The organism is Symbiopectobacterium sp. Eva_TO (genome assembly GCF_053848865.1).
Map to the genome: position 1 here is coordinate 1,896,417 of NZ_JBSPEY010000004.1, position 56,793 is coordinate 1,953,209.

Consider the following 56,793-nt stretch of genomic DNA (forward strand, 5'->3'; position numbering starts at 1 on the left):
CATATAACCTTTCAGCTCTTTCGCCCCTGCCCCCGTCAATTCGATGCCCAGCAACGGCAAACGCCACAGCAGCGGTGCCAGATAGCAATCGACCAGGCTGAACTCTTCGCTCATGAAATAAGGCGCTTCATTGAACACAGGTGCAACGGCCAGCAACTCTTCACGCAGTTGTTTACGCGCCGCATCCGCTTCTTGTGCATTCCCCTGCATGATTTTTTTCAAGAGAGAATACCAATCAGATTCAATGCGGTGTATCATCAGGCGGCTGGTACCGCGCGCCACCGGGTAAACCGGCATCAACGGAGGATGAGGGAAACGCTCATCCAGGTACTCCATGATGATACGAGATTCATACAGCGTCAGTTCGCGATCGACCAACGTCGGCACGGAGCCATAGGGATTTAGGTCAATAAGATCCTGTGGCAGGTTATCCATATCCACCAGCTCAATCTCGACACTCACGCCCTTTTCCGCCAAGACAATGCGAACCTGATGGCTAAAAATGTCGGACTGACCAGAAAACAGCGTCATCACCGAACGTTTGTTGGCAGCGACAGCCATGAAAACCTCCAAGTTTATCGAGAAATACGACTAATAACTAAACGGCGCTATCCTGCATAGCCCGGAATCACTGTACGTGATTGTCCACAAGAAAAACGTCTGGCGGCATCAACATTCGGGAAAATTGCCGGCTGGCATACAGGCACAAAATCGACAAATAGTTTACCAGATTTTGTGCGTTCTATGGTGAAAGAAGCGCAATTTCATTACTAACCCTCAGAAAAGCAGGATTATTTTTTTATCTGAAGAGATGAAATACGGGCAGAATTAGCCCGATGAGACGAATGCAAGACAAAAAAAACCGATGCAAGCACCGGGTTTTTTGCGTTGATTTGCAGCGATAAACGCCAGAAATTAACGTTTGGAGTACTGAGGACGGCGACGTGCTTTACGCAGACCGACTTTCTTACGTTCAACTTCACGTGCGTCACGGGTAACGAAGCCCGCTTTACGCAGTTCAGAACGCAGAGACTCATCGTACTCCATCAGCGCACGGGTGATACCATGACGAATGGCACCCGCTTGACCGGAAATACCACCACCTTTAACGGTGATGTACAGATCCAGTTTGCCAACCATGTCGACCAGTTTCAGCGGTTGACGAACTACCATGCGGGCAGTTTCGCGACCGAAGTACTGTTCCAGGCTGCGCTGGTTGATAACGATATTGCCGTTGCCCGGTTTGATGAACACGCGAGCGGCGGAGCTTTTGCGGCGACCAGTGCCGTAGTATTGATTTTCAGCCATTGCCTATAATCCCGATTAAATGTCCAGAACTTGCGGTTGCTGTGCCGCGTGGTTGTGCTCGTTACCTGCGTAAACTTTCAGTTTACGGTACATAGCACGACCCAGCGGGCCCTTCGGCAGCATGCCTTTAACCGCGATTTCAATCACACGCTCAGGACGGCGGGCAATCATCTCTTCAAAGGTCGCTTGCTTGATACCACCGATGTGGCCGGTGTGGTGATAGTAAATCTTGTCGTTACGCTTGTTGCCGGTTACAGCAACTTTGTCAGCGTTCAGAACGATGATGTAATCACCGGTATCGACGTGCGGGGTGTATTCCGCTTTATGCTTACCGCGCAGACGGCGAGCCAGTTCAGTAGCCAGGCGGCCCAGAGTTTTACCGGTCGCGTCAACAACATACCAGTCGCGTTTGACGGTTTCTGGTTTAGCTGTAAAAGTTTTCATTAAAAGCTTACCCAATTTAAGTTACACGTTGGTGAACACCCAAACGCTTCAATAAATTCAGAAATAAAGTGTCGAGGTTCACACGGCATCTAGTCCAGCAAACCTACCCCTTCGAATAGCAATGCCGGCGCGATTAACGTTTCGGGAAAAAAACGTTGTTGTAAAGTGGGGTCGAAATATTATAGAGAAGTCGATAACAAAGATCGACCTCTTTTCCATCAAAGCGCAATAAATTCCCCGTTATCCGTTCAGGCAAGGTGCGGCTGGCTCAAATATTCTTCACTTTGCATCTCTTGCAACCGCGACAGGCAGCGCTGGTATTCGAATTTCAGGTGCTCACCTTGATACAGCGCGAACATCGAGGTTTGTGCCGCGATCACCAGTTTGACCCGCCGCTCATAAAACTCATCCACCAATGCCAGAAAGCGGCGCGCCGCATTCTCCTCTTTGCTCCCCATCACCGTCACATTGTGCAGCAGTACCGTGTGGTAGAGGCGCGATAGCGCAATATAGTCATTCTGACTGCGCGCATCGAGACACAGCGTGGCAAAATCGATGGCCAGTACCCCATCGCCCGCACTGAGCGTCGGCATCGGTCGATGGTTGATCTCCAGCACTGGTCCTGGCGTAGAGAATGCCCGGCCAGACAAGCGCGAGAACATCTGACGCATCTCAGCATCGGCTTCCTGCGACAGCGGCGTCAGATAGAGATGCGCCTGCGTTAGCGTGCGCAGGCGATAATCGATACCGGCATCAACATTGCGCACCTCGCAATACTGCTTGATCAGATCGATAGCTGGCAAAAAACGACTGCGTTGCAGGCCGTTGCGATAGAGGTTATCCGGAGGAATATTGGAGGTGGCCACCAGCGTGACGCCACGGGCAAACAACGCACGTAACAGTTCCGCCAGCAGCATGGCATCGGTGATATCCGTAACGAAAAACTCATCAAAACAGAGTACATCAGCCTGCGCCTTGAACCCATCGGCCACCTGCTCCAGCGGGTTCGGTTGCCCCTGTAGCTGGTTCAGTTCTTCGTGCACGCGCAGCATAAAGCGATGGAAATGCAACCGCAGCTTACGCTCTGTGGGTAGACTCTGGAAAAACAGATCCATCAGCCAGGTTTTGCCGCGCCCAACCCCGCCCCACATATAAAGCCCCTGCACCGGTGCCACCGACGGTTTATCCGCCAGCCCCAGCCAGTGCCGCCAGCGGGTAAAACGGCCATCGGATGCGGGAGTCGTCTGCGATGCTTCGCGCGCTTGCAAGGCCTGATAAATGTCATGCAGCGCGGTTACCGTTTGCAGTTGTACCTCATCAGGCTGATACTCGCCCGTCGCCACTGCCTGCTGATAGTGCGCCAGTGGCCCAGCAAGCGGCAGCGTTGTCGGTTGTATCATCTCGGGTTCTCCCTTCATCCGTCATTTTCCGAAAAAAAGTTAGTCGTGTTTTATCGCCCGTTAACGGCGATTCGCTCCGCGATCGTCGCATTTTTCCATGATATCACCTGAAATAGATCCCAATTACCTTACAGCGTCGCGTTTCGGGACTCCACTCGGGCGGCGTTAACGGTTATAGTGGCTATTATGAAGTGAAAAAAACCTACGGGACAACGACGTCGAAAGAGGTGTCTTTATGACTTGGGAGTATGCGCTAATAGGATTAGTTGTCGGCATCATCATCGGTGCTGTCGCCATGCGCTTTGGCAACTCTAAACTGCGGCAACAACAAGCGCTGCAAAGCGAGTTGGAAAAGAGCAAAACAGAACTGGAGACCTATCGTCAGGAGTTGGTGTGCCATTTTGCCCATAGCGCCGAGTTGTTGGACAACATGGCAAAGGATTACCGTCAGTTGTACCAGCATATGGCTAAAAGCTCTAGCAACCTGCTGCCAGATTTGCCGATGCAGGATAACCCGTTAACCGAGGCGGAAGCAGACAACGATCAGGCCCCCGTAGGCATGCCGCCGCGCGATTATTCAGACGGCGCGTCCGGACTGCTGAGCGGTGAGCGCCCGCTGCGCAAATAACCCCCGCGCACCACTGCGTGAAGGGCAAGCTCCTTCACGCAGCCTACATCTCCATTATCCCTTCCCTGCGCAGTTTGACGATAGTTACATTCCCTTGACGAAAGAACAGTGAACTTTACACGTTATTCGCTGGTCGACTCTTCACCAGCCGTTTAAGTTTATATATCATCATTTTATTCATGATCGACACGCTGTCGATGGTTCGCAGGTTGTGAGAGATAATTCAAATGAAGAAAAAATCATTATTATTCAGCGCACTGGCAGTAAGCATGAGCCTGGCATTGTCATCGCTTCCTGCCGCACAAGCCGCCCTGCCCGCCGTGGTGGAAGGTCAACAGTTACCCAGTCTGGCACCAATGTTAGAAAAAGTGATACCGGCGGTGGTCAGCGTGCATGTGGAAGGTACGCAAACGCAGCGCCAACGCGTACCGGAGGAGTTTAAGTTCTTCTTTGGTCCGAATGCACCGTCCGGCAAGCAGAACAGTCGCCCGTTTGAAGGCCTCGGTTCAGGCGTGATTATCGATGCGACCAAAGGGTATGTACTGACCAATAACCATGTCATCAACAACGCCGATAAAATTCGCGTGCAATTGAATGACGGCCGGGAATATGACGCCAAACTGCTGGGTCGCGATGAACAAAGCGACATCGCCCTGCTGCAACTGAACGATGCCAAGAATCTGCAAGAAGTTAAAATGGCGGATTCTGACCAACTGCGCGTCGGAGATTTCGCCGTCGCCGTGGGTAACCCGTTTGGTCTGGGCCAAACGGCCACCTCAGGCATTATCTCCGCGCTAGGTCGCAGCGGCCTGAATCTGGAAGGGTTAGAAAACTTTATCCAGACCGATGCCTCTATTAACCGCGGTAACTCCGGCGGCGCGCTGGTTAACCTCAACGGTGAGCTGATTGGAATCAACACCGCGATCCTGGCACCGGGCGGCGGTAACATCGGTATCGGGTTTGCCATTCCCAGCAACATGGCGCAAAACCTGGCGCAGCAACTTATCGAGTTCGGTGAAGTGAAACGCGGTCTGTTAGGCATCAAAGGCAGCGAAATGACCGCCGACATGGCGAAAGCTTTCAAGGTGGAAGCGCAACGTGGTGCCTTCGTCAGCGAGGTATTGCAAAAATCCGCGGCCGCCAAGGCGGGTATCAAGGCCGGTGATGTGCTGACATCACTGGACGGCAAACCGATCAACAGCTTTGCTGAACTGCGTGCCAAAATCGGCACCACCGCGCCCGGTAAAACGGTGAAAATTGGCCTGTTGCGTGAAGGAAAACTGCTGGAACTCTCCGTGGTTCTCGATAATAACACCTCTGCCGCCACCAGCGCTGAGAGCCTGTCTCCGGCCTTGCAGGGCGCATCGCTTTCCAATGGTCAGGCGAAGGATGGCAGTAAAGGGGTACAAATCGAAGACGTCACCAAAGACACACCGGCGGCACAGGTGGGCTTGCAGAAAGGCGATATAATTGTCGGCGTTAATCGTGAACGGGTAGAAAACATCACCCAACTGCGCAAAATTCTGGAAAGCAAACCCAGCGTGCTGGCGCTGAACGTGGTGCGTGGCGAAGAAACGATTTACCTGCTGCTACGCTAATACAATATATTGTATCAATACTATAAAATCGGACACGGTACATGCCGTGTCCGGTAAACTCATGTTATCCTCCGCTTACCTATCCACTTCCCTGTATGTTTTATGCTCGCAAAACTCTTTCGCTCCGCCATTATTGGCGCGATCGTGGCGGGAATTCTGCTCGCGATCATGCCGTTGCTACGGTCAAATACCGCACTGTTTTCCCGCTCACCCAGTATCCAGAGTGAGGATGTGCCGCTTAGCTACAATCAGGCCGTTCGCCGCGCAGCGCCTTCGGTGGTTAACGTCTATAGCCGAGAATCAAGCAGCGAGAACAACGGGGAACTGAATATTCGCCTGCTCGGATCTGGCGTGATCATGAGTGAAAAGGGCTACGTGCTGACCAATAATCACGTGATAAACAATATCGCGCAGTTGGTTATCTCGTTACAGGATGGCCGCGTCTATGAGGCCAGCGTGATTGGCACCGACAAGCTGACCGATCTGGCGGTGGTGAAAGTGGAAGCCGCCAACCTACCGGTTATCACCATCAACGAAAAACGCACTGCGCACATCGGTGATGTGGTGCTGGCTATCGGCAACCCTTACAACCTGGGGCAAACCGTTACCCAGGGCATTATCAGCGCCACCGGCCGCGTGGGGTTGAGTTTGATGGACGGCTCTGGTTCCGGCTTTGGCGGGCGTCAGAATTTCTTGCAAACCGATGCCTCCATCAACCACGGTAACTCTGGCGGTGCGTTGGTCAACACGCTGGGTGAACTGGTCGGCATCAATACACTGACCTTTGATAAAGGCAGCGACGGAGAAACGCCGGAGGGCATTGGTTTCGCCATTCCGGTAGCACTGGCGACCAAGGTGATGGGAAAACTGATTCGTGATGGTCGTGTGATTCGCGGCTATATCGGCATTAACGGCGCGCAGGCGGAAGGGTTGTCACCCAATAGCACGCTGGACGGCAATAAACGGTTGCAAGGCGTGATCGTGATGAATGTCGAACCCGGTGGTCCCGCGGATAAAGGCGGCATGAAAAAAGGTGACGTGTTGCTAACCATGAACGGCAAGCCCGCCGTCTCAGTTATCGAAACCATGGATCAGGTGGCTGAAATTCGCCCCGGTACCGCCGTTCCAGTAGCCATTCGCCGTGGCGACCAGGAGATGACGCTGTCGGTGACGATTCAGAAGTTTCCTGAGAGCTAACGTTACCAGTATGAGCAGCACCGCGGCTGCTCATACTGAAACGGGATTACGCGTCGTTGCCACTCACACGTTCGATGTTCGCACCCAGCCCACGCAGTTTATCTTCAATGCGTTCGTAGCCGCGATCGATGTGATAGATACGATCAACGAGGGTTGTACCTTCCGCGATACACCCCGCCAGCACCAGACTGGCTGATGCTCGCAGATCGGTCGCCATTACCTGAGCGCCAGAAAGCGTATCAACGCCGTGGCAGATCACGGTGTTACTCTCAATCTCTGCCTGCGCGCCCATGCGAATCAGTTCCGGTACGTGCATAAAGCGGTTTTCGAAGATGGTTTCGGTGATAACACCGGTGCCTTCTGCCACCAGATTCAGCAGGCTGAACTGCGCTTGCATATCGGTCGGGAAGCCGGGATGCGGAGAGGTACGCACGGTAACCGCTTTCGGGCGTTTGCCATGCATATCCAGGCTGATCCAGTCCTCACCCACTTCGATATCTGCGCCTGCATCACGCAATTTTGCCAGCACGGCATCCAGCGTATCCGGACGCGTGTTGCGGCACACAATGCTGCCACGAGAGACGGCAGCGGCCACCAGGAACGTGCCGGTTTCGATACGGTCCGGCAGCACGCGATAAACGCCGCCACCCAGACGCTCGACGCCTTCGATAACGATCTTGTCGCTGCCGGCGCCTGTGATTTTGGCACCCATTGCGTTCAGGAAGCCCGCCGTATCAACAATTTCCGGCTCGCGCGCGGCGTTTTCGATAATGGTGGTGCCTTCCGCCAGCGTTGCCGCCGTCATGATGGTGACAGTTGCACCGACGCTGACTTTATCCATGACGATATGCGCGCCCAGTAAACGCCCGTCAACCGTGGCTTTAACATATCCCTCTTCCAGCACGATCTTGGCACCCAGCTGCTCCAATCCGGTAATGTGCAGATCGACCGGACGTGCGCCAATCGCGCAGCCGCCAGGCAGTGAAACCTGCCCCTGACCGAAACGCGCGACCAGCGGCCCCAACGCCCAGATAGAAGCGCGCATGGTTTTCACCAGATCGTAAGGAGCGCAAAATACGTTAACGTCGCGGGCATCCACATGCACCGAACCGTTGCGCGTCACGTGAGCACCTAACTGGCTAAGCAGCTTCATCGTGGTATCGATATCACGCAGCTTGGGAACATTTTGGATTTCTACTGGCGCTTCCGCCAACAGGGCCGCAAACAGGATGGGCAGGGCGGCATTTTTCGCCCCGGAGATAGTGACTTCACCAGTGAGCCGGGTAGGACCCTGCACACGAAAGTTGTCCATAGTTAAAGGTTCTCAGCTTGCTAAATGTATTCCAGGGCGCACTGCTCTCGCTTAAAAGCCGTTCAGCTTGCGATCGCGCTGCCATTCTTCCGGTGTATAGGCCTTGATGGAAAGCGCATGAATGCGGTTATCCGCAATGTACTCAATCAAGGGCGCGTATACGGTCTGCTGCTGTTTGACACGACGCATACCAGCAAAAATATCCCCCACGGCGACGACCTGAAAGTGGCTGCCATCGCCCGTTACGTGGACTTCTTGCAGTGCGAGTGCCTTCATCAGCACCTCTTCGATCTCGTTATTTTCCATCGCTCTCAATTCTGTATTCAGGGGGAGGATTATCAGCCGTGTATCTTAGATGAATACGCCGTTTTCTTAAACAAAGAAATCCCTCTTGGCGTAAGCTAAGAGGGCTGTTTTCATCTATACGCGGGAAAGGTAAAGAAAAAAATCAAACGACAGGGATAATATCGTTGAGGTTATACAGCGCAATCAACGTTTTTACCCGCTCACTGGCACCAGAAATCACGAAGGATGGCGTTGAACGGATCTGCTGTTGATAGAGATGCACCAACAGCGCCAACCCGGCGGAATCCACTCGCTCCAGCGCAGCGATATCCAGCGCCTGCTTGCCCTTCAATAAGGTCTCACGCTGCTGCCAAAACGGCAGCAGGGAATCGCGATCCAAATCGCCGGACAGCGCCAGCGTCGAGTCTTGCGACGTCCAGCGCAGTGCCTCAGCCATTCTTCTGCTCCAGCGTAATCGGCTGACGAGCGGAAGCTTCCAACTGCTTGGTTAACCCATCAACACCCTGTTGACGCAAAATAGCTGCCCATTCGTTTTGCTTGGTGGTGATCATGCTCACCCCTTCAGCAATCATGTCGTAAGCCTGCCAGTTACCGGTCTGGCTGTTTTTACGCCATTGAAAATCCAAACGCACCGGTGGGCGTCCACCGTTATCGATAATGGTCACACGGATAGGAATGATATCAGCGCTGCCCAGCGGCTGTTCCGGCGCAATCTGATAGTTCTGTCCATGATACAGCGCCAGCGCCTGACCGTAGGCTTGCGCTAAATAGGCTTCGAACGCCTTGAAATAGGCATCACGCTGCGCCGGCGTCGCTTCTTTGTAGTAGCGGCCCAGCACCAGCGCCCCTGCATAGCGAATCTGAACATACGGCAGCAGCTCTTCTTGCACGATTTGAGGCAAGTAGTTCGGATCCTGCTTGATGCGTGGTTGTTCCGTTTTCAGACGCGTAAAGGTCTTCTCCGCCGCATCGTTCATCAAACGATAAGGATTGGTTTGATCCGCCGCGCTGGCGAGATGTGCCACGACCAGCAGTGCCACCATCAGTAAACGTTTTAACATGCAGATGTCCTCTTGATTATTGTGCTGCGCCCGGCGCAGGAGCAGACGGCGCTGGCGTCAATGCCGGTTCGTTTTGCGGCACAGATTCCGTTTTTCCCGTATTGTCGGCGCTATCTCTCCCGCTCTTATAGAGGAATTGTCCGATTAAGTCTTCCAGCACCATGGCAGATTTGGTGTCCTGAATCACACCGCCATCGGCGAGGATCTTGGTGCCCATTTCTTCATCTTCGAAGCCGATATTCAGCGCCAGATACTGTTCGCCCAACAGCCCGTAGGTGCGGATCGCCAGCGAACTGGTGTCAGGAATATGGTCGTACCGGCGTTGGATATCCATGGCAACGTGCGGCAAATAGGTTTTGGTATCCAACGAAATATCAGCAACGCGACCAATCACCACGCCACCGACTTTTATCGGAGAACGCGCTTTCAGGCCGCCGATATTGTCAAACGTGGCGTACAACCGGTAGGTCTGTTCGCTGTCGATAGACTTCACATCGGCGACTTTCAAACAGAGAAAAATAATGGCGCCCAGGGCGATCAACAGGAATACGCCAACCCAGATTTCACTTCGCTTTGTTTGCATCGACTCAGTTCCCAAACATCAGTGCTGTCAGCACAAAATCCAATCCCAATACCGCCAATGACGAATGCACTACCGTGCGCGTCGTCGCCCGGCTGATCCCCTCAGAGGTTGGGATCGCATCATAGCCATTGAACAACGCAATCCAGGTCACGGTAATCGCAAATACCACACTTTTGATCACACAGTTCAGCAGATCCTTGCGCCACTCTACGGCGCCCTGCATCGCTGACCAAAAGAAGCAATCATCGATGCCCTCCCAACTCACCCCAACCAACGCGCCGCCCCAGATGCCGACCGCCACAAAGATGATCGTCAACATCGGCATGCTGATAAGTCCCGCCCAGAAACGGGGGGCCACCACGCGCCGCAGCGGGTCTACCGCCATCATCTCCATACTGGAGAGCTGTTCGGTGGCTTTCATCAGGCCGATTTCCGCCGTCAGGGCCGAGCCAGCGCGGCCAGCAAACAACAGCGCGGTGACCACCGGCCCCAGTTCGCGCAACAAAGAGAGCGCCACCATCATGCCCAAACTGGCCTCGGCGCTGTAGGTGGTCAGCACGATATACCCTTGCAGCCCCAACACCATACCGATAAAGAGACCAGGCACCAGGATGATCAACAGTGACTGAACCCCAACGCTGTGCAGTTGCTTGAGCAACAGCGGGCCTTGCTTGCGCAGTTCGGGACGGCCCACCAGCGCATTAAATAACATGAACCCGGCACGGCCAAAGGCAGCACAGGACCGGATTCCCTGACGTCCCAACGACGCCAATGCTTCTCGTAGCATGAATTGATTAACTCCCGGAGCCTAACAGGCTGGTTTTGTAGTCACCAGCAGGAAAGCGAAATGGCACGGGACCATCGGCAATGCCGTCAATAAATTGCCGTACCCGAGGATCGGTATTCGCACGCAGCGCCTCCACCGAACCGTGCGCAACGATATGCTGATCCGCCACGATGTAGGCATAATCCGCGATGCTCAGCACTTCCGGCACGTCATGGGAGACCACAACGCAGGTGATACCCAGCGCATGATTCAGTTCATCGATAAGCTTAACCAACACGCCCATGGTGATCGGATCCTGACCGACAAAGGGTTCGTCGAACATGATCATCTGTGGATCGAGCGCGATGGCACGGGCCAGTGCGGCACGGCGAGCCATCCCTCCAGAAAGCTCTGAAGGCATCAGATTAGCCGCACCGCGTAACCCGACCGCTTCCAGTTTCATCAGCACCGTGCTGCGTAACAGCGTTTCGGGCAGTTGGGTGTGTTCCCGCAGTGGCCAGGCCACGTTCTCAAACACCGTAAGATCGGTGAACAACGCGCCAGATTGGAACAACATGCTCATCTTCTTACGCACGTCATACAATCGGGAACGGGAGAGCGTTGGAATATTCTCTCCGTCAAACCAGATCTCGCCGCTGTCCGGTTGAAGCTGACCGCCAATCAGGCGCAGCAATGTGGTTTTACCGATACCGGAGGGCCCCATGATAGCGGTGACTTTCCCTTTGGGTACGGTTAACGAAACATCGGTGAAAATGGGCCGCTCGCCACGCGAAAAATTGAGCCCACGAATTTCAACCAGATGAGTAGCATCTTGGTTCATGCGATCTTTTCCTTCACTCACTCCCCTTGACGATCGTCGCTGTTATACGTCCATGACGTGCAACAACCGTTGCATTTCCTATCAAGCTTAACGGCAGGTTTCAGAAAAAGCCCGAGTTTTACAAAATATTACCGACAATTCTTACCGAAAAGGGCGGGTTCTGGCTGCCATAGGTTTTACTTTTTCTGCCCAGACAGTCAAAATTACCCCTCTACGATGCAACGCAATTTTTGCTCGACATTCGTCCGCGCACCGCTTCATTGCCTTATGAGCCGGTGATTATACCCGAATAAAGGACGCTGCATGCTTTTTGCGATAGTTCTGCTGGTTATTGGCCTGTTTCTCTTGGTTTATGGTGCTGACCGTTTGGTTTATGGCGCAGCCGTTCTTGCCCGTGTGTGGGGCGTTTCTCCTTTGATTATCGGCGTGATGATTGTTGACATCGGCACGTCACTGCCAGAATTGGCGGTGTCGGTAACAGCGGGTCTGAACCAGCAAATGGACATGGCGGTCGGTAACGTATTAGGTTCGAATATCGCCAATATCATGCTAATCCTCGGCAGTGCTGCCCTTATTCGCCCCTTAACCTTTCGCTCCGATCTGCTGCGGCGTGAACTGCTCCCCATGCTGTTGATCACGCTGTTCAGCGGCGGTGTGCTTTACAATGGCTATCTAAGTCGGCTTGATGGCGTCATGCTGCTCGCGGCGGCGGGTGCCTGGATCGTGCTAATGCTGCGCATGGCGCGTCAGGCGCAACAGAACGGCAGTGACAGCCTGACACGCGAACAATTGGCGGAACTGCCGCAGTCACAGGCTGACGGTAACCAGACGGTTGCCGTCCTCTGGTTGCTGCTGGGATTGATTATTCTGCCGATGGCGGCGCGTATCGTTATTGACAATGCAACGGTGATTGCACGTCATTTCGCCTTTGATGAGTTGACCATCGGGCGACAGTGCTGGCGATTGGCACCAGCCTGCCGGAACTGGCTACCGCCATCGTCGGCATGCTGAAAAAAGAGGATGATATCGCGCTTGGTAACCTGATTGGGTCGAACGTCTTCAATCTGGTTATCGTGCTTGGTGTTCCGGCGCTGCTGTCACCCGGTGCGGTGAACCCACTGGCATTTCAACGCGATTACGGCGTGATGCTGGGAGCGAGCCTGCTGCTGACGCTGCTCTGTCTGCGCAAAAAGCGCTCTATCGGACAAGGTGCTGGCGCGCTGTTACTGTGTATGTTTATTGCTTACCTTGCGACGCTGTTTTTGCTGTATTAGCGGCGCACGACCCGTTTTCTTGGAAAACTCAAATAGTCAGGATTAACCGTTATGTCCAACGTTGAACAACAGCCCGATTTTGATTTTCAACAGGCGGGCCGACACGTGCTCGCCATCGAACGCGACGGGTTGGCCCATCTGGACCATTATATCGATGACAACTTCACCCGCGCTTGTCGCACCATGTTCCATTGCCAGGGCAAAGTGGTGGTAATGGGAATGGGTAAATCCGGGCACATCGGGTGCAAGATGGCGGCGACTTTCGCCAGCACCGGCACCCCCTCGTTTTTTGTCCATCCCGGCGAGGCCAGCCACGGTGACCTAGGCATGATCACCGCACAAGATATCGTGATCGCCATATCCAACTCGGGTGAGTCCAATGAAATTCTGGCACTGATCCCGGTGCTCAAACGTCTGGGCGTATTTCTGATTTGCATCACCAGCAACCCGGAAAGCACCATGGGTAAAGCCGCCGATATTCATCTCTGTGTCCATGTGCCACAGGAAGCCTGTCCGTTAGGGCTCGCTCCCACTTCCAGCACCACGGCCACACTGGTGATGGGCGATGCGCTTGCCGTTGCCTTGTTACAGGCGCGGGGTTTCACCGCAGAAGATTTTGCCCTTTCTCACCCCGGCGGCGCACTGGGCCGCAAACTTCTGCTGCGCGTTGCGGATATCATGCATACCGGAGACGAGATCCCCCACGTTACCCGAGACGCGTCGTTGCGTGATGCGCTGGTGGAGATCACCCGCAAGAGTTTCGGTATGACCGTGATTTGCACGCCGGACATGATGATCGAAGGCATCTTCACCGACGGTGACCTGCGCCGCATCTTCGATATGCAGATCAACCTCAATGATGCGCGTATCGCCGATCTGATGACCGCAGGCGGTATTCGGGTCACCCCCAATACGTTGGCGGTGGATGCGCTGAATCTGATGCAGTCGCGCCATATTACGTCGCTGCTGGTGGCACAATCCGATCGACTGGTCGGTATCGTCCATATGCATGATATGCTGCGCGCTGGCGTGGTGTGATAGTCAACGGGATCGTCTTTCTGGCGCTCCCTAAAGAAAGAAGGGTGACATCAAGGATATGTGTTTATGAATAACCCCCAAGCGCAAACTACCACCTGCTACGGCCCCGTCGCGGATCGGGTATTGGAAAAGGCGCAAGCCATCAAATTGCTGATTTGCGATGTTGACGGCGTGCTCTCCGACGGCCTTATCTACATGGGCAATCAAGGGGAAGAACTGAAGGCGTTTAACGTACGCGATGGTTATGGTATTCGCTGTCTGCTAACGTCCGGCATTGAAGTCGCCATAATTACCGGGCGCTCTGCGCCGCTGGTGGAAGACCGCTGCCGCACGCTGGGTATCACCCATCTTTATCAGGGACAGTCAGATAAGGTTTTGGCCTTCCGTGAACTGTTAGATACACTGTCGCTTAACGCCGATCAGGTTGCCTATATTGGTGACGATTTGATTGACTGGCCGGTGATGGCACTGATAGGCCTTAGCGTCGCCGTGGCAGATGCACACCCTCTGCTGCTGCCTAAGGCAGACTACGTGACCAAAATTGCTGGTGGGTGCGGTGCGGTACGCGAACTGTGCGACCTTATCCTGCTGGCACAGGGCAAGCTGGACGACGCCAAAGGGCTATCGATATGAAGGTATCGTCACGGCAAGGGGGCTATCGCCGCCCGCTTGTCGGGGTACAAGTTTGTTACAACATGAGTTTGCCACGGCATAAGTTTGCGATGACCATGAGTACGTTTTTATTATGAATAAGACGAAGCGTTGGCTAACCGCGCTATTGGCGCTCATTGTATTGATTCTGATTGGCTGGAACCTGACGGATCAGGACAGCGCGCCACAAACGGAAACCCAGGATAATGCGGTGCCGACCTACACCAGCGATGAAACCACCACGCGCGTGTTTAACCCGCAGGGTGGCCTGAACTATCAACTCGTGGCGCAGAGAGTGGAGTACTTTAACGCGGAACAGCTCACCTGGTTTACCGCGTCTGTCGCTACGCTGTTTAACGAACAGGGTATCGCCACCTGGTCGGTGCAAGCTGACCGCGCCAAGCTGACCAAAGATAAAATGTTGTTCTTATACGGGCATGTGGAAGTTAACAGTCTGACCAATGACTCACAATTACGGCAGATAAAAACCGATAATGCGCAAGTTAACCTGGTGACACAGGACATCGCCTCCGATGATGAGGTGACACTGTACGGAGCCAGTTTCCTCTCGAATGGGATGAAAATGCGCGGTAATTTGCGTAACAAAACTGCCGAATTGATTGAAAAGGTAAAAACCTCTTATGAAATTCAACACCAATAATGCCTGGCGTCACGAGGCCATTGCCAGCGCCCTGTTAGCAGCAAGCCTACCTGCCCTTGCTGTGACAGGAGACACCAGTCAGCCGATTCACATTGATTCCGCGCAGCAGTCATTGGACATGCAGGGCAATACCGTCACGTTTACCGGCAATGTTACGGTCAAACAAGGCACCATTGATGTGAAGGCCGATAAAGTCGTGGTCACGCGCCCACAGGGATCGCAGGGCCAGGAAGTGATTGAAGCCTTTGGTAATCCGGTCACCTTTTACCAGATGCAAGACAATGGCAAGCCGGTGAAAGGCCGCGCACAGAAAGTGCGCTATGAACTGGCGCAGGATAGGATCACGCTGACGGGTAACGCGTATCTGGAACAACTGGATAGCAACGTGAAAGGCGATCGCATCACCTATCTGGTGAAACAGCAACAGATGGAGGCGGTGGGTGATAAAGGCGGGCGAGTAACCACTGTGCTGGTGCCCTCACAGCTACAGGAAAAGAACGGCAAGGCCGCCGCTCCCTCGTCTCAAAAAGACAAGCAGCAACCACAGGCAACTGAATAACCTATGGCAACATTAATCGCAGAAAACCTGGCGAAGGCCTACAAGGGACGTCGCGTGGTCGAAAACGTAAGTTTAACGGTCAACTCCGGTGAAATCGTCGGGTTGCTCGGGCCGAATGGTGCGGGAAAAACCACGACATTTTATATGGTTGTCGGCATTGTCCAGCGCGATTCAGGGCGGATCGTGATTGATGATGAAGAGATAAGCTTGCTGCCTTTGCACGAACGCGCGCGCCGCGGCATCGGCTATTTGCCGCAGGAAACCTCGATCTTTCGCCGTTTGAGCGTCTATGACAACCTGATGGCAGTCTTGCAGATTCGCAAAGACCTGACGCCGGAGCAGCAGGACGATCGCGCCAATGAGTTAATGGAAGAATTCCATATTATTCATTTACGCGATAGTCTGGGACAATCCTTGTCTGGCGGCGAACGTCGTCGCGTAGAGATCGCTCGCGCACTGGCGGCCAATCCCAAATTTATTTTGCTGGATGAACCCTTTGCCGGTGTCGATCCGATTTCAGTGCTCGACATAAAAAAAATCATTGAGCACCTGCGCGACAGCGGCCTGGGCGTGCTGATTACCGATCACAACGTGCGTGAAACGTTGGATGTGTGCGAACGCGCCTATATCGTCAGTCAGGGGCAGCTTATTTCCCACGGTTCACCCAGCGAAATTCTGGAGGATGAGCAGGTGAAACGCGTCTATCTGGGCGAAGGCTTCCGACTTTGATACTGTAACGTTTGCAATGGGCGTTCTATTTAAGGGAAAGTGACACGAGTTATGAAGCAAGGTTTGCAACTCAGGCTAAGTCAACAACTGGCCATGACGCCACAACTTCAGCAGGCGATCCGTCTGCTGAAGTTGTCTACGCTTGAACTCCAGCAAGAGATCCAACAAGCGCTGGAAAGCAACCCTCTGCTTGAACAAACCGATAGCCACGATGAAATCGATGCTCAGGAAACGAGCAACAGCGAATCACTGGATACGCGCGACGCCCTTGAGCAAAAAGATATGCCGGAAGAGCTGCCGCTGGACGCCACCTGGGATGAAATCTACTCCGCAGGCACGCCCTCGGGAACCTGCACCGATTACCGCGACGAAGAGCTGCCTGTCTATCAGGGTGAAACTACGCAAACCTTGCAGGATTACCTGATGTGGCAGGTAGAGTTGACGCCGTTTTCCGATACCGATGCGGCTATTGCTACGTCGATTGTCGATGCGGTGGACACCACCGGCTATCTGACCGTTCCGCTGGAAGACATTATCGAGAGCATCGGCGACGATGACGTGACGATTGAGGAAGTGGAGGCGGTGTTAAAACGTGTGCAACGTTTTGATCCGGTCGGCGTGGCAGCGCGTGATTTGCGCGATTGCTTGCAAATCCAGCTGTCTCAGTTTGCCCCCGAAACCCCGTGGCTGGCGGAAGCCAAGCTTATCGTCAATGAATACCTCGATTTGCTGGCCAACCATGATTTTCGCACGCTGATCCGCGCCAGCCGTATTAAAGAGGATGCGCTGAAAGAGGCGCTGGCACTGATTCAGTCACTCGACCCGCGTCCGGGCCAATCGATCAATACCGGCGAGTCGGAGTATGTGATCCCCGACGTGCTGGTGCGCAAGCATCAAGACCGCTGGGTGGTGGAACTCAACACCGACAGCGTGCCGCGTCTGCAAGTCAACCAGCAGTATGCCGCGCTCGGCCACAGCGCGCGTAACGACAGTGACAGCCAGTTTATCCGCAGCCACCTGCAAGAGGCGCGCTGGCTGATAAAAAGTCTGGAGAGCCGCAACGATACGCTGCTTAAGGTCACGCGCTGCATTGTGGAACAACAGCAGGATTTCTTTGAGAAAGGTGAAGAGTTTATGAAACCCATGGTGCTGGCGGATATCGCTCAGGCTGTGGATATGCATGAATCCACCATCTCACGCGTCACAACACAGAAATTTCTTCACAGCCCACGTGGCATTTTCGAACTAAAATATTTCTTCTCCAGCCATGTAAATACCGACAGCGGCGGTGAGGCATCATCCACTGCTATTCGGGCGCTGGTGAAAAAATTGATCGCGGCGGAAAACCCCGGCAAGCCCTTGAGCGATAGCAAGCTGACAACGCAGCTCTCCGATCAGGGGATCATTGTCGCGCGGCGTACCGTCGCAAAGTACCGAGAGTCTTTATCCATCCCGCCGTCAAACCAGCGTAAGCAGTTGGTTTGATTTCTACAGAGAAGGAAGACGCTATGCAGCTGAATATCACCGGACACCACATCGAGATCACACCCGCATTACGCGAGTTCGTTAACACAAAATTTGCCAAGCTGGAGCAATACTTTGATCGTATCAACCAGATCAACGTGGTGCTCAAGGTGGAGAAAGTGGAGCAAATTGCCGATGCTACTCTGTTCGTTAATGGCGGTGAGCTGCATGCCACATCCGAATCTGAAGACATGTATGCCGCCATCGATCTGTTGATCGACAAACTGGCGCGTCAGTTAAATAAACACAAGGACAAACTCAAACAGCACTGATCGTCATCTCCGCCTCCGGGCGCAGGTAATACGCCTCTGGCACAACGTCAGAGGCGTGAAGAGATGAGCGGGCCGTTAAGTGAACACACCATGAATAACGATCCCATTTTGCAACTCAGCGCGGTATTACGCCAAGAGTGCACCCGCAGCACCGTTCATTGCCAAAGCAAGAAACGGGCGTTGGAAATCATCAGCGAATTGGCAGCCAGACAGCTAAACCTTCCGACTCCGCTGATCTTCGAGGCATTGCTGACGCGCGAGAGAATGGGCAGTACCGGTATTGGCTGCGGTATCGCAATCCCCCACGGAAAACTCGGTGATGATAACGCCTTGGGCGCCACCGGAGTCTTTATCCAGCTTGAACAGCCAATATCTTTTGATGCTATTGATAATCAAGGCGTAGACTTGCTTTTTGCCTTGCTGGTTCCCGCAGAACAATGTAAAACCCATCTACATACGCTGTCGCTTGTCGCCAAACGTCTGGCTGACAAAAGTGTGTGTCGGCGTTTACGGGCAGCACAGAGTGACGAAGAGCTTTACCAAATTATGATTGAAGGGGATTAATCCCCGGTAGAAAGCGAGCGACATTCAGACATTCGCGCTACGATGTGCGTCATACAGATGAATCACTCGGTCAGGGTGTAACAAAAGAAGGCTATAGCCGGAGGGAAGTCGTCGGATGGTGCTGATGATTGTCAGTGGTCGCTCAGGTTCAGGAAAATCTGTGGCCCTGCGCGCCCTGGAAGATATGGGCTTTTATTGCGTGGACAACCTGCCCGTGGTGTTGCTGCCGGAACTGGCAAACACGCTGGCACAACGTGATATCTCGGCAGCGGTCAGTATAGACGTGCGCAACATGCCAGAATCGCCGGAAATCTTCGAGCACGCCATGGATCAGTTGCCGCCCAGTTTTGCGCCGCAACTGCTGTTTCTGGATGCCGATCGTAATACGCTGATTCGCCGTTACAGCGACACGCGCCGTCTGCACCCCCTTTCCAGCAAAAATCTTTCGCTGGAAAGCGCCATCGATGAAGAGAACGACCTGCTGGAACCGTTGCGCTCTCGTGCCGATCTGATCATTGATACCTCTGAAATGTCAGTGCATGAACTGGCGGAAATGCTGCGTACTCGGCTGTTGGGAAAACGCGAGCGTGAGCTGGCCATGGTGTTCGAATCCTTTGGTTACAAGCACGGCATTCCCATCGATGCGGATTACGTGTTTGATGTGCGCTTCCTACCTAACCCTCACTGGGACCCGAAATTGCGTCCGATGACCGGGCTGGACAAGCCAGTTGCCGCGTTCCTCGACCGCCATACGGAAGTGCACAATTTTATTTACCAGACGCGCAGCTATCTGGAACTGTGGCTGCCAATGCTGGAAACCAACAACCGCAGCTACCTGACGGTAGCCATTGGCTGTACCGGCGGCAAACACCGTTCCGTCTATGTGGCTGAGCAACTGGCAGACTATTTTCGCTCGCGCGGCAAAAACGTACAGTCCCGCCACCGCACGCTGGAAAAACGTAAATAATGACCGTCAAACACACCGTCATCGTCAAGAATAAGCTAGGCATGCACGCTCGCCCGGCGATGAAACTGTTTGAACTGGTGCAAAGCTTTGATGCCGAAGTGATGCTGCGTAACGAAAGCGGCGTTGAGGCGGAGGCCAGCAGCGTGATCGCCATGATCATGCTGGATTCTGCCCAGGGTAAACACATTGAAGTGGAAGCCAGCGGCGCAGATGAGGCCGCCGCACTGGCTGCGGTGGTTGAGTTATTCGAAGCCGGGTTTGATGAAGAATAACACGCGACAATAATCCCAAAAATCGACAATGCCATAGGTAATAACGCTACCTTATGGTATAACTTCGTGACAAGTTATCTCTCATTTTTATCAACACCCCCGCGTCGCTGGCGCGGGGGTGTTGCTTTATAAATGCGGTAGACTTTTTCTCTTGATATTGTTTTTTCATATATGCAGCACGTGCTTATATCCCTATGAACCTTGATCTTATTGCCATGACGTAACGTTGTTTGTTACCGCTATGCGTTTTATCAAGGGTTATGTTTTACCAACCTATTGGAGAGGAGTATGACGAAACCTAACCTGACTATTAGCGAACTGGATGCGGAACGCCTGGATCGGCTGTTGAAACAACCTGCGTGCAGGCACACCGATTGCACAAGCGTTGAATGAGGAGCTGGATCGTGCCGAGATCTTGCCTTCAGAGGACATCCCGTCAGATGTCGTCACCATGAACAGTCGGGTACGCTTTCGCGATTTAAACACTAACGAAGAGCACACCCGAACACTGGTTTATCCTGCCGCCATGCAGGACAGCAAGGAACAACTTTCTGTGATGGCGCCGCTCGGCGCAGCCCTGCTGGGTCTGCGCGTTGGGAATACCATTAACTGGCAGTTGCATAACGGAACGGAAACTCGCGTGGAAGTGCTGGAATTGCTCTATCAGCCTGAGGCCGCTGGCGAATATCATCGCTAAGCTCGCGCCCACTGCCCTGATTTCAGGGCAGTCATGTTGCCTGATTATATCCCGGCGATCTTCATGCCAGGCAGCAGTGCCGAACCGCACTGGATATTGCTGCGGGTTTCAATATCATCGCCCAACGTCACCATATCGCGCAGCATGGTTTTCAGGTTACCGGCAATAGTGATTTCACTCACCGGATACTGAATCTCGCCATTTTCCACCCAGAAGCCTGACGCACCGCGCGAGTAATCGCCCGTGACCGCACTCACACCCTGCCCCATCAGTTCGGTCACCAGCAGGCCTTTATCCATCTGCTTGAGCATCTGTTGGAAATTAAGCCCCTGACCCGCAATACGCCAGTTGTGAATGCCGCCGGCATGGCCAGTGCTCTTCATACCAAGTTTACGCGCTGCATAGCTGGTCAACAGCCAGGTTTGCAGCACGCCGTCTTTAACGATGTCACGCTGCGCGGTACGTACCCCTTCACTGTCGAACGGGGTAGACGCCAGCCCTTTACGCAAATGCGGCAGCTCTTCGATGGTGAGCCAGTCCGGCAGGATCTGTTGGCCCAGCTTATCGAGCAGGAAAGTCGATTTACGGTACACGTTGCCGCCGCTGATCGCCCCCACCAAGTGGCCGAACAGGCCGGTAGCCACTTCGGCGGCAAACATCACTGGTGCTTCCATGGTCGGCAACTTGCGCGGTGATAAACGTGAGAGCGTGCGGCGAGCGCACTCTTCGCCGACCCATTCCGGACTTTGCAGATCGTCCAGCGCGCGCCCTACGGTGTAAGCGTAATCGCGCTCCATATCGCCGTTCACTTCGGCAATCACACAGCTCGACATAGAGTGGCGGCTCGACAAATAGCTTTGCAGCATGCCGTGGCTGTTGCCAAACACTTTGATACCGTAGTGGCTGTTGAAGCTGCCCCCTTCGGTATTGGTAATGCGCGTATCGGCTTTCAGCGCCGCCTGCTCGGCGCGCGCAGCCAGCTCAATACCCTTTTCCGCATCCAAGGCAGCAGGATGAAACAGGTCGAGATCGGGAGCGTCAAATGCCAGCAGTTCTTGTTCTGCCGGGCCAGAAAAAGGATCGGGCGAAGTATAACGGGCAATATCCAGTGCAGCCTGCACGGTGCGGGCGATGGCCTCCGGGCTCAAGTCGGTCGATGACGCACTGCCTTTACGCTGCTGGTGGTATACGGTAATTCCCAACGCGCCATCGCTGTTGAATTCCACATTTTCAACCTCGCCGTAGCGCGTGCTGACGCTGATCCCTGTGGTTTTGGAAATGGCCACCTCTGCCGCATCTGAAGCGGCGTGCGCCAGCTCCAACGCCTGTGCGACTGCCTGCTCCAATGCTTTACGCTGTTCTGCAACCTGAGTGATTATTGTCATCGTTCTGCCATACTGAGTTAAAAGCCGTTCAGAAGCCGGAAAATGGCGTCTGCCTTGCCCCTCTTCTGCGCCTAAAGGTGTATGCTTGAGTCTAACAGGATATCAGGATAATTTCGCAAAAAGCACAAACCTGTTAGGATCGGCGTCTTTTTTATGGCGTTAACCGCGTCACATGCCCGAACTGTTACGGAAAGAGATGATGAACAAACACCCTGAAGAGTGGCTGGACGACGTACCGGACCCGCACGCCGAAGATGATGAAGACGATGAGATCATCTGGGTCAGTAAAAGTGAAATCAAACGCGATGCAGAAGCACTGAAAGATCTTGGCGTGGAGCTGATTGAGCTCGGTAAAAATGCGCTGGAGCGCATCCCGCTGGATGACGATCTGCGTGCTGCGGTTGAGCTGGCGCAACGTATCAAAAAAGAAGGCCGCCGCCGTCAGGTGCAACTGATCGGTAAGATGCTGCGTGCCCGCGATCCAGAACCGATTCAAATCGCACTGGATAAGCTGAAGAACCGTCACAACCAGCAGGTCGCTCTGTTTCACAAACTGGAACAACTGCGCGACAGACTGATTGAGGAAGGGGATGATGCCATCCCGGATATCCTCGGGCTCTACCCGGCCGCCGACCGCCAGCAGTTGCGCTCACTGGTGCGCAATGCGCAGAAAGAAAAAGCCGCTAACAAGCCGCCCAAATCTTACCGTCAAATTTTCCAGTATCTGCGCGAACTGGCCGAAGATCAGGCCTAGGCTGTGTCCCTTAATTACATAAACTCTGGTAAAACAGGCGGATGCAGCCCAGTTCCAACATTGCCAGATAATTCCTCGCCGTTTTGTCGTAACGTGTCGCAATGCGACGGTATTCTTTAAGACGGCCAAAGCACCGCTCAACAACGTTCTGATTGCGGTAGGCGTCACGATCGAGCTTTGAACGACCATCCACCGCCATTTTTTCAGTGGATTTTCGGGGGATGATAGTTTTTATACCTCTGTTTTTCAGCTCGTTACGTAATACATGCCCGGAGTACGCCTTGTCAGCGAGTACCGCATGACCACGGCGTTTCATACTGCCGTTCTGGCGTTGAATATCAATACCGTCCAAAAGACGTAGTGCAAACTGACTTTCATGAGCCTGACCGGGGCTCAACACGATGTTTAACGGAAGACCACTTCCGTCTGTAGCCATATGGATTTTGGTGCCAAAACCACCTCGAGAGCGACCCAGCCCATTATCTCCGGTGATATCGGGATGTTTTTTTGAGCACCGGCAGCACATTTCAGCGCCCTGATATTGCTACCATCCAGCGCAGTCGCTGACCAGTCCACGAGGCCATGGGCATCAAGTGATGAAAGTAACTTATTAAAAATAATGTTAATGACTCCCGATTTTGACCATCGGTTAAAGCGGTTATAAACGGTTTTCCATGGGCCGTATCGCTCAGGTAAATCACGCCATGGGGCACCAGAGCACAGCCCCCAGAACATGCCATTGATAATCATGCGATGCTCAGCCCATGGGCGTCCGGCCTGTGGTGTTGCTGGTTCAGCAGGGAGTAAGGGCTGGATGATAGCCCATGCTTCATCGGGAAGGTCGTAGCGAACCATAGTTAAAAATGATTTATAAACAAACAGTTAGCATAACTCATGGGATTAAGGGACACAGCCTAGCAGTCAGCGACGCCTGGCGCTGGCACTATGCCAAATATGTTATGCCGGACGATAAAACCAGCGTGTCTCCCGGCGGACTGTTTGACAGCATCAGGACGGTGACGAGGAACAACGTTCCCGTTTCGTTTGATGCGGAAAACCGCGAAATGTTTCTGTTCTGCGCGATAGCCGAACTGGAACAGGCTCCCGGCAGCCACAACTAAATGCCGTCAATGAGGAAATCTATGGCGGCCTTCACCTGAGTGCGGAACTGCGACGCATCGCAGAACACCGCCCCCAGCGCGCGGACAGGGACACTCGCCAGTTCGTGGGTCATGACCGCGTATTCCTGACCGTCAGTCAGTCTGACAACAGGGACAAGACGATTCGGGTGGTGTCCTGCCGGATACCTGTCAACAGGCAACAGCGGGATCACAATCCGGCGGTTCAGTTGTCCAATAATATCGCTTGTGACATCAAGCAGCAGAGGGTAAACAGCGCTTTTACCGGTGTTTCCGTATACGGTGAATTGCATGGTTAAAATGTCCGGTATTCATCACTGAAACAGCCATGCTCATCATGGAAACGATTTAATACGTCGATGGCCTCCCTGTTCTCTTCCTGCCATTTTTTGGCTTCATGGTGGCGAAGCTCGGCATCCAGGGCCGCGGTCAGGGTCGCACTCAGGTTAATGCCTGCCTCACGCGCCCGGATCAGTAAGGCTCGTTCTACCGTCATGGTCACGCTCTGCGTGTTGCGTTGTTTCGCGGTCATGGTTTCTCTCCCGTCATGAGATACGTGCAATCTGCACGACTTGATGCACTTATCATAGCACCAAAAACAGGTCCTGCTACCGTTGCAGTCTTTCACATTTAACAGCCAGTCGTCATACCTGTTCCGTTATCAACAGCAATCACTGGTGTAATCATGACGTTTGCGGGATGCGCGGGCTCTTTGCCGCCCGCCCACGCAGCCTGCGAATATTCCGGGCATATTATGTCCGGAATATTCGCAGAGAAATTGAAACATCCATTACTCTGCCTGCCCCTGACTGCCTTCTGTGGGGTAGCCATCCCGTTTCCACCAGTCCAGCCCGCCAATCAGTTCTTTGACTTCGAACCCCAGCATTAACAACTTAAGCGCGGTTTGCGTTGAGCCATTGCAGCCAATACCGTCGCAGTAGCAAATGTAGAGCGCCGATTTGTCCAATGCCGTGGTGGTGTCAAACGAGAGTGAACGATGAGGCAGATTGACGGCACCGGGAATATGTTCGATCTGATAATAGCTGTGTTGCCGACCATCGTCCACCACCAGGTTCCTGCCTTGCTGGCGCGCCGCGTGCAGATCGGCGGCGTCAATTTCGAACGTCAATTTTTGCTGGTAGTAGTTGATTTGCTCAGTGATGGACATATTTTCCCCCTTTTGATGACGTGATGTAGCGCAACGAGCGTGGATAGATGTCCTTGCCGTAAGCAGGAAAATAGCAGGTCTGTTAATGCGGTAAATTCAATTGTTTTTCATGCATATGAAGTTTTTTTGAGGACGCTTGCCAACGTCTTCACTGCAATCTCCAGTTCATAAGGAGTGTGGGCGGCGAATCCCATCAGAAAGCCGGTGTGGTGTTGATGCAAGGCGGAGAGTGTCGAGAGTCCGAGCAGGTCAACACCCGCCTGACGGGCGCACTCAACCGCCTCTCGTTCGGGAATATCGCGGATAAACACGCAGGGCATCTGCATGCCGCCGCTGGGTACTAATGGATCCACAACATCCGCCAGATGCTGTCGCACCAGCCGCGCCAACACATTTCGACGCTCGGCATACAGCAGGCGCATGGTGCGCACATGGGCACCAAAGTGGCCATCTTCGATAAAGCGCGCCAGTGTGAGTTGGGGGATGGGGGCTCTGTGGCCGTCCAGCAGGGTGCGGGCCACGGTCATGGGAGCCACCAGTGACGGCGGCAGCACCATATAGCCGATACGCAGGCCGGGAAACAGTGATTTCGTGAAGGTACCGATATAGATCGTGCGCTCGTGCAGGTCCAGCCCCTGTACGCAGGCGGTGGGCTTGCCCGCATAGTGGAACTCACTGTCATAATCGTCTTCGATAATCCAGCTGTGGTGTTGTCTGGCCCACTCAATGACGGCCAGCCGTCTGTCCAGAGACAGCGTTGCACCGGAAGGAAACTGGTGTGACGGCGTCAGAAACACCGCTCTGGGCGAGGTTTCCGAAGCGGCAGCGGCGGTAAACAGCTGGTCCACTCTTACCCCATCGGCATCCAGCGGTACTGGCACGCTGATGAGGCCCGCTGCATCGAACGCTTTGCGCGCGCCGTGATAGGCCGGGTCTTCGAGGAGGATTTTATCGCCCACCTCAAGCAATACCTGGGCACACAACGTCAATGCCTGCTGGGAACTGTTCAGTATCAGCACCCGCTCGGGCGCTGCACGCGCGCCGCGCTCCAGATTAACGTGATTGGCAATGGCCCGACGCAGAGGTTCCATGCCCTGCGGTGGGCTGTGCAGCAATGCCTGCTTGCCATATTCTTTCAGTATCTGCCGTTCCAGACGTTCCCAGATGGCGAGTGGAAAACTGCGTGTTTCCGGCACGCCTGGAGCAAAAGGGCGGGAGATAAGAAAATCGCGCACCCCGCCGCCCTGAAACATGGCGCTACCACGCTGGCTCAGGCGCGGTGTCTCGCTATCCTCCTCCGCGCGCCGAGGTTTGCCACGACCAGGCAAACGCCGTGCCCGTTCTGACACAAAGCTGCCACTGCCCACACGCCGCTCAATAAAACCTTCCGCGTGCAACTGCCCGTAAGCCGATTCGATGGTGTCTCGGGAAACGCCCAGCGATGTTGCTAATGCGCGCGATGCGGGTAATGGCTTGCCCACATCCAACATGCCATCAAGGATGCCCGCTGTATGCGCACGTGCAGCGGCAGGGCGCGCTGTGCCGGATCGCCGATCCAGGCTTTGACCGACTCAAGCTGAGCATGTTTGAACAATTGGTCTGTATCTCTTCGATTAATTGGCTGGGTGAATCAGGCCATTTTAGCGCTATAAATAACAGGTACAACCGCTACGCGCTACAACCCGTTTTTTTCCTTTTTCAGGAGTTAACGCTAGGCCATGTCATCTTCTACTTCTTGTTCACCGCTGCCTGAGAGCACGCAGACCCATCACGATCGCCACGGCCTTTATCCTGAGGCAACGAGCGTTGAGGATTTCCGACACAACCTGACGGCGGTACAGGCGCGTATCGCGGCGGCCTGTCAGCGCGTGGGGCGCGATCCTGCCTCGGTGCGCCTGCTGCCGGTCAGCAAGACCAAACCTGAAAGCAACCTGCGACTGGCGTATGCGGCGGGGTGCCGCATGCTGGGTGAAAACAAGGTGCAGGAGGCGTTGGGTAAGTGGGAGGCCATGCAGGATCTGAGCGATTTGCAATGGTCGGTCATCGGCCATTTGCAAACCAATAAGGCTCGGCTGGTGGCGCGTTTCGCCACCGAATTTCAGGCGCTGGACAGCCTGAAACTCGCCGAAGCGCTGGATCGCCGTTTGCAAAATGAAGGACGCTCGCTGGATGTGTTTGTGCAAGTCAACACCTCCGGTGAAGCGAGCAAATATGGCCTTGCGCCCGAGGACGTAACGGCATTTATTCAGACACTGCCTGCTTTCACGGCATTGCGGGTGCGTGGATTGATGACGCTGGCGCGCTTTTCCAGTGAGGCGGAACGCGTACGCGAGTGTTTTGTGTTGTTGCGCACCCTGCGCGATCAATTGCGGCAAAGTGCCCCCGCAACGATTGCGCTGGATGCGCTATCGATGGGAATATCGGGGGATTTTGAGATAGCGATCGAAGAGGAGGCCACCGTGGTTCGCGTCGGCCAGGCTATCTTCGGCGCGCGAACACTGCCTGACAGCCATTTTTGGCCCGGAGAAGCATCGCAATAATGCGCATTCTCCACCCATGAATTCAATACGATTATTTCAATTGAGAGGACTCTGCCATGTATGACGCTTCCCTGACTCTGACCGATGTTGATCCTGAACTGGCGGATGCCATCCTGAATGAACAACGCAGTCAAGAGGAGCATGTAGAACTGATTGCTTCTGAGAACTACGCCAGCCCGTTGGTGATGGCTATCCAAAATTCTGTGTTCACCAATAAATACGCCGAAGGTTACCCTGGCAAGCGCTATTACAGCGGCTGCGAGTTTGTTGATGTGGCGGAGCGGTTAGCTGTTGAGCGCGCTAAAGCGCTGTTCGACTGCGATTATGCCAATGTGCAGCCTCATGCAGGCGCTCAAGCCAATGCGGCCGTGTTTCTGGCGCTGACCAATCCCGGTGATACCGTAATGGGCATGAACCTGGCACAGGGGGGACACCTGACGCACGGTAGCCCGTCTAACTTTTCCGGTCGTCACTACAAGATTGTGCCCTACGGGCTCGATCCCGATACCGGGCTTATCGACTATGACGAGATGGAACGAATTGCGCTGGAAACCCGTCCGAAAATGCTGATCGGAGGTTTTTCTGCTTATTCGCGCCACAAAGACTGGGCGCGCATGCGTGCCATTGCCGATAAAGTAGGGGCGGTGTTTTGGGTGGATATGGCGCATGTTGCCGGTCTGGTCGCGGCGGGGGAATACCCTAATTCGTTACCCTATGCTCACGTAGTAACCAGTACCACCCATAAAACCCTGTGCGGTCCGCGCGGTGGCATCATCCTCGCTAAAGGGCAGAGTGAGGATTTTTACAAGAAGCTCAATGCTGCCGTATTCCCCGGCATTCAGGGCGGGCCATTGATGCACGTGATTGCAGCCAAGGCCGTCGCTTTCAAGGAGGCGCTGCGCCCTGAGTTTACTACCTACCAGCGGCAGGTGGTGACCAATGCCCGCGCCATGGCGGCGGTGGTGCAACAGCGTGGTTACAAGATTGTCTCGGGGGGTACGGATAACCATCTGATGCTGATTGATCTTTCCGATCGCGCATACACGGGAAAGGACGCCGATGCGGCACTGGGTGATGCTTATATCACCGTGAATAAAAATTCCGTACCGAACGATCCCCGTTCGCCGTTTGTCACCTCAGGGCTGCGCATTGGCACACAGGCAGTGACCACGCGCGGTTTTGGCGTTACTGAATGCGAGCAATTGGCTGGCTGTGTGATGTGCTGGATGCGTTGGAACACGGTGAAAATGCGCAGAGGACAGTGCGCGATCGGGTGCGTAAGCAGGTGGTGGATCTGTGCTGTTGCCATCCGGTGTACCGATAATCGGTGTACACCTTGCGCTGCGTTGAAAAGGATAACAACGGCTGCTATAACGGGAGAATCAAGACAGCCGGGTGGCGTATGGACAGCAAAGTACTGAAGCACTTTTTAAAAATCGTCCAGTTAGGTTCTCTGACGGCGGCGGCCGATGACGCTTGTCTGACGGTTCAGGCGCTGGCGGCGCAAATCAAAAAACTGGAACAGCATATGGGGCTGCGGTTGCTCAACCGCACCAACAAGGGTGTGTCGCTGACCCCGGAGGGTCAGCAGATGCTGCCAGAAATCACGGCGATGGTCAGAACGGCGGAGCAACTGCAACGCAAGGTCGATCAGCTGCGCCAGCATGCGCCTACGACGCTACACATTGCGCTGAACAGCACGTTTTCGCTGGATATTAACCACTGCATCATGAACTTTATGATGGATACGCTGCACGGTTACCGCATCGTATTCAGGAGTTCTGAATCGCCGGAAAACCTGACCAAGCTGGCCAATGGCGATGCTGATATGGCGGTGGTGATTGGTTGTCCGGCGCACTGTGATGACCCCATGTATCTTATTGACGCGCTGAAGGTGTCGATCGTGGCCGCGATGGCACCAGGCACCACGCTGGAACTGGCACCGTTGATCAAACCGGTGGCGGAGTGCGCTTATGCCCGTGTATTCGAACGCTTTGTTGCCCTGAATCAGCCGAGGGCACAGGGGAAAGCGGTTTACGATTCTGGCAGTGAACAAGTCAGTATGTCGTTAATGAAACGTCGGGGCGGCGTGGGCATGGTGTCGCAAGCGATCGCTGATGCGCACCAACTGACCGTCGTACCGGATTTCAGGGATGCGCTGGATGTGTATCTGGTGATGAAAACTTCCTTACTCTCTGAACAAGATATCGCGGCGCTCAATATATTGCTCTCGTTGCCGACGGCAAACGTGCCGCCGGCATCGGCATTGGTTTAGAACGTTACGTTAATTTTTCCCCAGAAGGTTCTTCCCGGCTCATTCACCGAAGTATTGGCGGAGTAGCCAAAGCTGCTGTTACCGGCGAGATTCAGGTGCTCGCTGTAGGCGGTGTTAAACAGGTTATCGACGCCTGCGCTGACTTTCACCTGTTCCGTCACTTTATACGCCAGATTGGCAGAGAAGATGGCAAAACCGCTGCTGTTGCCAAAATCTTTACCGACCACGTTGCCTTCATTAACCGCTAACCGATTCTGGCTGCTGACCAGCCGCAGCAAGCCACCGCTGCTCCAGTTGCCGGATTCCCAGGAGAGTCCCAAGCGCGTTTCCAGCGGCGGAATTTGCGGCAGTGGTCGACCGTTTGAACGGTTTTCGGCCCAGGAATACGCCAGACTGGCATCGGTTTTCCAATGATCGGTCAACTGATAGCTCAAGCCGGTTTCGCCGCCCAGCGTGAGCGCGTTGACGTTATCCACCTGACTTTCTTTGGGTTTACTCCGATTGATATTGTAGCGGAACAGAACAAAGTCATTCACTCGACCCACATAGGCCGATACCCAACTTGTCAGTCGCTCCCCTTTGTATTGCGCGCCGATATCCAACTGGGTGGTTTTCTCCGTTTTCAGGTTATCGAATGCGCTGGCGCTGCCTCCCGGCCCGTAAGTGGGTGAAAACAGCTCCCAGTAATCGGGGAAACGCGTGGTGTAGCCGACGCCTGCATAGACCATCAACGGCAGCGAGGCGACGGAATGATCCACACGCAGGAAGCCCGCGGGTAGCGTGGCACTGCGGTTGGATTGTTCTGCTGTGGTGAAGTTATCGACTTGCGCACGATCCAGTCGGGTACCGACAATAACCTTGTTTTGTGCACTGGCCTCCCAGGTCAGTTCACCGAAAAGACCATAATTGTGGAAACGGGCATCTTTATCCCAATGGCCGTTGTCCAAACTGAGGTGGGTATTCAACTGGGTATCGACACCCGTTTGAAGCTGGTAATCCTGCCACAGCCAGGTGGTCATCATCCTGCCGCCGACGGTGCGGCGATCCAGACGCATCGTCATTGCCATCGGCATAGACATCCCCATGCCGCCCGGCGTGCGCAAACTGAAGTTATCCATCACGTGGTCGGCATAGTTGTAATAGGCGCTGGCTTCGAACTTATCGAGCAGGGTGCCAATGTTGCTCTTTTCAAAACGCAGGCCCAGGCTCTCGCGTTTGAACTGCGAGCCATCCATGCCGCGTCCCGCGTAGCGTGCTTCGCCATCGCCCTTGCCGGCGGAGAGTTCCAGCAGCGTATCTTTATCCGGTGTCCATCCCAGTGCGATGTCGCTGTTCCACTTATCCCACTTTGAGGGCACGCGGCGGTTGTCTCCGTCCTTGTAGTCGTTGGCGCGGGATGTGTTTCCCGTCAACCGGAGATAGCCCTGCTCGTTGCCAACGCTGATATCCGCATTTTGATCCCAGCGGCGGTTGGAGGCAGCCAGCAGGCTGACATTTCCTTTTAGGCCCGCCTGCGTGAATTGGGGCGGTAATCGCTCGAAGCGCAGCGTGCCCGCAGAGTTACCTGGCCCCCATAACACGCTTTGTGGCCCCTTGATCAGCGTGAGTACGTCGTAACTTTCCGGCGAGATATAAGAGCTGGGGGCATCCATACGCGCCGGGCAGGCACCGAGCATTTCGCCATCGTTGGTGAGCAACCGCAAACGCGATCCGAACATGCCGCGAAACACCGGGTCACCGTTGGTGCCACCATTGCGAATTTGGCTAAAGCCGGGGATGGTTTTCAAGTAATCCGACCCATCGCTGGCGGGCACGGGTTGGCGCGGCGTTTTGGGGGACGTCACAATGGTTAACGGCGAATAGACCGGAGCCGTCACTGTCATCACATCCCCTTCATCATGATGGTGTGTGTTTTCTTCGCTGGCCGTTGCCTGAAGCGGCAAGGTGCAAATTACCGCCAGTGATGTGGTTAACATTTTAGTTTTTTTCATTACTCTCACCTGTCTTCGATCGCACGTATGACAAAAGCCACGATCGTGAGCCACCTGATCCCGGTGGATAAAAAGGGTATGTCGTTGCGAAAAGGCGGATGCGCGTTTCGAACGAAATGAGATCTCCCTGGTCCATAAGCGCAAGCGTTACGGGCACGACGTATCCACGGTGTTAATCCGATAGCGGGTTACTGTGAAAAAGGAGATTTACGCTGTAGGTGACAGGTGAAGGCGTGGCGGTGCACGCGGAAGATTCGTGGCATCAAGCGGGGGGCAGTATGGAGGCAAAACGCGGGGTAGCGGCGGTGCACGTGCTAACAGGACCATTAGCCATACCATAGGGATAAAGATACCGATGATAAAGGGCACATGCACCAGCAGTTCACAGTAGCCGCAGGCGAACCCTTCTTCCTGCATCATGGCGGCGTGATGATGTGCTGCAGGTGTTGCGCTGTGATGATTCATTGCCATTTCATGCGCTTGCGGTAACGGCATCCGCTCGACACGCCCCTTTGATATCACCGGGGCGACAAACAGCAGTAGCACTGCCAGTAATGCCAGGCAGGCTGCGCTTTTTTGTGCCGTTGCGTGTGAAACGATCATCGGGGTCAGAGAAACCAGAGTGGAAACAGAGGCGTAGTTTATCACAGGAATATTGATGAGAATGAGAAATATTATCTTATATTATCGATTTCTTGCTTTATATCATACTTGGTTGAACCTTGCCGTATCAGACAGAGTCCCTCTGCGCCTGCCATAGTGAAATTAGGGCCATGGGTGTATGATTTTAGCCGTTGGATCTCAGTAGGCTGATGTGAGTACGGATATTGCGCCACGCGGCAGAGGCCGGCCGCCCAAAACCGATGCGAGCTATAAAGGCACGCGCGAAGTGCTGATTCGCAGCGGGTTGGCGTTGCTGACGCAAAACGGCTTTCTCTCCACCGGCATTGATGCCATCGTGAAAAATGTCGGTGTTCCCAAGGGTTCCTTTTATTACTATTTTGAAAATAAAGAGGATTATGGGCGAACGGTGCTCGCGTCCTATGATAGCTTCTTTCAACATAAGCTGAATAAATTTCTGTCGGATGCCTCCGTGACGCCGATGAAACGGCTCAGCCATTTTGTGGCGGATGCAGGTCGAGGGATGCAGAAATACGCCTTCGCACGGGGTTGTCTGGTGGGTAATTTGATGCAGGAAACCCCCGGGTTGCCCGATCCGTTCCGAGGACAGTTGCAGCAGATTCTCAAAGCATGGCAAGGGCTGGTGGCAGCCTGTTTGCGGGCGGCACTGATCGCGGGCGAAATCCGCACGACGACGCCACCCGAACAACTGGCAGAGATGTTCTGAAGTGGTTGGGAAGGGGCAGTGATGAGAGCCAGGTTATACCAGTCCACACAACCGCTGAATGAATTCTGGTACTTCTTTTCCCATGCCCTCGGTTATCACTCGGATAATGAAATATCGCGCTGACAGCAGCGTGCTTTTCACCGACGTGAAATTGATAAATAACAAACTTTTCTCACTCTTCAATGCCGGTTGCTGCGCTGCGCTTGAAACGCAATGTGATGACAGTTACCGTGGAATTAATTTATAGACGATCGGTCAATAATTAATTTGGTGAATTTTACGGCTGCGTTCCCCTGATGGGCGAACGATACGGAGACGAGGTTTACATGTTCAATGCAATCGTGATCGACAAGGTTGAAGGCAATTATCATGCAGAGCTGGCGGCACAAGAGGAAAGTGCATTGCCGGAAGGGGACGTTACTGTCGCCATCGACTACTCCTCCATCAATTACAAGGATGCTCTGGCTATTACGGGGCGCGGTCCTATCGTACGTAAATTCCCGATGGTACCCGGTATCGATTTTGCTGGCACGGTAATAGAAAGCGTTAACCCAGCGTACAAAGCCGGTGACAAGGAGCTGTTGACCGGATGGGGCGTTGGGGAAAAACACTGGGGCGGTTTGGCGGGTAAGGCACGAGTGAGCGCTGAGTGGTTGGCTCCGTTGCCACAGGGTTCAGACGCCAGACATGTGATGGCGATTGGTACGGCTGGGTTTACCGCGATGCTCTGCGTCGAGGCCGTGTTAAACCATGGAGTGAAACCGGAGGACGGTCCGGTGCTGGTAACCGGTGCCAGCGGCGGCGTAGGCAGCTGTGCGGCCCTTATTTTGGCGCAGTTGGGATATAAGGTGGTGGCTTCCACGGGGCGCCCGGCAGAGGCTGATTGGTTGCGCAATGAGGTGGGCGTGAATGAGGTTATCGATCGTGCCGAGCTGAGTGCACCGGGTAAACCGCTGCAAAAAGAGCGCTGGGTGGCGGCGTTGGATATCGTGGGCAGTCATACGCTGGCTAACGTGTGTGCCAGCATTCATTACGGCGGCATCGTTGCCGCCTGTGGTATGGCGCAGGGGTTGGATCTCCCGGCAAGCGTTGCGCCGTTTATCCTGCTCAACGTGACCTTGCAAGGTATCGACAGCGTAATGGTCAGTACGGAAAAACGTCCGGCGCTGTGGGAAAAAGCCTGCAAATACCTGCCGATGGCAAAACTGGCCACGTTAACGACGGAGTACCCGTTGACGCAGGCCATTGATGTTGCCGGAGCCTTATTGGCGGGCAAGGTGCGAGGCCGTGCCGTGATCAGGTGCTGATACCCTGATATGACTGGCCCGCTTGATTAACGGGGGGGCCAGATACGACCCTGTACATGATTCTGTGTAAATGCCTTTCTCAGTAGTGACCGTCCAGGCGGTCACCGAACTCGATAATAAAACGGCTCATTGCCATACGCCAGTCCCGCAGTGGCATCGTCCATTTCTGTGAGGCCGACTGGATTGCCAGCCACACCACCTTTTTCACTGCGTCGTCAGTCGGGAACACTTTGCGTTTTTTAATCGCATGCCGGATCACACTGTTAAGCGACTCGATGGCGTTGGTTGTGTCGATGACTTTGCGGATATCAGCCGGGTAAGCGAAGAACGTTGCCAGATTGCTCCAGTTCGTCTGCCAGCTCCGGCTTGTCTGTGGATAGCGGCTGTCCCATGCGCTGGCGAATGCTTCCAGCGCCTGCTGGCCTGCTTCTTCCGTAGCGGCCTGATAGATGGCTTTCAGGTCGCGTGTGACGGCTTTGTAGTCCTTCCAAGAGACGAACCTCAGGCTGTTGCGTACCATGTGCACGATGCACCGCTGGATGCGGGCTTCCGGATACACCGCGTTGATGGCGTCCGGGAAGCCTTTCAGACCGTCGACACAGGCGATGAGGATATCGTTCAGGCCGCGGTTTTTTAGTTCTGTCAGCACATTGAGCCAGAACTTCGCGCCCTCGTTTTCGGCCAGCCACATACCCAGCAGTTCTTTCTGGCCCTCGATGTTGATACCCAGTGCCAGGAACACGGATTTATTGATGACGCGACTGTCCTGCCGGACCTTCAGGATGATACAGTCAAGGTAAACAATGGGATAGACTGCATCCAGTGGACGATTTTGCCATTCAGTAACCTGTTCCATCACGGCGTCGGTGACCTTCGAGACCAGCGCCGGTGAGACATCCGCGTCATACAGCTCGTTGAACGCAGACGCTATCTCGCGGGTGGTCATCCCTCTGGCGTACAGGGACAGGATTTGGTTATCCATCCCGGTGATCCGGGTCTGGTTTTTCTTCACCAGTTGTGGTTCGAAGGAGCCATCACGATCGCGCGGAGTACGTAGTTCCAGAGTGCCATCGCCGGTGGTCACGGTGTTTGTGGAATAGCCGTTGCGGGAGTTGGCCCCCGGTTTGGGCTGATTTTTATCGTAGCCCAGATGGTGGGACATTTCGGCGTTGAGAGCAGCCTCAACGCTGATTTTCTTCAGCAGGCGATCGAATTGGCTGAGATCGTCAGGGGTTTTGAGATTTTTGGCCAGTTCGTTAGCCAGAGCCTGCAACTGTTTTTCGTCCATAAATTAACCTGTTTTTGATGTTGGACTGAACATATCAAAATCAGGCAATTACACAAATTTATGTACAGGGTCCGCTGGCGACGGCATCACGAGCGTGCTGCACATCTTCACGGCCAATCGCATTCACATTACCCAAGGCTTCACGGCGCGCAAGGTCGCCCGTGGCTTTATTGAGTTCTGTTTGATACAGATCGATGTTGGCCTGATATTGTTTGCTGTTGATCATCAACTGGTGCGTCTGGCGCACGCTGTTAGCCAGCGCGGTTTGCGCACGTTCTAAAGCAAGTTGCGCATCAGTCGCGTCCAGTTCGACCAGAATCGCCCCCTGCTTGACGAAATCGGTGTTGCCCACGTTGACGCGGGTAACGCTACCGCTCACCTGGGACATCAACTGCACCTGATTGCCTGCTACATAAGCATCGTCGGTTTCCTGGTGGTGCCTGAGCACCTGATACCAGTAGACGAACCAGATACAGCCAACCAGTAAAAACAGCATGGTCAACAGGGTAAGTACCCGTTTGTGCTGGTATTTTTTATTCTTCATAGGAGCCTGCGGCGTTGGGTTTTCCACGCTTGAACTCATGGTGTTTTCCTCTGCTTCAAATGTCATTTTTTCGTTATTTTTTATCAGAATGCGGCGGATAACGATGGCCGATTCTTACTCATGTGCTGCGAGGCAGAGAATCGGCCAACGCAGCCTTTACCCATGATGCAACTTATCGCTCCGGCTGCCGTGAGGCAGCGGAACGTGGTCCGTTTAATGAACGGTCATGATACAAACGGGTATTGATCCAAAAACACCAGGCATCTGGCAAACACGCCAGCGCGTGTGAAGATGTATTTAAGGTAAGACAGTATTGTTATTATCGGTCTGACGAGATCATGGTTTATCGATCTTGTCCATTTCGTCCAGCCGCACCAGCAATTTACGCATTAGCACTTCCAACTGCTTCTGCTCATCTTTTTCTAATGCTGACCAGAGGAAATGCAGACTCTGGTGCTGCGGTGGCAGCAGACGATCGAGAAACGCTTTGCCTTCATCTGTCATATGCAAGTGTAAGCAACGACGATCGCTATCGCTTTCACGGCGTTCAATCCAACCGCGTTTTTCTAACTCATCGGCAATGCGCGTGGCATTGGTACGTGAAGAGCCCAGTGCGGCGCTCAATTCTGATGGTTGAATACTACGTGATTCCTGAGATTCCAGCGTAATCAGTGCCATAAACAACGTTTCGTTGATGCCCTGTTCCCGCAAAATCTTGTTGCGGTGCTCCAGAATCTTGTTCTGCATGTGCATGCACAGACGCACCAACAAGATTTCCTGTTGAGGAAACTCTGGATTGCGCGATGCGCGCAGATTGATCATTTGTTCGATGGGCGAGAAGGAGCTGTTTTTATCGAACTCAGGTTTCTTGTCACGCGCACCACTTTCAGTGAGCCCGTGCTTGTGTACAGATGGACTATCCATTTTTATGTGAATCTCATTAATCACGATCAGTATAATAACTAAAGTTACTAATCGGGTAAACGATATTTAGTCGCATTGTGTCGTCGACTTTGTGACAGAACGTAAGTGGCCTTGTGTAATGTAACGTGAACCACTAATAACGTGCTGCTAACACAATGATATTAAATAATTCCCAATGAAAGGTATTTAAAAGCAATACCGTAACAAAACGCGCCCAACAATGTGGATATGACAATGCTGCGTGTCCGGTAGAAGCAGAGCGTGAGCGTCAGGCAACCGATGAGTGTAGGCAACAGCTTGTTAGTATGCTGTTGAATCTCTGGGACGCTGGAAACGATCAGCAGGGCGCCACCCAGTGCGCCTGCCGCCCCGACTAAACCAAATAGCCCGATAATCCCCTCTGAATAGTGATAAGGCGATGCCGACAGCAGAAACGCCATCGAGGTCCAAAGAATGCTGAAATTGGCGAAAGAGAGACACCCAAGCATTGCACGCACCCGCAGCACGGGCGTGGTGGCAAATAGCCGGAAAATGGAAACGATCAGTTGCTCGTATTGCAGGTTATTGCTGGGCGGTAAACGCGGCAGCGCGCGCCACAGTACCAACGCCATGATGACCATCAGTACGCTGGCTACCCAATATACAGTACGCCATCCTCCCAGCGTGGCGAGTGCGCCAGCAATGGTGCGTGCAAGCAGAATGCCGAGCAGCAAACCGCTCATTATCGTACCGACTACTTTACCACGGGCTTCGGGGGTTGCCAGCGTTGCCGCGAGCGGCACCAGCAGTTGAGCTACTACGGAACACAACCCCGCGACCCCAATACCTGCGAGCATCACCGGTAATGTGGGGGCCAGCGCGGTAATCACCAGCCCCAGCGCGGTTAACAGCGTCATGGTAACAATCAGCGTGCGTCGTTCAAACATATCGCCCATCGGCACCAGAAACATCAAACCTACCGCATAGCCCACCTATGCGGCGGTGACAATAAGCCCTGCCTGATTAACGTAAAGTTCAAAGGCTCTGGCAATGGTTTCTAATAGCGGCTGGGCATAGTAATTACTGGCAACGGCCAATCCGGTTGCCGTTGACATGATGAGCGTTAAAGGAAGAGTGAGGCCGGTCTTGGCCTGTTGAGAAGACATGAATACTCGCTAGCGTTCTAAAATGTGTGGGAGTGATTCTAGCAAATCCGTTAAGACAGGGAGCGTTTACAAAAAACGTAATTTCAAGAAACTGTCCCGAATGGGCTTGAGGTAGCTGACTAACCGAAGGAAAACGGCCATTCCCATACACTCTCTGTCATTCCCGCGTAGGTGGGAATCTCCCACAGGCGAAACACATTCTTCCTGACAGAGGTCCCCGGCTTACGCCGAGGACGACGAGCTTTGACATCAGTTTAAGGCCCAAGTGGGCCTGTGAGTGAATAACAACGTGACGCTATCCAGTTACTTGGCCGCGTCAGCGGCGGTTTTTATCCAACCATCAAACTGTGCCTGATGTGCCTTGATCCAGCCATCCACATGGCGTTCGATATCTTTCTGGCTGCTCTCTCCGCTGCGCATCCGCATGTTTTGCGCGTTGATGTCGGCCAATGGCAGCTTCATGATGGCAAACAGTTTGGCAGCTGCCGGATTTTTCTCGGCCCACGCTTTGTTCGCCGCGATGCGAATATTATTCACGGGGAAGCCGTAGTCGTTGCCGTTAGCCAGCTTGGTGCTGGAGCCTTTCATTTCTCCCGGTTGAGAAGAGAAAGGCACCTGTAACCAGACAACGTCGCGCCCCGGTACCAGCACATCGCTGACCCAGTACGGTGTCCAAGTGTAATAGAAGACAGGTTTGCCTTCTTTATAGCGGGTAATGGCATCTGCGATCATCGCGGCGTAGTTACCCTGATTGTGCTCGACCGTGTTGCTCAATCCGTAAGCCTGAAGGTGATGGTTGATGGCGGCTTCACAACCCCAACCTGGTGCGCAACCGATCAGGTCCGCTTTGCCATCACCGTTGGTATCAAACAGCTTGGCGATCTCAGGGTCTTTAAATTGCTCAACGTTGGTGATCTGGTACTTTTCCGCTGTCTTTTTGTCGATCAGATAGCCCTGCGCTGCGCCGCCAACGTAAACCCCGTCGCGGTAAAATTTGGCATCACCGCCAGCCGCTTTGTACATGTCTGCCTGAAGCGGATCCCAGTTGACGGCGGTGAAGGTGGCATCGCCGGATGCGATGGACATATAGGCAATGTTGTAATCCACTTCGCGAATTGGTTGCACGTCGTAGCCCAGTTTCTCCAATGCGCGGCTGACCAGCAACGTCTGGAAGGTTTCTTCCGAAATCGTGCTCTGCACGGGCTGAACACTGACACCTTTACCCGGCTGATCGGCGGCATAGAGCGGCGAGCCTGTCAGCGCGGCAATCAGGGCAACAGCCCCGAATCCGGTTTTCTGCATCATGGTTTATCCCTCTTTATGTTGTCGTGTGATTAACGAGTGAACGGGCGTAAAATCAGCCCCAACGGACCGGTGCGATACCAGGATTGATTACCACGGCTACGGCGGTCACGCCCCAGAGACTGGGTCAATCGGTCCAAAATGATGGCAAGAATAACGATCCCGACGCCGCCCACGGCAGCCAGTCCCATATCCAGACGCCCGATACCGCGCAGCACCATCTGTCCCAATCCTCCCACTGCGATCATCGAAGCAATGACCACCATGGAGAGCGCGAGCATCAGCGTCTGGTTAACACCCGCCATGATGGTGGGCATTGCCAACGGCAACTGTACTTTGAACAGCATCTGGCGCGGACTGGCTCCAAAGGACTCAGCGGCTTCTACCAGATCGGCGGGCACCTGCCTGATACCGAGGATGGTCAAACGTACAATTGGTGGCAGCGCAAAGATAATCGTGACCACCACGCCGGGCACATTCCCGATGCCAAACAGCATGACAATCGGCACCAAATACACAAACGCCGGTGTGGTTTGCATGGCGTCGAGCAGCGGGCGTACCACTTTTGCCGCACGCTCACTGCGCGCCAGCCAGATGCCGAGCGGCAGACCAAGCAGCATGCAAAAGAACAGGGCGGTTAATACCAGTGCCAGCGTGACCATAGCCTGTGACCAGGCACCGATAGCACCGATGGCGACCAGCGATATCAGCGTTGCCGCGCCCATACCCAGTGATGACATCTGCCAGGCGATAAGGGAGAACACCAAAATGGCGACTGGGGCTTGCATGCCTAGCAGCTCCTGCTGGAAACCGTTGAGAATGATGTCAACCGGTACGCGAATGCCTTGAAACAGCGGACGGAAATGCAGTACCAGCCAGTCGATCCCCCCGGTGACCCAATGATCCAACGGAATCAACGTGTCTTTGAACGGATCTAACAGCGAAAAGTGTTCCTGAGCCGGTGCTGGGGCGCTGTTTAGCCAATCAGCGCCAGACTGGGCGGCATCCTGAGCGGGTGCGACCCAGGCATCTGCACTGTTAGTTGCAGCGTCACCCGAAGCCGATGCACTTTGTGCTGCCGATGACCAGGGATCGCCATTGCTGCTGGCGGCTGCCTGTTCGGCAGCATTGACCGGTGTTTGTGTGGTTTCCCACGGATTGGTTCCGTTAGTCATTGTTGCTGCCCTCCTTGTCTAATGCCTGTAACAGCATGCCCTTGGAAATAATGCCGATATATTCACTGTTCTCACCGATGACCGGTACGGCGCAGGGGGCCTGTGCAACCTGTGAAATCAGTTCGTTGAGTGACATATCTGCGGGCACGGGGGCAGGGTCGGGCAGCAAAGCCTGTTCCAGCGGTTCTTGCGCGTGCAGTGCTTTTTTCAGCGAATCGATAGACACGACGCCGATAAATTTTTTCCCTTTTTCCAGCACGTAGCCATATTCACGATCATCATCCTGTAGGATCTTGAGCGCCGAGCGCGGCCCAACGCCGGGCGTTTTGCGGATCAAGGTAACGGGACGACGACGCGCAATATCTTTCGCACTGAACACGTGGCTGATATCCACACCACGGAAGAAGGTACGCACATAGTCATTAGCCGGGTTATTGAGAATTTCATCCGGTGTGCCGACCTGGATCACTTCACCACCGTGCATGATGGCGATGCGATCGCCGATGCGCATGGCTTCGTCCAGATCGTGTGAAATAAACACGATGGTACGCTGGTGGCGCGATTGCAGTTTCACCAACTCATCTTGCATTTCAGTACGGATAAGCGGATCGAGCGCTGAAAACGCTTCATCCATCAGCAGAATATCGGGATCGTTTGCCAGTGCACGCGCCAGACCGACACGTTGGCGCATCCCGCCAGAAAGCTCATCCGGATAGGTATTGGCATAAGCTTCGAGCCCTACCTGTTGCAGTGCTTCGAGCGCTTTCTGTTCACGCTGTGCTTTATCGACACCTGCCAACTCCATGCCAAACGCGGTGTTAGCCAACACGCTCAGGTGCGGCATCAAGGCGAATGACTGGAACACCATGCTGATTTTTTTGCGGCGCAGGGCGCGCAGTTCTGTGTCTGATACCTCGGCGATGTTTTCGCCGTCGATCAGTACCTGACCGCTAGTCGGTTCAATCAGACGATTGAGAAGGCGTACCAGTGTGGATTTACCCGAGCCGGATAATCCCATGATGACGAATATCTCGCCTTCTTCAATGGCCAGATTGGCGTCTTTTACGCCGACAGTGAGCCCGGTTTTTTCAAAGATCTGATCTTTGTTTAGCCCTTTGTCTATCAGTTTGAATGCCCTGTCAGGGTGCTCGCCAAATATTTTATAGAGATGCTTTACTTCGAGTTTTATTGCCATGAAATGATAAAATTCCTCTGTGATTTATCGTTCTATATTTCTGTCCTGATGAATGTGAAAACACGCCATACCCTATCATACTCAGGTTCTGAGGCAACCCTTTGTGCCGCGAGTGGTGCTATGAGGATATTCATTGTAGTGGCACACTGATACTAGCCACCTGATCGGAGGTGATATGCTCACCTCATCAACACGACAGGTGACCTCATGGGTAAACATTTTACGGCGGAATTTAAGCTCGAAGCCGCAAAGCTGGTTGTCGACCACGGCTACACATACGTTAAGGCCGCAGAGGCGGTTAATGTCAGCCATTCTGCCATTAGTCGCTGGGTCAATAAGCTTCGCCTTGAACGACAGGGAAAAACGCCAACGGGACTTCCTCTTACCCCTGAACAGCTCGAGCTGCGTGAGATGAAGAAAAAAGTCCAATGCCTTGAAATGGAGAACGAAATACTAAAAAAGGCTACGGCGCTCTTAATGTCGGACTCACTCAACGGTTCACGGTAGTCGACAGGCTGAGGGCGCGATACCCGGTCACGGCGTTGTGCCAAACTTTTGAGGTACATCGCAGCAGCTACAGGCACTGGCAGGCTTCCGCTAATGAACCCGACGGTGAGCGCGTGGTTAAGTGTAGTCGCGTCATGGAAGCCTGGAACGCCAGCGGCGGCTCTGCCGGCGCTCGAAGTATCGCGACCATCGTCACCGGCAGCTCTGGTGTCAAAATGGGGCGCTGGCTGGCTGGCAAGCTGATGAAGGAGCTGGGTATCGCCAGCTGCCAGCGACCGGCTCACAAATACAAACGCGGCGGCAATGAACACGTTGAAATACCGAACTATCTCAACCGCCAGTTCGCGGTTACCGCGCCGGATCAGGTCTGGTGCGGCGATGTGACCTACATCTGGACGGGCAAATGCTGGGCTTACCTTGCGGTGGTGCTAGATCTGTTCGCCCGCAAACCGGTGGGCTGAGCCATGTCGACGTCGCCGGACTCGGCGCTGACAGTTAAAGCGTTGCAGATGGCCTGGGAACTCCGGGGACAACCAACAGGAGTCATGTTCCACAGCGACCAGGGCAGCCACTATACCAGCCGTCAATACCGGCAAGCCCTGTGGCGCTGCCGGATAAAGCAGAGTATGAGTCGGCGGGGTAACTGCTGGGATAATGCGCCAATGGAGCGGTTCTTCCGCAGCCTGAAGACAGAATGGGTGCCGACAAAGGGTTACAACAGCTTCAGCGAAGCCCAGGACGCGATTATCCGCTACATCACGGGGTATTACAGCGCTATCCGGCCTCACTGGTATAACGGCGGCTTAACTCATATCGTTATACACATCTTTTGGCCATTTTTTGAACAGGATGCTCAGAACCCCGTGAATTAAGGCATTCAAGCCATCCCATTGGCTTTTTGAGGTTCAAAATGCTACTCTGAGATAAACCCGTAACTCATTGATTAAACAGTGCGTTAGAAAGATGTGTATAACGATATGGGCTTAACTCCAAACGAATCTGAGCGACTGTTCTACATACAGTCTAATGCGGTGGCCAATATTAGTTGACCACTACACATTTTCATGTCGCTGGATAGACCATTTTTCTTTATTTTTTACTGTCTGATTTTTATATTATTTATTTATGCTTTGTATTAATTTTTGTTTTAATATCAGTTTTATGTGTGTTTTGAAATTTGATGTTTTAAATGGTTTTTACGTTTCTGTATGTTGTGGGTAATAATGAGCTTGAATGACATTGTAATTTTTTTTGAAATTACTTATGCGATTGCAGTGATAAAGGTGATTTACATCGCTATTTTGTGATGGTTATTTTCAGATTAGGCTGTGTCCCTTAATCCCATGAGTTATACTAACTGTTTGTTTCTAGATAATTTTGAACTACGACTCGCTACGACCTTCCCGATGAAGCATGGGCTATCATCCAGCCCTTACTCCCTGCTGAACTAAATAACTGTTCCGAATAGTAGATCACCTGAAGGGAACTCAGTCCGAGTTGAGCGATCTGATCAATCGATAAAGATCCCAAATCATCAACCGGACTGAGCGCACCTCGTTATACACAAGTCCGCAACGCCTTATATGCCAAGGGTTAGCGGGCTGAAATAGGCAGCCGGTGGGGTTGTAAATGAAGTGAAACCGACGTGTACTATCGCCATTTACGGCGCTGAAAAATGACACGGGATTCAGATGGCTGGGCACACCAAGAACTGGAAGGGGTAAATCTTGGTGACACGAGGCTCAATAAGCGCGCCAAAGGGCTTTTGATACGGCTGGCTGAGAATCCGCAAGCCAGGCATTCCGCATGCGTGCCTCGGATGGTCTGAGACGCTGGGTGCTTACCGCTTCATGGAGAACCAAGCATTCGAATGGCGAGACATTCTGCAACCTCACTGGCAGCGTACGCAGGAAAGGATCCGAGAACACGAGGTTGTGCTGTGTATCCAAGACACTACCGAGCTTGACTTCAACGGGCAGCAAATCCAAGGCTTGGGTCCCTTGAACTACGAAGCCAGGCGTGGTCTGTACCTGCATCCGACCTACGCGGTCAGTCCGGATCGCGTGGGGTTGGGCGTACTGGATGCGTGGATGTGGGCAAGAGAGCCGAAGGATGCAGACGGAAAACGCGATGGGATCAAGGAGAGTACGCGCTGGCTCGAGGGATACGAGCGAGTTGCTGAACTCGCCTCGGAGTTGCCAAACACACGTCTGGTGTACTTAGCCGATCGCGAAGCGGATATCAAGGCGTTGATGCAGCTCGCTGATGACCTTGGCACTCCGGCTGACTGGTTGATCCGCTCGACTCATAATCGCAGTCTGGACTGTAATGAGAAGCTTTGGCAGAAGGTTGGAAAGACCGTGCCGGTGGGAGAAATCCAATTCGTTATGGCGGCTCGCGCGGGGCAGAAGGCGCGTACGGTGAAACAGGCGCTGCGCGTGAAGCGAGTGTCGCTGCGTTGCGGGTTGGCAGTGACTTGTGTGATAGCCAAGGAAATTGAGTCGCCAGCAGGCGTGAAGCCGGTCGAGTGGCGGTTGCTGAGCAATCGCGTACCTGAAGGACGAGAAGATATCGTGGAGCTGATCGACTGGTATCGGGCTAGATGGGAAATCGAGATGTTCTTCAATGTGCTGAAGAACGGCTGCTGTGTCGAAGCGTTACAGTTATCGACCGTGGATCGCATTGAGCGGGCATTGGCGCTGTTCATGATCGTGGCATGGCGCATCGCCTATTTAATGCGTATGGGACGAACCTGTCCAGAGCTGGACGCAATGTTGTTCTTTGATTCCGACGAGACTCATGGCGCTTACCCACTGATGAACAAGCGTATGCCCAAGGGCCGCCCTAAGCTAAACGAAGTATTGCGCTTAGTTGCGCAACTCGGAGGCTTTCTTGCTCGAAAAGGCGACGGTGAACCAGGCGCAAAAACTATCTGGAAAGGCTTGCAGAAAGTCATGACGGCCGCCGAAACGCTACGCGCGCTCAGGCACGAACAGAGATGTGTATAACGAGGTGGCTGAAGGTGTTTCCTCAGGTTTTGCTCTATTTACCGACCACGCTGCTGTTAGCCGTGGTATCCATGATTTTCGCCATGATACTGGGTCTGGTGCTAGCGCTGCTGCGGGAAAGCAATATCACGGTATTGGTGAAGGTGATTGAGTTTTATATCTCGCTATTTCGCGGCATTCCCTAGCTGGTTCAGTTATTTATCATCTACTTCGGTTTGCCGCAGCTGTTCCCGGCGCTGAGCGATCTGACCGCGATGTCGGCGGCGATTATCGGTTTTAGCCTAAAAACCTCGGCGTACATGGCGGAGATTTTCCGCGCTGCGCTGGCCTCGGTCGATTGGGGACAAACGGAAGCCGGGCTGTCGATCGGCATGAATCGTTCGCAGATTTACCGCCGTATCGTACTGCCGCAGGCGATGCTCAATGCGCTGCCTGCCAAAGGTAACACCTTTATCTCGCTGATCAAAGACACCTCGGTAGCCTTTGCACTTGGCGTATCTGAACTCTTTGCTGAAGGTAAAATGATCGCCGCTGAATCGCTGCGTTTCTTTGAAACCTTCCTGGTGGTAGGGCTGATTTATTGGCTGGTCATCATCGTTTATTCCAGACTGCAAAACTGGCTGGAAAAGAAACTGAACCACTCATTACAGCGCTAAGGAGACGCCGCCATGATCAGTGTAAAAAAACTCTCAAAACGCTTTGGCGACAAAGTGGTGCTGGACAATATCAGTCTGGATATCGCACAGGGCGAAGTGGTGGCGATTATCGGCCCTTCAGGGTCGGGTAAATCCACCCTGCTGCGTTGCCTCAACCTGTTGGAAAAACCAGAGTCCGGCACGATTGAAATTGGCGATCGCGTACTGGATACACGCCGTTATAGTACCAAGGAAGCCTACGCACTGCGTCAGCAGACCGCGATGGTGTTCCAGAACTACAACCTGTTCAAGAATAAAACTGCGCTGGAAAACATCACGGAAGCGTTGATCGTGGTGAAAAAAATGCTGAAGAAGCAGGCGCAAGAGATTGGACTTCGGCTTATCGAGCAGGTTGGCCTGTTGCCGGAAGCCCATCAGTATCCGGTGACCTTGTCCGGCGGGCAGCAGCAGCGCGTGGGTATCGCGTGTGCACTGGCCGTGGACCCGAAAGCCATTCTGTTTGATGAACCAACCTCGGCGCTGGATCCAGAACGCGTGCACGAAGTGCTGCAAGTTATTCAAAATCTCGCGAAAAACAGCACCACCATGGTTATCGTGACCCATGAAATGCAGTTTGCCAAAGAGGTTGCTGACCGGGTGATTTTCATGGCCGATGGGCATATCGTCGAGCAGGGACCAGCCGAGCAGGTGATCAGTTTCTCTGACAACCCGCAGACGCAGCGTTTCTTGCGCCAGATGACCAAGATGCCAGAACATACGGAATACGACATCTGACGATGCGGTGATAACAAGCTATTTAGATAAAATACCCTGCGCGCTGCGGGCTTATCCTGCGGCGTTAAGCACGGACAGTGTGGAGAAAACATCGTGAAAACAGCACCTCAGCATGCGCCGTTAGCGCAATTTATTCAGGCGTTCCGGCACGATCTGCACCAGAACCCTGAATTATCCAACCAGGAATTTGAAACCACCAAGAAAATCCGCGCCGCGCTGGAGAAGGAAGGCATCCGCATTCTGGATCTGCCGTTGAAAACCGGCCTGGTCGCAGAAGTCGGCGGCGTGCAGGATGGCCCGTTGGTTATCGTGCGCTCGGATATCGATGCACTGCCGATTGAAGAAGAGTCCGGCGTGGAATTCACCTCTCAGCGTCAGGGCGTGATGCACGCTTGCGGGCACGACTTTCACTCATCTGCCGCGCTGGGTGCCGCCATTTTGCTTAAAGGTATTGAGTACGAGCTAAAGGGCACCGTGTGCATTCTGTTCCAGGCGGCGGAAGAAACGGGGCTGGGCGCGCCAGAAGTGATCGCGACCGGTGCGCTGGATAATGCGGCAGCCATCTTTGGCATTCATAACGACCCAACGCTGCCAGTTGGCGTGGTCGGTGGTAAAGATGGCGCGCTGACGGCAGGCGTGGATCGTTTTGAAATCAAGATCGCTGCCAAAGGCTGCCATGCGGCCAAACCTCACGAAGGTAACGACCCCATTATCATTCTCGGCCAGTTGATTAGTGCGGTGCAGACCATTATCAGCCTTACGGTGCCTGCGGATGATACCGCCGTGGTGTCAATCACTCAGGTACACAGTGGCAGTTCCTGGAACGTGATCCCAGATACCGCCTACGTGGAAGGCACGGTACGCACCTTTAGCCAGACAGCGCGCGATCTGATTGAACAGCGCTTTCGCCAGATTGTGGCAGGTATTGCCAGCACCTTTGGCGCTGAGCTCGAGTTTATCTGGCACGCCGGGCCGCCGTCCGTGGTCAACACGCCGGAATGGGTGGATTTTGCCCTGCGTGTTGCCGATGAAGAAGGTTTTGAAGCGCGCCGCTTAGATGCCAGCCCGATTGGCGAGGATTTTGCCTTCTATCAGCAAAAACTGCCGGGTACATTCATGATGGTCGGTTCGGGCGGGCATTATGCACTGCATCATCCGAAATTCCGGGTTGATGACAGCGCACTGTTCCCTACCGCGCACTACCTCCATCAGTTGGCGAAACAGAGCCTGGAACAACTGTCTTCTCGCTGATGTTTCCATCCGCGCCGTGTTTACGGCGCGGATAATCTATTGGTATATCCTTCATCTTTCACGTTGCGTTCGCTGGTGCCGTTCAATGCGTTAACGTGTTGTCTTGTACTGTAAATTATTAAGGCTATATCCCTGTTTTTATTTAGACAAAACAGCCAAATACTTTTCATTTCTTGTTCGATATTTCCCTTTTTAATACTAAACGTAAGTTAAATGATATGTCATTGATCGTATAAATTGCTATGCAAGAAATGAACCAATAATACAATTTTATGACCAAGGTAAGAAATCTGTATTAAAAGGAATCGAAATGAATATTAAGTTTACATTATTGTTTGCCACACTTCTGCTTTCTGGTTGTACGACGCAATGGGTGAAAAGCAGCGTAAACGCTGAGGATTTCACTATCTCGAAAGGTGCCTGTGAAACGCTGAGCGAAGAAAAATTCCCTGTGAAAAATGAAGTGGCGCAGCGAACGCGATATACGTCCTACTATTTGCCGTGTGGGAAAAAGGACGACTGTAAAAATGAAAAATATATCAGCGGGCAACGACCAGAAACACAAAGTTATGTGATGGATGTTAATAGTGGTAGCCGCCAGGCCCTTTTCAATAAGTGCATGAAATTGAGGGGATGGACATCGGAAACGAAATGGTTCCCATAAGGATGGTAATGTAAAAGGAATACCATGAATAACTTGCAACGTTTTGTTTTTATAATGATGTCTTTATGCTTAAGCTCTGCGTTTGCCATGGCATCACCGCCGCCAGTACCGGAACAGGCTCCGGCACCGAGTGATGTTGTGATGAGTGAAGGGCAAGTGAAACTTAACCAGGGGCGCTTTAATTATCGTGCCGCAGCGGGCGCATTAGCACTGAATACGGACGATCCCGATGAACCGATCGCGACCGGCTTTGTTGAATAATAGTGAGTCATGCTGTTTTGCCAAGCCACTTTTGGTAGAAAATGCTTGTCCCCTCAGGTGTACAGTTTTCTCATGAAGCCTAACTGCATGATTTTGCGTTGCGAGGATCCGTCGTTTCACTGGGCTGCCAGCATAAAATCTATTTATTCAACAAAGCCATCGCGACCTTGTCCTACGTGGCCTACTTTAAGTCGGTGGAGAAGACGGCGAAGCCGGAGAATCGGCCGATCACGTTTATCTATAACGGCGGACCGGGTTCTTCTACCGTGTGGCTGCATATGGGAGGTTTAGGGCCAAAGCGGGTGGTCACCAGCACGCCGGACAAACTGTAGTGGTCAACTAATATTGGCCACCGCATTAGACTGTATGTAGAACAGTCGCTCAGATTCGTTTGGAGTTAAGCCGCCGTTATACCATTGAGGCCGGATAGCGCTGTAATACCCCGTGATGTAGCGGATAATCGCGTCCTGGGCTTCGCTGAAGCTGTTGTAACCCTTTGTCGGCACCCATTCTGTCTTCAGGCTGCGGAAGAACCGCTCCATTGGCGCATTATCCCAGCAGTTACCCCGCCGACTCATACTCTGCTTTATCCGGCAGCGCCACAGGGCTTGCCGGTATTGACGGCTGGTATAGTGGCTGCCCTGGTCGCTGTGGAACATGACTCCTGTTGGTTGTCCCCGGAGTTCCCAGGCCATCTGCAACGCTTTAACTGTCAGCGCCGAGTCCGGCGACGTCGACATGGCCCAGCCCACCGGTTTGCGGGCGAACAGGTCTAGCACCACCGCAAGGTAAGCCCAGCATTTGCCCGTCCAGATGTAGGTCACATCGCCGCACCAGACCTGATCCGGCGCGGTAACCGCGAACTGGCGGTTGAGATAGTTCGGTATTTCAACGAGTTCATTGCCGCCGCGTTTGTATTTGTGAGCCGGTCGCTGGCAGCTGGCGATACCCAGCTCCTTCATCAGCTTGCCAGCCAGCCAGCGCCCCATTTTGACACCAGAGCTGCCGGTGACGATGGTCGCGATACTTCGAGCGCCGGCAGAGCCGCCGCTGGCGTTCCAGGCTTCCATGACGCGACTACACTTAACCACGCGCTCACCGTCGGGTTCATTAGCGGAAGCCTGCCAGTGCCTGTAGCTGCTGCGATGTACCTCAAAAATTTGGCACAACGCCGTGACCGGGTATCGCGCCCTCAGCCTGTCGACTACCGTGAACCGTTGAGTGAGTCCGACATTAAGAGCGCCGTAGCCTTTTTTAGGATTTCGTTCTCTATTTCAAGGCATTGGACTTTTTTCTTCATCTCACGCAGCTCGAGCTGTTCAGGGGTAAGAGGAAGTCCCGTTGGCGTTTTTCCCTGTCGTTCAAGGCGAAGCTTATTGACCCAGCGACTAATGGCAGAATGGCTGACATTAACCGCCTCTGCGGCCTTAACGTATGTGTAGCCGTGGTCGACAACCAGCTTTGCGGCTTCGAGCTTAAATTCCGCCGTAAAATGTTTACCCATGAGGTCACCTGTCGTGTTGATGAGGTGAGCATATCACCTCCGATCAGGTGGCCAGTATCAGTGTGCCACTACACACTGAGACTGCTGTTTACGTGACATCCCCCGTGAGTTTATGCTGTAATCAAACAAAGTTTTATAGATGTGCGGAGGCCCCATGTCAGAAACAATCAAAGCGTATCTGTATGCCGCTGCAAGCGTACTGGATATATGGCCATCAACTAACTATCTGGAATTGTTAGATAAAACATCCGATCAGGATGCAATCAAAGGTGATGTTTGTCGTGTGGCAATGGATATGAGGGCGATGGTACAGCATGAAAGTCAGGAACCAGGACATCATAACGCAGCCTGAACTTCAGGATGATGAGGCATCTGTAGCGCTTAAAGAAGGGTTGCATCAGGCAATTACTCTTGATCCTGAGCTACGCGGGAGAGTTTCGCCTGATGTTGTTGAGCGTTTGTCCAGAAATCCTAACCTAATTCGTAACCTGGTACGAACCGAAACCTTCACCGGCCCTTTTCCCCCACCGGATATACTGGAAAAGTACAATCAGGTGCTACCCGGCGCGGCAGAAAGAATATTTTCACTTACAGAGCGTGAGCAAAAGCACCGACATTCTATTCAGAACAAGGCAATCGATGGTGCGCTGAAAAAGGATCGTCGTGGGCAATGGATGGGGTTTGGCGTCACTGTTCTGATTTTGCTCATTGCCTGTTACTTTGCTTACACAGGAAGCAGTGCATTTGCAATGGCTCTGGTGACCATTGATCTCGTTGCCCTTGCTGCTGTCTTTGTCATAGGAAGACGAAGTACGAAACCCGTGCAACGAACAGAAGATACATCGACAAAAACGTAATTTTCGATTCATTTCAAATTAACTGTATTAGCTCAGACCTGATCTGACAGTTACCGGTTATTTATACAGGTGTCTGTCAGATTAAATCTGGTTCAAATTTTTTTCTGCCCAGACTCGTTTACCATCAAGTAACGTGGCCATTGGCGTACGCCCGCAGCACATTTTACCGGCTTTGTTGAATAAATAGAAAGTTTGGGTAATCATCGGATCAGATCACCATAGTTGTTTCAACATCAGGTCTCCATGGCAAAACAAAATTTTAAAATCACTAACTGGCCCTCCTATAACAAGGCCCTCAAGCAGCGCGGTTCTCTAACCGTATGGCTAGATGAATCAGCCATTGCTGCATGGACGGAAAAAACGACTACTGAACGGCGTGGACGACCGCTCCACTACTCAGATATGGCCATCACCACAGTCCTGATGATGAAACGCGTGTTTGGCCTTTCATTGAGGGCTTTACAGGGTTTTGTTGACTCGATTTTTAAACTGATTAAATTGTCGCTGCATTGTCCAGACTATTCGCTGCTCAGCAAGCGAGCAAAGACAGTGAACATCAGCATAAAAACGCCAACCCGTGGTGAAATCTCACATCTGGTCATTGATGGAACCGGCCTGAAGGTCTTTGGCGAAGGCGAATGGAAAGTCCGGCAGCATGGTGCCGACAGACGCAGGGTGTGGCGTAAGCTGCATCTGGCAGTAGACAGTGCGACGCATGAGATTATCTGTGCGGATTTGTCGCTCAGTGGTACGACTGATGCCCAGGCTCTACCGGCACTGATAAACCAGACCCACCGGAAAATCAGAGAGGCATCGGCTGACGGCGCTTACGATACAGGTTACTGCCATGATGCTCTGCTGAGGAAGAAAATAAGGCCGCTTATCCCGCCGCGAAGGGGGGCGCAATATTGGCCGGACCACTACCACGAGCGTAACCACGCTGTTGCAAATCAGCGCCTGAGCGGCAGCAACGATACCTGGAAAAAGAAAGTGGGCTATCACCGACGCTCAGTGGCTGAAACGGCCATGTTCCGGTTCAAAACGCTTCTGGGTGGTCATCTAAGTCTGCGTGACTACGATGCTCAGGTGGGTGAAGCCATGGCGATGGTCAAAGCGCTTAACCGGATCACGCTATTAGGAATGCCGAACAGTATTCGCATCACGTAACAATCGACCTGGGGGCACAGTCGTTACAAGTTCTGATTTATTCAACAAAGCCCATTTTACCCTGATGAGTTCGCTCATTATTGTAATGCCACAACCAGTTGTCCAGATCCTTTTGTAGACTTTCTAGGTCCTCGTATAACGTCTTACGGAACGCAACCTGATAAAAATCCTGCAAAATAGTTTTATGGAAGCGCTCGCAGATACCGTTTGTCTGCGGAGACATCGCTTTCGTTTTCGTATGGTCTATATCGTTGATAGCCAAGTACAGCTGATAGTCATGTTGTTCCACTTTACCGCAGTACTCCGTCCCCCTGTCCGTCAGTATTCTTAGCATTGGCAGCCCCTGAGCTTCGTAGAACGGCAGCACGCGATCATTGAGCAGGTCGGCGGCAGAGATCGGTGCTTTACTCGTGTAAAGCTTGCAGTGCGCCACTTTCGAGTACGTATCCACGAACGTCTGCTGGTAGATACGGCCAACACCTTTCAGATTACCCACGTAGAAGGTGTCCTGCGACCCCAGATAACCCGGGTGAGCAGTCTCTATTTCACCACAGGCTTCGTCGTCGTGCGCCTTCTTCTCCAGTGCAGCGATTTGAGCATCAGTAAGTACGATGCCTTCTCTGGCAACTTTTTCCTCAAGTGCCTTCAGGCGCTTACGAAAGTTTTCCAGATCGTGTCGTTGCCAAATGGAGCGCACACCGCTGCCAGAAATGAAGACGCCTTTTTTACGCAGCTGATTACTGGTCCGGTGCTGGCCATGAGCCGGGAACTCAATGGCGTAATCAACAACCGCACGTTCAGTGGCTTCATCAGCACGGTTTTTCAGGTTGGGAACCCGGCGGTTTTGGTTAACCAGAGCGTCAATGCCGCCTTCTGCCGCCAGTTCCTGATAGCGATAAAACGTGTCGCGTGACACCCCCATGATTTTACAGGCTTTTGATACGTTACCGAGTTCTTCGGCGAGATTGAGCAGGCCGACTTTGTGTTTGATGATGGGATTGTTAGTATGAAGCATGAGAGTTACCTCGTGTTTTGTATAAGGATTCGACACCCATATCAAAACCGGTAACTCTCAACCTTTCAAGGTCCAGTGTCAGATCAAGTCGCGACTAATACAAATTAACCCACCTCATGGTAGGTTTTTTCGTATATATACTCGATTAACTTGAAGTTGCATTTTTCAGCGTCTGGAAGTTGTCATTAATCCTGCGCGACAAGCCCCCCGCCAGTCCCGGTAATATATTGCGGAAGAAGTGGTGTATTTCCTGCCTGATCTTGACCCACCATCTCCGGACAGCTTTTGTATCTTAAGTTAACGATGCCCGCTGGCGCCGATATTCTCTTGGGGAGTTGTATCCCAGCGCACTGTGCGGATGGTTTTCATTGTAATGATTGAACGCCGCTGCAAGATTCTTCAGCGCTGTTCGCACATCGGGTTTTGGCATGAAGGCGATGTAATCTTCCTTCATCGTCTTCACGAACCGTTCTGCCATGCCGTTACTCTGTGGACTGCTCACTGCTGTTGTGCAGGGCTCCAGATTCAGTTCTCTGGCGAACTTCCGCGTTTCATGCGCTGTGTACGCTGAACCATTATCCGTCAGCCATTGCACTGGTTTATCCGGCAGCGCGCTACCGAAGCGTTTTTCCACCGACCTCAGCATCACATCCTGCACGGTTGAACTGTCATAACCCCTGGTGCTCGCTGCCCAGTCTATGGCCTCCCGGTCGCAGCAGTCCAGTGCGAACGTCACCCGCAGCTTCTCGCCGTTGTCACAACCGAACTCGAAGCCATCTGAGCACCAGCGCATATCGCTCTCTGCTACCGCGATTTTGCCTTTATGCTCCCGCTTCGGACGTTCAGTTTTATCATGCAACAACAGCAGGTTATGCTCGCTCATTATCCTGTAAAGCCGTTTGGCGTTCACCGGTGGAAATCCCTCTGCACGACGTTGCTTACGCAGGATACCCCACACTCGGCGGTAACCGTAACTGGGCATGTCGCTGATGATACGGAGGATGTCCGATAATATCTCAGCATCAGCTTCGTCATTACGCCGGTTGCTGCGCCTGTCCAGCCAGTCGGCAGAACGGTTAACCCGCAGTGACAGCTGCGCACGCGACACGCTCATGGCGCGGCTGACCAGAGCTATTCCCCGTCCTTTGGCAACAAGGGCGCGTGCGCTATCCATTTTCGCGACTGGCGGTACTCCACTGCTTCTTTGAGGATCTCAACTTCCATCGTCTTCTTACCCAGAAGGCGCTGTAGCTCCCGGACCTGCTTGAGGGCAGTCGCCAGCGCCGAAGCTGGAACCACTTCTTCTGCGGCCGCAACGGCGGTGAGGCTTCCTTCCTGGTATTGCTTCTTCCACTTAAACAAAAGGCTGGGCTGGATGCCATGCAGGCGGGCTACATGGGAGACGTTCATCCCCGGCTCCATTGTCTGCTGAATGATGGCGATTTTCTCTTGCGGAGTTTTACGCTTACGGACTTCTTGCCCTAACAGGATCCCGGTCATTTCAAAATTAGCATGATTGTTAGACATATATCTAAGCCTATCTCTTATCTGGAGATACAGCTACTGTCTGGTGTTACAGGGGGCTACATCAGTTACTATAACTCAGGCAATTAAGGGACACAGCCTAGTGATCATGTTCATCACTCCAGGGATTCAGATTTCCGTTCTGCTGATTCCCGTATGGCTGGTCGTGCTTGGCATCGGTTATGCCATGAAACAGAAAAAACAACGGGTCACAACCACCCGATAAGTGATATGAAAACGACCCTCCCCCCACCGTCATTCCCGCGAAAGCGGGAATCTCTTGCAGAAGATTTTCGCAGTGCTCCCCGGCTTTCGCCGAGGATGACGAGGGGGGAAGTGGCTTTACCGTCAGAGTAAAACGGACTGTTTTGAAGGGGTTGTGAATATGACTGGCAGCACATGAATAGTTATTGTTGCAATCAAAAGCACAGGGTAAGACTGTACTTTTGTACATCTGGTATTAATAAATTAAAAGAATTATGGTTAGAGCATAAGAATGAGGGAATAGAGTCGAAAAAAAATTGATCCTCCAGAAGAGGATCATACGCCAAATTGGCCAACACCAGGGAAAAATTTTGCATATTATTGCGAACAACAGATATGTTGTCAATCGTTGGCCATGCCAGTGAAATCAATTAGGCTGTTTCCCTTAATTACATAACCTCTGGTAAAACAGGCTGATGCAGCCCAGTTTCAACATTTGCAGTGTGGAAGATCCGGTGGAAATCCCGTTGCCGGGCATCAATCAAACCGCATTGAACCTCAAGGCCGAGCTGGATTTCAGTCGCATTTTGCGTGCCTTGCTGCGTCAAGATCCTGATGTCGTCATGATTGGCGAAATACGTGATAGCGAAACCGCGGAAATTGCCGTGAAAGCAGCGCAAACCGGTCATCTGGTATTATCGACGCTGCATACCAATTCTGCGATTGAAACCCTGACCCGACTCGGGCATTTGGGCATTCCCGAGTATTTGCTCGCGGGTGCGTTGACGCTGCTCATTGCCCAGCGTCTGGTACGGCGTCTCTGCCCACACTGTAAAACAGCGGCTTCCCCGCCATTAACATTTCCCGCTACGCTATGGGCAACCCCCGATCCACACTGGGAGGCGCAAGGCTGTGAACACTGCGTGAAGGGGTATTATGGTAGAACCGCCCTCTACGAGCTGCTACCGCTCACTCCTGCGCTGCGACACGCATTGAGTCGCGGTGCCAGCACGCAAGACCTCGCGGTACTGGCCAACGAAACGGGTTATGACACGCTATTCATGTCGGCGTTACAAAGGGTCTCCCAAGGGGAGACATCCGCCGCCGAAATGTATCGTGTCATTGGTGCATCACCACGCTCTCATTGAGACTGCGGCCATGTCACAAAAACTCTACTCCTGGCTTGCTCTCACGTCGAATGGCGAATTACAGCGCGGAGAAAGCATCGGTAATGCGCGTCAGCACGTTTATCTACGTCTGGCTCAGAGG

At 53.2% G+C, this 56,793-nt stretch carries 52 protein-coding genes and 13 pseudogenes (2 of these 65 running past the window's edge); 35 read left to right on the forward strand and 30 right to left on the reverse strand.

Going from position 1 to position 56,793, the window contains the following annotated elements:
* From sspA to zapE, 4 genes are all read right to left on the reverse strand, one after another.
* A protein-coding gene (sspA, locus tag ACWWJF_RS11980; protein WP_455871055.1) for a stringent starvation protein SspA crosses the window boundary here: on the reverse strand, positions 1-561 show its 5' portion. Its footprint begins 81 nt before the window's first position; the window shows 561 of its 642 coding nt (coding positions 1-561); its start codon is at positions 559-561; the stop codon falls past the left edge of the window.
* Between the two features lie 354 nt (positions 562-915).
* Positions 916-1,308, reverse strand: coding sequence for a 30S ribosomal protein S9 (gene rpsI / locus ACWWJF_RS11985; RefSeq protein ID WP_455869561.1), 393 nt, complete (start codon positions 1,306-1,308; stop codon positions 916-918).
* 15 nt (positions 1,309-1,323) lie between these two features.
* Entirely contained in the window at positions 1,324-1,752 is a 429-nt protein-coding gene (rplM, locus tag ACWWJF_RS11990) for a 50S ribosomal protein L13 (RefSeq protein WP_196908474.1), read from the reverse strand.
* Positions 1,753-2,000: 248 nt separating this feature from the next.
* Positions 2,001-3,152 (reverse strand): cell division protein ZapE, encoded by a 1,152-nt coding sequence (gene zapE / locus ACWWJF_RS11995; RefSeq protein ID WP_455871056.1) that lies wholly within the window; start codon positions 3,150-3,152, stop codon positions 2,001-2,003.
* Between the two features lie 235 nt (positions 3,153-3,387).
* Between zapE and zapG the strand changes: the two genes are divergently transcribed.
* From zapG to degS, 3 genes are all read left to right on the forward strand, one after another.
* On the forward strand, positions 3,388-3,780 hold the full coding sequence (gene zapG, locus ACWWJF_RS12000; RefSeq protein ID WP_455869562.1) for a Z-ring associated protein ZapG: 393 nt from the start codon (positions 3,388-3,390) through the stop codon (positions 3,778-3,780).
* 227 nt (positions 3,781-4,007) lie between these two features.
* The gene (gene degQ / locus ACWWJF_RS12005; protein WP_455869563.1) at positions 4,008-5,378 is read left to right on the forward strand and encodes a serine endoprotease DegQ; all 1,371 of its coding nucleotides are present in this window, start codon (positions 4,008-4,010) and stop codon (positions 5,376-5,378) included.
* 102 nt (positions 5,379-5,480) lie between these two features.
* Complete coding sequence (gene degS / locus ACWWJF_RS12010; protein ID WP_455869564.1) at positions 5,481-6,575, forward strand: outer membrane-stress sensor serine endopeptidase DegS; 1,095 nt, start codon at positions 5,481-5,483, stop codon at positions 6,573-6,575.
* A gap of 46 nt (positions 6,576-6,621) precedes the next feature.
* Here the strand turns inward: degS and murA are convergent, their stop codons facing one another.
* The 7 genes from murA to mlaF all read right to left on the reverse strand — a co-directional run bounded on the left by murA (position 6,622) and on the right by mlaF (position 11,444).
* Positions 6,622-7,887, reverse strand: coding sequence for a UDP-N-acetylglucosamine 1-carboxyvinyltransferase (gene murA, locus ACWWJF_RS12015; RefSeq protein ID WP_455869565.1), 1,266 nt, complete (start codon positions 7,885-7,887; stop codon positions 6,622-6,624).
* A 51-nt stretch (positions 7,888-7,938) separates the two neighbouring features.
* The gene (gene ibaG, locus ACWWJF_RS12020; protein ID WP_455869566.1) at positions 7,939-8,193 is read right to left on the reverse strand and encodes a BolA family iron metabolism protein IbaG; all 255 of its coding nucleotides are present in this window, start codon (positions 8,191-8,193) and stop codon (positions 7,939-7,941) included.
* Positions 8,194-8,335: 142 nt separating this feature from the next.
* Positions 8,336-8,629 carry a lipid asymmetry maintenance protein MlaB gene (gene mlaB, locus ACWWJF_RS12025; RefSeq protein WP_455869567.1) on the reverse strand — a complete coding sequence of 98 codons (294 nt, stop codon included), beginning with the start codon at positions 8,627-8,629 and terminating at the stop codon, positions 8,336-8,338.
* Positions 8,622-9,254, reverse strand: a complete 633-nt coding sequence (gene mlaC, locus ACWWJF_RS12030) for a phospholipid-binding protein MlaC (protein ID WP_455869568.1) — start codon at positions 9,252-9,254, stop codon at positions 8,622-8,624. Before mlaC ends, mlaB begins: the two co-directional genes overlap by 8 nt.
* Before the next feature lie 16 nt (positions 9,255-9,270).
* On the reverse strand, positions 9,271-9,837 hold the full coding sequence (gene mlaD, locus ACWWJF_RS12035; RefSeq protein ID WP_455869569.1) for an outer membrane lipid asymmetry maintenance protein MlaD: 567 nt from the start codon (positions 9,835-9,837) through the stop codon (positions 9,271-9,273).
* 4 nt (positions 9,838-9,841) lie between these two features.
* A complete protein-coding gene (gene mlaE, locus ACWWJF_RS12040) occupies positions 9,842-10,624 on the reverse strand; it encodes a lipid asymmetry maintenance ABC transporter permease subunit MlaE (RefSeq protein ID WP_455869570.1) in 783 nt (260 codons plus the stop codon).
* Positions 10,625-10,631: 7 nt separating this feature from the next.
* Positions 10,632-11,444 (reverse strand): phospholipid ABC transporter ATP-binding protein MlaF, encoded by an 813-nt coding sequence (gene mlaF / locus ACWWJF_RS12045; protein WP_455869571.1) that lies wholly within the window; start codon positions 11,442-11,444, stop codon positions 10,632-10,634.
* A 303-nt stretch (positions 11,445-11,747) separates the two neighbouring features.
* Between mlaF and ACWWJF_RS12050 the strand changes: the two are divergent.
* The 12 genes and pseudogenes from ACWWJF_RS12050 to rnk all read left to right on the forward strand — a co-directional run bounded on the left by ACWWJF_RS12050 (position 11,748) and on the right by rnk (position 20,652).
* Positions 11,748-12,718 (forward strand): annotated as a pseudogene (locus ACWWJF_RS12050) (calcium/sodium antiporter).
* 51 nt (positions 12,719-12,769) lie between these two features.
* The gene (kdsD, locus tag ACWWJF_RS12055) at positions 12,770-13,756 is read left to right on the forward strand and encodes an arabinose-5-phosphate isomerase KdsD (protein ID WP_455869572.1); all 987 of its coding nucleotides are present in this window, start codon (positions 12,770-12,772) and stop codon (positions 13,754-13,756) included.
* A 66-nt stretch (positions 13,757-13,822) separates the two neighbouring features.
* Entirely contained in the window at positions 13,823-14,389 is a 567-nt protein-coding gene (kdsC, locus tag ACWWJF_RS12060) for a 3-deoxy-manno-octulosonate-8-phosphatase KdsC (protein ID WP_455869573.1), read from the forward strand.
* A gap of 112 nt (positions 14,390-14,501) precedes the next feature.
* Complete coding sequence (gene lptC, locus ACWWJF_RS12065; RefSeq protein ID WP_455869574.1) at positions 14,502-15,068, forward strand: LPS export ABC transporter periplasmic protein LptC; 567 nt, start codon at positions 14,502-14,504, stop codon at positions 15,066-15,068.
* Complete coding sequence (lptA, locus tag ACWWJF_RS12070; protein ID WP_455869575.1) at positions 15,049-15,627, forward strand: lipopolysaccharide ABC transporter substrate-binding protein LptA; 579 nt, start codon at positions 15,049-15,051, stop codon at positions 15,625-15,627. Before lptC ends, lptA begins: the two co-directional genes overlap by 20 nt.
* Before the next feature lie 3 nt (positions 15,628-15,630).
* A complete protein-coding gene (gene lptB, locus ACWWJF_RS12075) occupies positions 15,631-16,356 on the forward strand; it encodes an LPS export ABC transporter ATP-binding protein (RefSeq protein ID WP_455869576.1) in 726 nt (241 codons plus the stop codon).
* A 51-nt stretch (positions 16,357-16,407) separates the two neighbouring features.
* Positions 16,408-17,841, forward strand: a complete 1,434-nt coding sequence (gene rpoN, locus ACWWJF_RS12080) for an RNA polymerase factor sigma-54 (protein ID WP_455871057.1) — start codon at positions 16,408-16,410, stop codon at positions 17,839-17,841.
* A gap of 23 nt (positions 17,842-17,864) precedes the next feature.
* Positions 17,865-18,152, forward strand: coding sequence for a ribosome hibernation promoting factor (gene hpf / locus ACWWJF_RS12085; RefSeq protein WP_195314275.1), 288 nt, complete (start codon positions 17,865-17,867; stop codon positions 18,150-18,152).
* A 90-nt stretch (positions 18,153-18,242) separates the two neighbouring features.
* Positions 18,243-18,716 (forward strand): PTS IIA-like nitrogen regulatory protein PtsN, encoded by a 474-nt coding sequence (ptsN, locus tag ACWWJF_RS12090; RefSeq protein ID WP_455869577.1) that lies wholly within the window; start codon positions 18,243-18,245, stop codon positions 18,714-18,716.
* A gap of 115 nt (positions 18,717-18,831) precedes the next feature.
* On the forward strand, positions 18,832-19,683 hold the full coding sequence (gene rapZ, locus ACWWJF_RS12095; protein ID WP_455869578.1) for an RNase adapter RapZ: 852 nt from the start codon (positions 18,832-18,834) through the stop codon (positions 19,681-19,683).
* Positions 19,683-19,955, forward strand: a complete 273-nt coding sequence (npr, locus tag ACWWJF_RS12100) for a PTS phosphocarrier protein NPr (RefSeq protein ID WP_252319828.1) — start codon at positions 19,683-19,685, stop codon at positions 19,953-19,955. Before rapZ ends, npr begins: the two co-directional genes overlap by 1 nt.
* Before the next feature lie 288 nt (positions 19,956-20,243).
* Positions 20,244-20,652: pseudogene (gene rnk, locus ACWWJF_RS12105) on the forward strand (nucleoside diphosphate kinase regulator).
* Positions 20,653-20,696: 44 nt separating this feature from the next.
* On the opposite strand, the gene pmbA reads toward rnk, so the two are convergent.
* Complete coding sequence (gene pmbA / locus ACWWJF_RS12110; protein WP_455869579.1) at positions 20,697-22,037, reverse strand: metalloprotease PmbA; 1,341 nt, start codon at positions 22,035-22,037, stop codon at positions 20,697-20,699.
* A 199-nt stretch (positions 22,038-22,236) separates the two neighbouring features.
* On the opposite strand from pmbA, the gene yjgA reads away from it, so the two are divergent.
* Positions 22,237-22,791, forward strand: a complete 555-nt coding sequence (gene yjgA / locus ACWWJF_RS12115) for a ribosome biogenesis factor YjgA (RefSeq protein WP_440866854.1) — start codon at positions 22,237-22,239, stop codon at positions 22,789-22,791.
* A gap of 10 nt (positions 22,792-22,801) precedes the next feature.
* On the opposite strand, the gene ACWWJF_RS12120 is transcribed toward yjgA, so the two are convergent.
* Positions 22,802-23,646 (reverse strand): IS5 family transposase gene (locus tag ACWWJF_RS12120; RefSeq protein ID WP_455869580.1). Its coding sequence is split into 2 segments (ribosomal slippage): positions 22,802-23,301 and positions 23,301-23,646, totalling 846 coding nucleotides; the frame shifts between segments, so codons are not numbered across the junction.
* Positions 23,647-23,705: 59 nt separating this feature from the next.
* On the opposite strand from ACWWJF_RS12120, the pseudogene ACWWJF_RS12125 reads away from it, so the two are divergent.
* Positions 23,706-23,912 (forward strand): annotated as a pseudogene (locus ACWWJF_RS12125) (MobC family replication-relaxation protein); the annotation flags it as partial.
* Here ACWWJF_RS12125 and ACWWJF_RS12130 read toward each other — a convergent pair.
* From ACWWJF_RS12130 to pdxR, 4 genes and pseudogenes are all read right to left on the reverse strand, one after another.
* Entirely contained in the window at positions 23,909-24,223 is a 315-nt protein-coding gene (locus ACWWJF_RS12130) for a CcdB family protein (RefSeq protein ID WP_455869581.1), read from the reverse strand. The pseudogene ACWWJF_RS12125 and the gene ACWWJF_RS12130 overlap by 4 nt on opposite strands.
* Positions 24,224-24,225: 2 nt before the next feature.
* Positions 24,226-24,462: a type II toxin-antitoxin system CcdA family antitoxin gene (locus ACWWJF_RS12135; protein WP_455869582.1), complete on the reverse strand. Its 237-nt coding sequence runs from the start codon at positions 24,460-24,462 to the stop codon at positions 24,226-24,228.
* 258 nt (positions 24,463-24,720) lie between these two features.
* Entirely contained in the window at positions 24,721-25,098 is a 378-nt protein-coding gene (locus tag ACWWJF_RS12140; protein ID WP_455869583.1) for a rhodanese-like domain-containing protein, read from the reverse strand.
* A gap of 107 nt (positions 25,099-25,205) precedes the next feature.
* Positions 25,206-26,692: pseudogene (pdxR, locus tag ACWWJF_RS12145) on the reverse strand (MocR-like pyridoxine biosynthesis transcription factor PdxR).
* Between the two features lie 124 nt (positions 26,693-26,816).
* Here pdxR and ACWWJF_RS12150 point away from each other — a divergent pair.
* The 3 genes and pseudogenes from ACWWJF_RS12150 (at position 26,817) to ACWWJF_RS12160 (ending at position 29,913) form a co-directional block, all read left to right on the forward strand.
* Complete coding sequence (locus ACWWJF_RS12150) at positions 26,817-27,638, forward strand: YggS family pyridoxal phosphate-dependent enzyme (RefSeq protein WP_455869584.1); 822 nt, start codon at positions 26,817-26,819, stop codon at positions 27,636-27,638.
* A gap of 56 nt (positions 27,639-27,694) precedes the next feature.
* Positions 27,695-28,962: pseudogene (gene glyA, locus ACWWJF_RS12155) on the forward strand (serine hydroxymethyltransferase).
* A 78-nt stretch (positions 28,963-29,040) separates the two neighbouring features.
* Positions 29,041-29,913: a LysR family transcriptional regulator gene (locus ACWWJF_RS12160; RefSeq protein ID WP_455869585.1), complete on the forward strand. Its 873-nt coding sequence runs from the start codon at positions 29,041-29,043 to the stop codon at positions 29,911-29,913.
* Here the strand turns inward: ACWWJF_RS12160 and ACWWJF_RS12165 are convergent.
* Together ACWWJF_RS12165 and ACWWJF_RS12170 are read right to left on the reverse strand one after the other, a co-directional pair.
* Positions 29,910-31,904 carry a TonB-dependent copper receptor gene (locus ACWWJF_RS12165; RefSeq protein ID WP_455869586.1) on the reverse strand — a complete coding sequence of 665 codons (1,995 nt, stop codon included), beginning with the start codon at positions 31,902-31,904 and terminating at the stop codon, positions 29,910-29,912. The genes ACWWJF_RS12160 and ACWWJF_RS12165 overlap by 4 nt on opposite strands.
* A gap of 207 nt (positions 31,905-32,111) precedes the next feature.
* Positions 32,112-32,507: a DUF2946 family protein gene (locus ACWWJF_RS12170; protein ID WP_455869587.1), complete on the reverse strand. Its 396-nt coding sequence runs from the start codon at positions 32,505-32,507 to the stop codon at positions 32,112-32,114.
* A gap of 211 nt (positions 32,508-32,718) precedes the next feature.
* Here ACWWJF_RS12170 and acuR point away from each other — a divergent pair.
* Together acuR and acuI are read left to right on the forward strand one after the other, a co-directional pair.
* Positions 32,719-33,375, forward strand: a pseudogene (gene acuR / locus ACWWJF_RS12175) (acrylate utilization transcriptional regulator AcuR).
* 203 nt (positions 33,376-33,578) lie between these two features.
* Positions 33,579-34,559, forward strand: coding sequence for an acrylyl-CoA reductase (NADPH) (gene acuI, locus ACWWJF_RS12180; RefSeq protein WP_455869588.1), 981 nt, complete (start codon positions 33,579-33,581; stop codon positions 34,557-34,559).
* A gap of 79 nt (positions 34,560-34,638) precedes the next feature.
* Here acuI and ACWWJF_RS12185 read toward each other — a convergent pair whose 3' ends face one another.
* The 7 genes and pseudogenes from ACWWJF_RS12185 to proV form a co-directional block, all read right to left on the reverse strand.
* Positions 34,639-35,847: an IS256 family transposase gene (locus tag ACWWJF_RS12185; RefSeq protein WP_455869589.1), complete on the reverse strand. Its 1,209-nt coding sequence runs from the start codon at positions 35,845-35,847 to the stop codon at positions 34,639-34,641.
* Positions 35,848-35,920: 73 nt separating this feature from the next.
* Positions 35,921-36,430 (reverse strand): annotated as a pseudogene (locus ACWWJF_RS12190) (multidrug export protein EmrA); the annotation flags it as partial.
* A gap of 297 nt (positions 36,431-36,727) precedes the next feature.
* Entirely contained in the window at positions 36,728-37,315 is a 588-nt protein-coding gene (gene mprA / locus ACWWJF_RS12195; protein WP_455869590.1) for a transcriptional repressor MprA, read from the reverse strand.
* A 161-nt stretch (positions 37,316-37,476) separates the two neighbouring features.
* A pseudogene (locus tag ACWWJF_RS12200) lies at positions 37,477-38,460 on the reverse strand (MFS transporter).
* A gap of 303 nt (positions 38,461-38,763) precedes the next feature.
* Positions 38,764-39,762 carry a glycine betaine/L-proline ABC transporter substrate-binding protein ProX gene (gene proX, locus ACWWJF_RS12205; protein WP_455871058.1) on the reverse strand — a complete coding sequence of 333 codons (999 nt, stop codon included), beginning with the start codon at positions 39,760-39,762 and terminating at the stop codon, positions 38,764-38,766.
* Between the two features lie 32 nt (positions 39,763-39,794).
* Positions 39,795-40,937 (reverse strand): glycine betaine/L-proline ABC transporter permease ProW, encoded by a 1,143-nt coding sequence (proW, locus tag ACWWJF_RS12210; protein WP_455869591.1) that lies wholly within the window; start codon positions 40,935-40,937, stop codon positions 39,795-39,797.
* A complete protein-coding gene (gene proV / locus ACWWJF_RS12215; protein ID WP_455869592.1) occupies positions 40,930-42,132 on the reverse strand; it encodes a glycine betaine/L-proline ABC transporter ATP-binding protein ProV in 1,203 nt (400 codons plus the stop codon). Before proV ends, proW begins: the two co-directional genes overlap by 8 nt.
* 207 nt (positions 42,133-42,339) lie before the next feature.
* Here proV and ACWWJF_RS12220 point away from each other — a divergent pair.
* The 8 genes and pseudogenes from ACWWJF_RS12220 to ACWWJF_RS12255 all read left to right on the forward strand — a co-directional run bounded on the left by ACWWJF_RS12220 (position 42,340) and on the right by ACWWJF_RS12255 (position 49,585).
* A pseudogene (locus tag ACWWJF_RS12220) lies at positions 42,340-43,511 on the forward strand (IS3 family transposase).
* Between the two features lie 803 nt (positions 43,512-44,314).
* Positions 44,315-45,647 (forward strand): annotated as a pseudogene (locus tag ACWWJF_RS12225) (IS4 family transposase).
* A pseudogene (locus ACWWJF_RS12230) lies at positions 45,638-46,303 on the forward strand (amino acid ABC transporter permease). Before ACWWJF_RS12225 ends, ACWWJF_RS12230 begins: the two co-directional pseudogenes overlap by 10 nt.
* Positions 46,304-46,315: 12 nt before the next feature.
* Positions 46,316-47,077: an amino acid ABC transporter ATP-binding protein gene (locus ACWWJF_RS12235; RefSeq protein WP_455869593.1), complete on the forward strand. Its 762-nt coding sequence runs from the start codon at positions 46,316-46,318 to the stop codon at positions 47,075-47,077.
* Between the two features lie 93 nt (positions 47,078-47,170).
* The gene (locus tag ACWWJF_RS12240; protein WP_455869594.1) at positions 47,171-48,328 is read left to right on the forward strand and encodes an amidohydrolase; all 1,158 of its coding nucleotides are present in this window, start codon (positions 47,171-47,173) and stop codon (positions 48,326-48,328) included.
* A gap of 310 nt (positions 48,329-48,638) precedes the next feature.
* Positions 48,639-48,992 (forward strand): hypothetical protein, encoded by a 354-nt coding sequence (locus tag ACWWJF_RS12245; RefSeq protein ID WP_455869595.1) that lies wholly within the window; start codon positions 48,639-48,641, stop codon positions 48,990-48,992.
* 24 nt (positions 48,993-49,016) lie between these two features.
* Positions 49,017-49,253: a hypothetical protein gene (locus tag ACWWJF_RS12250; RefSeq protein ID WP_455869596.1), complete on the forward strand. Its 237-nt coding sequence runs from the start codon at positions 49,017-49,019 to the stop codon at positions 49,251-49,253.
* A gap of 98 nt (positions 49,254-49,351) precedes the next feature.
* A complete protein-coding gene (locus tag ACWWJF_RS12255; RefSeq protein ID WP_455869597.1) occupies positions 49,352-49,585 on the forward strand; it encodes a hypothetical protein in 234 nt (77 codons plus the stop codon).
* A gap of 3 nt (positions 49,586-49,588) precedes the next feature.
* Here ACWWJF_RS12255 and ACWWJF_RS12260 read toward each other — a convergent pair.
* Positions 49,589-50,757, reverse strand: a protein-coding gene (locus ACWWJF_RS12260; protein ID WP_455869598.1) for an IS3 family transposase whose coding sequence is annotated in 2 segments (ribosomal slippage) — positions 49,589-50,502 and positions 50,502-50,757 — 1,170 coding nt in all. Because the reading frame shifts where the segments join, the coding sequence is not laid out codon by codon here.
* A gap of 154 nt (positions 50,758-50,911) precedes the next feature.
* Between ACWWJF_RS12260 and ACWWJF_RS12265 the strand changes: the two genes are divergently transcribed.
* Complete coding sequence (locus ACWWJF_RS12265; protein ID WP_455869599.1) at positions 50,912-51,109, forward strand: hypothetical protein; 198 nt, start codon at positions 50,912-50,914, stop codon at positions 51,107-51,109.
* The gene (locus tag ACWWJF_RS12270; protein ID WP_455869600.1) at positions 51,072-51,614 is read left to right on the forward strand and encodes a DUF2335 domain-containing protein; all 543 of its coding nucleotides are present in this window, start codon (positions 51,072-51,074) and stop codon (positions 51,612-51,614) included. The genes ACWWJF_RS12265 and ACWWJF_RS12270 overlap by 38 nt, the downstream gene beginning before the upstream one ends.
* Before the next feature lie 81 nt (positions 51,615-51,695).
* Here the strand turns inward: ACWWJF_RS12270 and ACWWJF_RS12275 are convergent, their stop codons facing one another.
* Positions 51,696-51,818 carry a hypothetical protein gene (locus ACWWJF_RS12275; RefSeq protein WP_455871276.1) on the reverse strand — a complete coding sequence of 41 codons (123 nt, stop codon included), beginning with the start codon at positions 51,816-51,818 and terminating at the stop codon, positions 51,696-51,698.
* 39 nt (positions 51,819-51,857) lie between these two features.
* On the opposite strand from ACWWJF_RS12275, the gene ACWWJF_RS12280 reads away from it, so the two are divergent.
* A complete protein-coding gene (locus ACWWJF_RS12280) occupies positions 51,858-52,781 on the forward strand; it encodes an IS5 family transposase (RefSeq protein ID WP_455868634.1) in 924 nt (307 codons plus the stop codon).
* A gap of 52 nt (positions 52,782-52,833) precedes the next feature.
* Here the strand turns inward: ACWWJF_RS12280 and ACWWJF_RS12285 are convergent.
* Positions 52,834-53,796, reverse strand: a pseudogene (locus ACWWJF_RS12285) (IS481 family transposase); the annotation flags it as partial.
* A gap of 292 nt (positions 53,797-54,088) precedes the next feature.
* Positions 54,089-55,296, reverse strand: a protein-coding gene (locus tag ACWWJF_RS12290) for an IS3 family transposase (protein ID WP_455871037.1) whose coding sequence is annotated in 2 segments (ribosomal slippage) — positions 54,089-54,975 and positions 54,975-55,296 — 1,209 coding nt in all. Because the reading frame shifts where the segments join, the coding sequence is not laid out codon by codon here.
* Positions 55,297-55,997: 701 nt separating this feature from the next.
* Here ACWWJF_RS12290 and ACWWJF_RS12295 point away from each other — a divergent pair.
* A pseudogene (locus ACWWJF_RS12295) lies at positions 55,998-56,672 on the forward strand (ATPase, T2SS/T4P/T4SS family); the annotation flags it as partial.
* A 10-nt stretch (positions 56,673-56,682) separates the two neighbouring features.
* Positions 56,683-56,793: the 5' end (the start) of a protein transport protein HofC gene (gene hofC, locus ACWWJF_RS12300; RefSeq protein WP_455869601.1), read on the forward strand. Its footprint extends 1,092 nt past the window's final position; only the first 111 of its 1,203 coding nucleotides appear in the window; it begins with the start codon at positions 56,683-56,685; its stop codon lies off the right edge, out of view.

Excerpts from the sequence above, each read along its gene's own strand:
- rpsI (WP_455869561.1), bottom strand. The coding sequence starts at position 1,308 with ATGGCTGAAAATCAATACTACGGCACTGGTCGCCGCAAAAGCTCCGCC.
- rplM (WP_196908474.1), bottom strand. The coding sequence starts at position 1,752 with ATGAAAACTTTTACAGCTAAACCAGAAACCGTCAAACGCGACTGGTAT.
- zapE (WP_455871056.1), bottom strand. The coding sequence starts at position 3,152 with ATGATACAACCGACAACGCTGCCGCTTGCTGGGCCACTGGCGCACTAT.
- zapG (WP_455869562.1), top strand. The coding sequence starts at position 3,388 with ATGACTTGGGAGTATGCGCTAATAGGATTAGTTGTCGGCATCATCATC.
- degQ (WP_455869563.1), top strand. The coding sequence starts at position 4,008 with ATGAAGAAAAAATCATTATTATTCAGCGCACTGGCAGTAAGCATGAGC.
- degS (WP_455869564.1), top strand. The coding sequence starts at position 5,481 with ATGCTCGCAAAACTCTTTCGCTCCGCCATTATTGGCGCGATCGTGGCG.
- murA (WP_455869565.1), bottom strand. The coding sequence starts at position 7,887 with ATGGACAACTTTCGTGTGCAGGGTCCTACCCGGCTCACTGGTGAAGTC.
- ibaG (WP_455869566.1), bottom strand. The coding sequence starts at position 8,193 with ATGGAAAATAACGAGATCGAAGAGGTGCTGATGAAGGCACTCGCACTG.
- mlaB (WP_455869567.1), bottom strand. The coding sequence starts at position 8,629 with ATGGCTGAGGCACTGCGCTGGACGTCGCAAGACTCGACGCTGGCGCTG.
- mlaC (WP_455869568.1), bottom strand. The coding sequence starts at position 9,254 with ATGTTAAAACGTTTACTGATGGTGGCACTGCTGGTCGTGGCACATCTC.
- mlaD (WP_455869569.1), bottom strand. The coding sequence starts at position 9,837 with ATGCAAACAAAGCGAAGTGAAATCTGGGTTGGCGTATTCCTGTTGATC.
- mlaE (WP_455869570.1), bottom strand. The coding sequence starts at position 10,624 with ATGCTACGAGAAGCATTGGCGTCGTTGGGACGTCAGGGAATCCGGTCC.
- mlaF (WP_455869571.1), bottom strand. The coding sequence starts at position 11,444 with ATGAACCAAGATGCTACTCATCTGGTTGAAATTCGTGGGCTCAATTTT.
- kdsD (WP_455869572.1), top strand. The coding sequence starts at position 12,770 with ATGTCCAACGTTGAACAACAGCCCGATTTTGATTTTCAACAGGCGGGC.
- kdsC (WP_455869573.1), top strand. The coding sequence starts at position 13,823 with ATGAATAACCCCCAAGCGCAAACTACCACCTGCTACGGCCCCGTCGCG.
- lptC (WP_455869574.1), top strand. The coding sequence starts at position 14,502 with ATGAATAAGACGAAGCGTTGGCTAACCGCGCTATTGGCGCTCATTGTA.
- lptA (WP_455869575.1), top strand. The coding sequence starts at position 15,049 with ATGAAATTCAACACCAATAATGCCTGGCGTCACGAGGCCATTGCCAGC.
- lptB (WP_455869576.1), top strand. The coding sequence starts at position 15,631 with ATGGCAACATTAATCGCAGAAAACCTGGCGAAGGCCTACAAGGGACGT.
- rpoN (WP_455871057.1), top strand. The coding sequence starts at position 16,408 with ATGAAGCAAGGTTTGCAACTCAGGCTAAGTCAACAACTGGCCATGACG.
- hpf (WP_195314275.1), top strand. The coding sequence starts at position 17,865 with ATGCAGCTGAATATCACCGGACACCACATCGAGATCACACCCGCATTA.
- ptsN (WP_455869577.1), top strand. The coding sequence starts at position 18,243 with ATGAATAACGATCCCATTTTGCAACTCAGCGCGGTATTACGCCAAGAG.
- rapZ (WP_455869578.1), top strand. The coding sequence starts at position 18,832 with ATGGTGCTGATGATTGTCAGTGGTCGCTCAGGTTCAGGAAAATCTGTG.
- npr (WP_252319828.1), top strand. The coding sequence starts at position 19,683 with ATGACCGTCAAACACACCGTCATCGTCAAGAATAAGCTAGGCATGCAC.
- pmbA (WP_455869579.1), bottom strand. The coding sequence starts at position 22,037 with ATGACAATAATCACTCAGGTTGCAGAACAGCGTAAAGCATTGGAGCAG.
- yjgA (WP_440866854.1), top strand. The coding sequence starts at position 22,237 with ATGAACAAACACCCTGAAGAGTGGCTGGACGACGTACCGGACCCGCAC.
- ACWWJF_RS12130 (WP_455869581.1), bottom strand. The coding sequence starts at position 24,223 with ATGCAATTCACCGTATACGGAAACACCGGTAAAAGCGCTGTTTACCCT.
- ACWWJF_RS12135 (WP_455869582.1), bottom strand. The coding sequence starts at position 24,462 with ATGACCGCGAAACAACGCAACACGCAGAGCGTGACCATGACGGTAGAA.
- ACWWJF_RS12140 (WP_455869583.1), bottom strand. The coding sequence starts at position 25,098 with ATGTCCATCACTGAGCAAATCAACTACTACCAGCAAAAATTGACGTTC.
- ACWWJF_RS12150 (WP_455869584.1), top strand. The coding sequence starts at position 26,817 with ATGTCATCTTCTACTTCTTGTTCACCGCTGCCTGAGAGCACGCAGACC.
- ACWWJF_RS12160 (WP_455869585.1), top strand. The coding sequence starts at position 29,041 with ATGGACAGCAAAGTACTGAAGCACTTTTTAAAAATCGTCCAGTTAGGT.
- ACWWJF_RS12165 (WP_455869586.1), bottom strand. The coding sequence starts at position 31,904 with ATGAAAAAAACTAAAATGTTAACCACATCACTGGCGGTAATTTGCACC.
- ACWWJF_RS12170 (WP_455869587.1), bottom strand. The coding sequence starts at position 32,507 with ATGATCGTTTCACACGCAACGGCACAAAAAAGCGCAGCCTGCCTGGCA.
- acuI (WP_455869588.1), top strand. The coding sequence starts at position 33,579 with ATGTTCAATGCAATCGTGATCGACAAGGTTGAAGGCAATTATCATGCA.
- ACWWJF_RS12185 (WP_455869589.1), bottom strand. The coding sequence starts at position 35,847 with ATGGACGAAAAACAGTTGCAGGCTCTGGCTAACGAACTGGCCAAAAAT.
- mprA (WP_455869590.1), bottom strand. The coding sequence starts at position 37,315 with ATGGATAGTCCATCTGTACACAAGCACGGGCTCACTGAAAGTGGTGCG.
- proX (WP_455871058.1), bottom strand. The coding sequence starts at position 39,762 with ATGCAGAAAACCGGATTCGGGGCTGTTGCCCTGATTGCCGCGCTGACA.
- proW (WP_455869591.1), bottom strand. The coding sequence starts at position 40,937 with ATGACTAACGGAACCAATCCGTGGGAAACCACACAAACACCGGTCAAT.
- proV (WP_455869592.1), bottom strand. The coding sequence starts at position 42,132 with ATGGCAATAAAACTCGAAGTAAAGCATCTCTATAAAATATTTGGCGAG.
- ACWWJF_RS12235 (WP_455869593.1), top strand. The coding sequence starts at position 46,316 with ATGATCAGTGTAAAAAAACTCTCAAAACGCTTTGGCGACAAAGTGGTG.
- ACWWJF_RS12245 (WP_455869595.1), top strand. The coding sequence starts at position 48,639 with ATGAATATTAAGTTTACATTATTGTTTGCCACACTTCTGCTTTCTGGT.
- ACWWJF_RS12250 (WP_455869596.1), top strand. The coding sequence starts at position 49,017 with ATGAATAACTTGCAACGTTTTGTTTTTATAATGATGTCTTTATGCTTA.
- ACWWJF_RS12265 (WP_455869599.1), top strand. The coding sequence starts at position 50,912 with ATGTCAGAAACAATCAAAGCGTATCTGTATGCCGCTGCAAGCGTACTG.
- ACWWJF_RS12270 (WP_455869600.1), top strand. The coding sequence starts at position 51,072 with ATGAAAGTCAGGAACCAGGACATCATAACGCAGCCTGAACTTCAGGAT.
- ACWWJF_RS12275 (WP_455871276.1), bottom strand. The coding sequence starts at position 51,818 with ATGATTACCCAAACTTTCTATTTATTCAACAAAGCCGGTAAAATGTGC.
- ACWWJF_RS12280 (WP_455868634.1), top strand. The coding sequence starts at position 51,858 with ATGGCAAAACAAAATTTTAAAATCACTAACTGGCCCTCCTATAACAAG.